The sequence below is a fragment of the Microcoleus sp. w2-18bC1 genome (assembly GCF_036700365.1).
Lineage (GTDB): Bacteria > Cyanobacteriota > Cyanobacteriia > Cyanobacteriales > Microcoleaceae > Microcoleus.
The window spans coordinates 1-44416 of record NZ_JAUBOS010000049.1; the positions used below are offsets into that span (position 1 = coordinate 1).

Consider the following 44416-nt stretch of genomic DNA (forward strand, 5'->3'; position numbering starts at 1 on the left):
TTTTGGTAAAAATTGTAATCTCACACTTTTTTCATTATAACCGATAACTAATCAACTTATTTATTTTTCATTCCTAAGCGTTATTCAGTGGTGGGTAAGGGTAGGGTAAAGCAAAATGTGCTGCCTTCACCTAAGATACTTTCCGCCCAGATTTTGCCGCCATGCCGGTCAACAATACTGCGACAGATTGCTAAACCTAAACCGGTGCCTCCTTTTTCACGGGAGTCGGAGGCATCGACTTGCTGAAATCGCCCAAAAATCAGTTCTAGTTTATCGGCAGGAATGCCTCGTCCGCGATCGCTAACTTGGAACAGCACAAAGTCTGTCTGGTTTTCGGCACTCAGATGAATTGTGGAATCGGCAGGTGAGAATTTAATTGCATTACTGAGCAAATTTGTTAAAGTTTGGACGATCGCATCTCCTATTGCCCAGACTTCGGCATCCGTGGGGGTAACGATTAATGAGATCCGTTGTTGAGTAGCGATCGCCTGAATGCAATCTACTGCTTGCTGCATCAAATCTGCAGCTTTGCAAACAGTTTTCTCCACAATTGCCCGCCCGGAGTCTAGGCGTTCCAGATCTAAAATATCATTAACCAGGTTCACTAAACGATTGGTATCAAGGAGGGCAATTTCAATCATGCGTCTAGATTTTTCTGGTTTTTTATCATAAACCCCACTTTTTATTAGTCCCAATGACATTTGGATTCCTGTCAAAGGAGTGCGAAGTTCATGGCTGACAATGCCAATGAACTCATCTTTAATGTGTTCGAGCCTTTGTCGTTCAGTAATATCTTCCCCAATGCTGATAGTTCCAATGATGTTTCCCTCTGAATCTTGCAGAACGGTATTGTTCCAAGCAATGAACCGTTCTTCACCCGATTTTTTCAAGATAGGATTTTGATAATAGACATGATATTTCTGGGCTAAAACTTCCGAGAAAACAACTTTAATCGATTGTTGAATAGAACGGGGTAATAATTCTTTAAACCAATTCTTTCCGATAACTTCGGGGTGAGTATATCCTGTGATTTGTAAGAAGAAAGGATTAACGTAATTGACATTTCCCCTTATATCAAGTCCGACAACAATCAACTGCACGTTATCCAAAAGCGATCGCCAGCGTCGTTCGGCTTCTCGGATCGTGGCTTCGGCTTGCTTACGTTCTTGCAGTTCTAGCTTAAGTTGTCGGTACAGTTTAGATTGCTGAATGGCGATCGACAATTGGCTGGCAATCTGTTCAACTAATTCTATTTCCCACGATTGCCATTGACGAGGTGCCGTATTTTGGTAGATAGCTAACAAACCCCAGAGCTTTTCTCTCAAAAATATCGGGAAAACTGCATAACTTTTTGCTTGAAATTGTTCCACTAGCTCGATATGACACTGTTGAATTTCAGCGCTGTAAATATTATTAATCACCAAGTTTTCATGATTGCGGAAGCGACCGCCGTGAGTTTCTTGCAGATAGGTATCTGCACAATTTTTTTGAAGGTCGCTCCCTATCAGTTTTACCCAACCCTCACCAACTGACTCCACGACAAAATCACCACTCCAATCAGGATTAAAGCGGTAAATGGCAGTGCGATCAGTTTGTAATGTCTGCCTGATTTCAATAACAGCAGTATTTAGAACGGCATTCAGATCCAAAGATTGGCGAATCCCTTGAGTAATCCTCCATAGCAAATGTTCCGTTCGGGATTTCTGTAGTAAGGCTGCTTCCGCCTCTTGTCGAACTTCTTCGAGGTGCTTCGCTACTGTGATATCTTGCTGAACGGCCACCAGAACCTCGCCATAGTCGGAATGATTGAATACACAGCAAGTGGCACTACACCAAAATGGAGTTCCATCTTTCTTGACATTATGAACTTCATAGCTAAATTCACCCCTTTGTAAAACGGCAGACCGAATGGCTTGATTTACATCTTCAGGACTGACCGATTCGCTGCCATAGTTCACTATAGAAACGTGCTGACCGTTGAGTTCGCCACAGTCATAGCCAAACATCTGCTCAAATTTAGGATTGGCATAGACAATTACTCCATTGTCGATTCTTACTAAGCAAATTCCTTCCGCCATGTTGCGGGTAATAACCGCCTGAAGCTCCAGCATTTGTTCGGCTTGTTTAAGTTTAGTCAGATCGCGCAGACTGACGATTACCCCTACAATATTTTCGCCTATATCACGTAAAGGCGTATAAGTAACGCTCAAAAATTGCCTGACTAAATTGGGAGAATCAAACCAGTTTTCATACTGAATTTTTTCTCCCGCCAAACATCTGTCTAACCGAGGTTTGATTAAGTTATCGAACACGTCTGCATCCAGGATATTTCTAACAGAATTTCCGATAACTTCGCTTTCAGATTTGTTGCACCAAGTCAAATAAGCTTGATTGACTATTTGATAAATATAGTTGCGATCCATCAGCACAATCCCATCTGTTGTATTGAATATGATGCGTTCATATTGGCGGAAGGCTTCTTCAGTACGTTTGCGCTCGGTGATATCAAATACGCTAGAACGACTCATCATGAAGTTACCTGCTTCATCATAAATTGCTGTCGCATTTAAGTTTATCCAAATCGGTTTTCCGCTTTTATTCAACATCTCAAACTCTAAATTCTCTATCCAGCCTTCTTTTTTAAATAAGGGAAAGTTTTGATAAAAAATATTTTTACTTTCAAGTGTCATTAAATCAACAAATTTCTTTTGGTTTACAATTTCCTCGCGGGTATAGCCTAACCACTTCAGTTCCGTATCATTAATCATAATTATTGTTCCTGCTGCATCTAGGGAATGATAGCCACAGGGAGCATTATTATATAGGTCTTCAACTTGATGGATATATTGTTGCAAGCTATGGTTGACTTCAGTGAGTTCGGCTGTCCGTTCTATGACTCGTTGTTCGAGTTCAGTATTGAGTTTTTGTAGGGCAATTTCTGCTTGTTTTTTCTCCCTCAGTTCCGTTTGTACTTGCTCAAATAAATCAGCTTGCTGAATGGCAATTCCAGCTTGAGTTGCTAGCTGTCGCATGAGTTCAATTTCTGATGGTTGCCATTCGCGAGGTTCTGTACACTGATGGGCAATCAATAATCCCCAAAGTTCTTCTCCCTTAAGGATAGGAATAACCAGGCTAGCTGTAACGTGAAAATTTGGCAGGAATTCCCGGTGAGAAGTATCAATTTCGGCAGTATAAGTATCATATTGAGAGGTGAATAAGCCTTGTTTGAAGGGTTCGATATAGCTTTCAGCAAAGCAAGGCTCCTGTATCTGAGTGGATAAGATTGATCTCCATTCTGAACCAACTGACTCTACCACCACCTTGCCGCTCCAGTCTGGAGCAAATTGGAAGATAATTACGCGATCGCATTGCAGAATGTTTCTGAGTTCCGTTACCGTAGTGTTGAGAATATCTTCTAGTTGGAGGGATTCGGAGAGAGAAAGTGCGGTTTTAGCAAGGATTTGTTGTTGCTGTTGTTGCAATTCCCCATAATTCTCATCAGTATGATCTATCATTAATCTACTTAATTAATTACATTTTTTAGATTGAGGCCGAAACCGGGTTTTTAGCCCTTGTGCGTAATACCAATTTAATGTGAAGTTGCACATATCTCGATCCCCCTAAATCCTCCTGGTTGTTGGGGGACTTTGATCGGAATCTTGTCCCCCCCTTATTAAGGGGGGCGCCAGGGTGATCGGATTCTATGCAGCCTCATAAAAAATTGGTATAAGTTTTATTTAAGTATTCCCACCCTGAAGTAAAGGACGAGTGCGCTTGATTCGGCTGAGTACCCGCGTGACTAATTCAGGCCCTAGTACCGGCTTGGTAATAAAATCATCGGCTCCCGCTGCAAAGGCTTGTTGCAGAGATTCTGGATCGGTATGGGCTGTCACCACCAAAATCGGTAAATTTTCCCATTGGATATCTTGTCGGACGACCTGACACAATTCTAAGCCACTGACGATCGGCATTTCTAGATCCAGCACTACTAAATCGGGTTCAGTGCTAATTAACATCTCCCAAAATTGCTGTGGTTCTTTGAGATTTGTCACCTCAATTCCCCAGGGAGTCAGTAACGCTGATAATTTAACCAGCATCACAGGGTCATCATCTACGATTAAGACTTTGGCTTCTGAAGTTTTGGGACTGGGTAGAACACGGGAAATCGCTCGAAAAATTTGCTCGGTGGTTGCAGGTTTGTGGAGAAATTGCTTAGCACCTAAGCGCGATACAGCCAAGCGATCGGCAAGGCTATCTCGTCCGGTAAAAACAATTATAGGCAGGTTAGGCGATCGCTCGGTCAGTTCTCGCAGTAGCGTCAATCCATCTTCCTCTGTCTCTGCAAAACTTAAATCTAGTAACATCACATCGGGCATGGACAGGGCAAGACGCGATCGGGCAGCAGTAATATTCGGCGCAATTTTCATCCGCAATCCCCAAGCTGCGGATTCTACTTTCAATCGCTCCGTTAATGCAGCATCATCATCAACTACCAAAACCCGATAGTTGAAAATTGAAATAGTAGAAACTGGTGCTGCGGTTGATTTAATAGGTGTTGTGGCTAATTCCTGCTGTAATCCTGTCACCAATTCCGAGAAGCGGGTAATTTCTTCAGCAGTCAAAGAGCGATCGTTTATTAGCAAATGCTCTGCAGAGCGTGCCAATTTCGAGCCTTCGGGATAACCAAAAGATCCCAGAGAGCCGGCCAATTTATGAGCTTCACGTTTTGCCGATTGCTGTAATTCAGTTTCTAATTTTCCTGCTAATATAGCAGTTTTTGCCTGATCCAATACAGCAATTTGTTGGTCGAAGCCTCCCCGAAACCGCTCTAAAACTTTGTCGATATCGGACTTATCTACCCCGCGAGATTGATGTTTTTGGGGGCGCTCAATCCCAGAATTATTTGAATGAGACGACGCAGATGGGGTGTACGGTTTCAGTCGATAGCCCATGCCATAAACTGTTTCAATGATTTCTTCAGTTAAGCCGCCGGCCTTCAGTTTCTTTCTGACATCCTTAATATGAGTGATAATGGCGCGATCGGTTGGTGCGTCATCAAATCCCCACAGCCGATCCAAAATAGCACTGCGGCTAAAGATGCGATCGGGATTTCGCAGTAATAATTCCAGCAGATTATATTCTGTTGCTGTCAGTGAAATTATTTGTTCGCAAAAAGTCACTCTACCAGACTCTAAATCTAAACAAAGATATCCCCAAGTCAATGTATTAGCCGCTGAATTCTGAGTATAACCTCCTGGATAAAGTGCTTTACTTCGTCGCAATAAAGTTCGGATTCTTGCCAGTAATACTTTCGTAGCAAAAGGCTTGCTGATGTAATCATCTGCTCCCGCATCGAAAAGAGCCACCACCTCCGCATCTGAATCCTTTGCCGTCATTAACAGGATCGGTTTGCAGTAGCCTTGCGATCGCAATTGCCGACATAGACTAATTCCATCTAGTTTGGGAACTTGCACATCTAACAATATCAGGTCATACTCAATTGTGGCTGCCAAGTCTAGGCCCACTTGTCCATCATTTGCACGATCAAACCCGTAATGATTTGCCTCCAACACCTTTGCCAGTGTTGCACTCAGCCCTCCATCATTATCTACGAGCAAAATTTTGATCGGAGACTTCTTCATTTTAGCTGTGCGGTTCAATTCCCATGCGATCGACGCGCTTTGATGTCAGGCCGAAGCGTGGCTTTTAACTAAATCACTGCTACTCATTACTACTCCTTTTATCTTACCATTTTTGCAGTCCCATCACCTAAAAATTGCTGTCATTTCCGCAGTTTAGATAAAACCGATCGCCCTTTCCTTCATCTGCGTCCATCCCCGTTTATCTGCCTACATCTGCGGTTCAAAAAAAGCGTGAAGCGAAGCTATCCCGAAGGGTAGGGAATCGCCCCCAAAAAGAGCGATCGCCCTACCAAACAAATTATCCTTCATCCTCCGACTTTACAGGAGGACGCCCAGAAATCACAATAAATCCCACAGACTCAAGAGTCATGTGCGGGCGGCGAATACCAGCTAAAACCGCTTGATTCAACAAACTTTCGGTATTGATTTCATCAGCCAAAACCGATTCTAAAAGTTGTTCGGATTTAGAAAGTCGATGCAAGCGCAACTGCAATTGATTCACCCGGTTTTCGAGTTGGATTGCAGCCGTGACAGCAGATCGATCGCACATTTCCACAAAAGCCGATCGCCCGCGCAACAATTTCTCCGATACCACCCGTCCCTTTTGACAAAAATCATCCCATTCTAGCGGATCGACAAAACTGTCAATCAGCGATGTGCGATTTTTCGACAAATTGTAATCCCGATTCTGCCCGCCTTTCCCCTTATAAGCCCGCTGCAAAATCGCTAGAATTTCCGCATCTTCCACCAGTGACATTTCTTCGCTGCGAGCATCTACAAACACAGTTTCAAAAATGGGCAGAAACAGAGCATCAGCGCGGCGCTGCAAAGCTTTCAAGTTGTAATTTTCGATGTTTTGTGCTTGCAAAACTTGCTCTGCCGGTTGCACATCAGTCTGGATGGAATAATTAAACTGAAAGCCAAACCACTCCTTCCCGGGTTCCGCATCCCAACTTTCATCATGCCGCCACATGGCAAAAGCTTGGCCCCGATCGTCCCAGCGAATATAAGAGCTAATTGCATCGATCAATCCCTCACCAATGCGGTAAAGAGCCACATCCGCATTCTGATGAGCAATGCGGCGATTGTAACTACCATATTGCTGGCAATAAGGAACCAATCTGGTCATCAAATCGTTCGAGGGAATTAAAGTTTTTTGAGTAGGTTTATAGCGCATCAGCCCCGATATACTCGGATGTTCGATTTGTTTGAAGTGAAGAGCTTGACACAACCAACCTTCTGTAGACCGCTGCATTTCTTTATGCTTAGCATCGCAGTTATCGAGAGACTCAAAATACTGAGATGCGCTGTCATCAAGAGTATCAATTTCATCGAGAACGTACTGTTCATCAATTTTGATTTTCTCTTGTTCGATTTCAGTTTTAATCGCTTCAATTTCGCTCGATAAGCCCTTGCCTCCCTCAGCAAACAACTTTTCTTCAAGTTTGAGAAGTTTTTCCTCAGCATAAAACTGAAGGCTGGCAAGAGATTTGTTGAAGATATCAAACCCATCTTTTAAAACTTGAAACCAAGCTTCGTGGGGACTCTCTGGCATATCCGGGCCTGCAAACAAACAAAATTGCACTCCCATTTTGCTACCAATGCGATCGACTCTGCCGAGTCTTTGTTCTAACTGGTTGGGAAACCACGGCAAATCGAAGTGAACTAACCAATCTGTCAATTGCAGATTTACCCCTGCTTCTGCCGATCGATCGCACACTAAGATAAAACAATGGGGTTCAGTCTTAAACCGCTTGAGACTAGCCTCAACCTCATCAGCCGATTTGGTCGTGTCATGGCTGGCGATCGCATTTTTACCAAAGATTTTAGCTAAATTTTCCGCAATCTCTTTACAAGTTGCAGTAAAACTGGTAAAAATCACAATTTTCGGGAAACGCTCGCCTGGAATCGGCCGTTTAATTTGCTGTTGAATTCTCGACAGCAAATCGCGAGGTTTGCTGTGATACTCGCGCGGAACCTTCAAAGCAACTGCCAAAAATCGGAGAATGGCGATTCGTAACAAACTCAGTCGATCGAGTCCTTCCTGGGGCTTTTCCAGGGTATTGAGCAAGGTTTCCAGCATTTCCCTTTCTTCTGGAAACAGCTCCGTTTTGGTCAAAATTGCTGTGTCATTTTGTCCAAATTCGCGATCGAGTTCAGGAGTCGATTTTTTCTGCAAGCGAGCTTTGACAACCCGTTCTAAAACATTCAGCCAAGTACCAGAAGCGCGGAAAAATAGCAGAAATATTCTCTGATATTCGCTAGACTTGGGAGCGACTGTGCGCCATTTATCGAGTACGGTTTGAATTTCCGACCACTGTTCATCATTCAGATCGTACTCAGTTTTAGGGACAGCCTCTCGCTCGAAAATCACATCCTCAACCGCATCCCGGCGGTTGCGAAGGATGCGACGATGCAGGCGGTAGGTATCGCTAACGTGAGTGCGAATAGTTCGGACAAGCCGAGCCTGTTCTGCGGTTTCTTTAGTTTTCAAACAACTTTCTAACTCTGTTGCTAATCCGATTAAATAATCATCTTTGGCAAAAATAGTGCGAAGTTGAGCGAGTTTTGTTTGCAAAACAGCAGGCTTGGCCTTTTCTCTGAAATCCAGCAAAGCGCGGCCGATTTCTTGACGGTTTTGCACCTGTTCCTTAAAGCTTTCCAGGTCATCAAGACGGTAAGTTGTCGGATCTAGCAAGTGCAGCATCGTTAGAAAATCTTGCTCATGGCCGATAACTGGCGTTGCAGATAATAACAATACATTTTTGCTTTTTTGAGCTAGTTTCTGACAGAGTTCAAACGACTGCTGCTGAGCGCGATCGCTCGAATTTGCCATTGCTGCCACATCATGCGCTTCATCCACAATCAGAAAATCTAGGTTGGCATTGCGGCTAACTTGATTGATTTCGCTAATAGCAACAAGCTGCACTCTATCCGCAAAATGAGACAAATAGAATTTATTTTCTAACTCCTGCCGCCACTGTTCGAGCAGGTATTTCGGAACCAGAACCACAGCGCGTCCGTTGGGTTCATCTAGCAGAAATTGGCGGAGAATTGTGCCGGCTTCTACTGTTTTTCCCAGTCCTGGTTCGTCGGCTAATAAATAGCGCACGATTGGGTCTTCTAGGACGCGCCGGACGACTTCAACTTGGTGCGGATAGAGGTCTATATTAGCAGAAATTAAACCGGTCATGCCGCGGCTGACGGCCCGCTGTTCGATCGCAGATTGAACGAATGCCAATCGGCGATCGTGAAAATACGGCGTTTCTTGGCCTTTGACTGCTAAAATGTCGATCGGATCGGCGATCGGGATATTGCAGCGAACGTAAAGTTCGCTTTCGACAGCTTGCAAACTTTGGCTGTCGGGCAGGTCAATTTCGTACTCTAATTTATCTTCATCCCAGTCATAAACTCGACCGATAATCCATCTTTCCTGACTTGTACTCCAGAGGTAGCAGCGGGTTTGGCGCTGAAGTCTGGCTTCTTGCAGCAAACCCAAGGGTACAGTTTTGCGGATGCGGTTTTTAACTGAGCAAAAATATTCAACTACCGCCTCGGTACGCGATACCTCGACAACTTTTCCGACTCCCAAATCGTTTCTGGGCGATCGAACTAATGAACCAACATCAATCATAGTTTTAGCCTGACAATACTTACTAGAATACAGTACATCCTTTCACATTAAAAAAATTAGCAAGATGCGAGTTTCGCCTGCGTCGCTTTTTTAGTCAAATGACAGTCAATCTGCTATTCGGAAAACAATAAGTTTAGCATGGTAACTAACATTTTGGTATTCAATAAATATCCGGGCAGCGAATAAGAATACCTACTTACGATCAAGGAAAAACAACGCCTGCATTACCGGATTCCCATTTCGGGTATTTCTGCATCACACTGCTATAAATTTGAGAGTCTGTAAACTCTGCTAACCAAGCTTGTAGCGGTGGCCAAGGCTGTTCGTTGAACCAAGCTGGATCTGTATGAGCGAATTGACGAACAAAAGGTGCGATCGCCATATCAGCCAATGCTACATTGTTACCAAATAAATATTTAGTGGCACTTAACTGTGAGTTGAGTCGTTCCAGAAATAAAGAACCTTCATAACGATGTACTTGAGCATCAACACCGGGATAGCGATCGGGGTACTTATAACGGTCAAGATGATATTTAAACGTATCATCAAATAGAGCGATTAGTTCCAGCATTTCTGTAACGGAACCTTGCTGTGGCATCAACCATTTTTCAGGATCGTGTTGTCTCAATGCCCACAACATGATATCGATACTTTGATCTAGAACCCGCCCGTCAACATCCATTAATATTGGTACTGTACCTTTGGGAGATACCTCCAACATCTCTGGTGGTTTGTCTCGCAAAACAACTTCCCGCAACTCACACACCCGATTGCTAACCATTAAGGCCAAGCGCGCCCGCATAGCATAGGGACAGCGGCGGAAGGAATACAAAATCGGGTATGTTGCTGACATATTATATCAATTCCGGTTGCACCGGAATTATTGTTGACTGTTGACTGTTGACTGTTGACTGTTGACTGTTAACTGTTGACTCGATTTTATTATTCCGATGCCACTGGAAACGATATAATTAGTCGATCGCACGATCGGGTTTTTCGGGTCAGAAACCCCGTTTCTTCGTAGATTTCTCGTCGCTAAACAAGATTTTTCGTAGAAACGGGGTTTCTTTAAGCTTAGTGAATAATAATATTAGTCGATCGCACCATCTACTTTTTTCTTCGCATCGTAGCGCGCGCCTATATGCACTTGGTTGCGACGCTTAGCAAGCTCAATCTGACGTTGACGTTCAGATAAGGCTTGTTTTTTGGTTTCAGTTTTTGAGTCATGACAATGAGGACAACTCACACCAAGTACAAATAATTCCGAAGCCTTATCTTCCTGACTAATCGGGTGACGACAACCGCGACAAAGTTCATAGTTACCCGGCTTTAAGTCCTGACCAACCGAAACTCGTTCATCAAAGACAAAACATTCACCTTCCCAACGACTTTCTGCTTCCGGCACCGTTTCCAAATATTTTAAAATTCCGCCTTCGAGATGATAGACTTCCTCAAAACCTTGAGTACGCAAAAAAGCAGTAGATTTCTCGCAGCGAATACCACCGGTGCAAAACATTGCCACCTTGGGTTTATTGCGTAAAGCAGTTTCCCGCAGCACCCATTCAGGTAACTCAGAAAAGCTTTTTGTTTTGGGATTAATAGCACCTTCAAAAGTACCCATAGATACCTCGAAGTCGTTACGCACATCAACCACCACAACATCGGGATCGTCAAGCAGCTTATTCCACTCCTCCGGCTTAACATATTTGCCAGCCATGAGGCGGGGATTAATGTCCGGTACTCCCATCGTGACGATTTCGCGCTTCAAGCGTATTTTCAGGCGATAAAAAGGTGCTTTTTCCGAGAAAGATTCCTTGTGTACCAGATCCGCAAAACGCGGGTCACTACGCAAGAATGCCAGCACTGCGTGTACGCCCTCGGACGAGCCGGCAATAGTGCCATTGATGCCTTCTTGAGCCAGCAAAATAGTGCCTTTGACGTTGTTGTTGTTGCAACAATCGATTAGCGGTGCTTTCAGCTCAGCAAAATCAGGTAGTTCAACGAACTTATATAAAGCAGCGGTTAAGAAATAAGCCATAGATTGAATTGATAGCACTAATTAATTTTCATAATTCTATGAAAATTCAGTCAAAGCGGACGGTGGGACTCGAACCCACGACGTTCAGCATGGGAAGCTGACATTCTACCACTGAATTACGCCCGCGCTTAGTGTTTTTTACTTGCTTTCACCTGCTTTCACCTTGGAGGCGCAGCGGTAAAAAACCACTAGAAAAACATTGTACAACTATTTTCTGATTTTGAGTATAGCATTTTGACAATCAATTTTGGGCGACAGCGATCGCACAGCCGAGCCATCGTACAGCGACGGACGAGCCAATTGTCATCGCCAGGAAAAGCTGCCACGAAATGAGCGATCGCCTCGCTTCCGAACATTGACAAAGAGTTAGCGGCTTCGGATCGCACATTCCGATCGCGCGATCGAACTGCGTCATTTTTAACAGCGCCGCCAAAGCTTCCGCAGTTTGAGTTTGCAGCCATCCCATCGCCACGATCGATCGCACCATAAACTCCCCATCCTTCACTTTCCTCAGCAACATCGGTAGCGCCACCGCAGAATCGCCCTTTCTCACAGCCCTTACCCGCCCGCAGCCTGTCTTGAGAATCCGAACTTTGCAGCGCTGCTGGGATTTCCCTAATTTCCCTCAGCCAATTCCCATATATTTTTGTTACTTTTATTTAAGATTTTAGCAAAAAGTGCCGGATTTTGGGAAAATAACAAAAAATTAAGTTATTAGAGTGTGTCTGCAAATTAACAGCCTCAAACTTCAACACCAGAAGAAGTTCAGGGAGCAATTGCTGAGTTCAAGCAATATTGGCAACGGCTAATCGACGATACTCTGGAAATGAATCAAAAGGTAAAAATGCCCCAGCAAGCAGTGATGAAGCTGTGAGAAAATAATTCAGAGATAGTTTACCTCGACGGGGCGGTAGCGAATTTGCGCTCGCCACAACCTGGCTAAAAACGAGATTAATTGCGGTTCTGTAGGATGTTATGTTTTTTTAGGTTGAGCTACTTAATTGTACTGTTTTGTTTCCCCACAGCTTTTCCCGATCGCCAATGCTTGAGAAGATCCCAAAAGATTCCGGTTGGAAGTTTATTGAGGAGTTGCCGCATTTAGGGAACTCCACTCGATCGCAAACATTCATAAAATTGCTACGATCGCAGAATCTGGAAAGTTCACTGATTGTCCACTTTTAACAGTACAATTAGCATAATTTATACGGGATTTCCCGTTTCAATCTTGTCCCCCACTAGGAAAGCTCGCAATCCCAAATAAGAATTTTAAAATCGATTGAGCGCGCCGACCGAGTTCGCGTAGAGATTATATCGGCAGGTAGATGACTCATTATCCATTTTGATATATATATATATATATATATATTAAAAATAAAGGCAATATAACTATATTACGCCGCCAGGAAGCTATCTGGTCAAAAAAATGAGTCAGAATAAGTATCCCAAGAAATCTCGACCTAAAGCTGGTATCAAAACTGATAGAAAGCCGCACAACAATCAAAACGATTTATTTCCTGTAGTCGCAATAGGAGCATCTGCGGGTGGATTGGAGGCCTTTATCCAATTACTGAGCCATTTGCCGATCGATACCGGCATGGCGTTTATAATAATTCAGCATATGTTGCCGAATCAGGGAAGTGGGTTGAGTTTGATTCTGGCTCGATCGACCCTGATGCCCGTGCATGAGGTGACAGATGGGATGCTCATAGTACCGAATCAGGTATACGTTATCCCCGCGAATTTCAGCATGACCATCGAGCGATCAGTGCTGAAGCTAACGCCTCGCGGCAAACGAAAGGGGGTATTTATGTCCGTCGATATTTTTATGTTTTCCCTCGCCGAAGAACGGGGGAACAAATCCATCGGCGTCATTTTGTCCGGGGGCGATAGCGATGGTGCCCAAGGGTTAAAAGCGATTAAGGCCGCAGGCGGTATTACTTTTGCCCAATGTGAAGATACGGCACAAGTTAGCAGTATGCCGAATACTGCGGTGGCTACGGGTCAGGTAGACTTTATCTTGCCACCGCAAAAAATAGCCTATAAAATAGCAGAGATCGGCCGTCATCCCTACATGAGTGATCTGCCTTCGACAGAATCGACCAGCAGCGAGGATGCGATCGTAAGCGAAGATGCGATCGCAAGCGAAGATGCGATCGCAAGCGAAGATGCGATCGCAAGCGAAGATGCGATCGCAAGCGAAGATGCGATCACCTTGATCTACAGTTTGCTGCGGGCGGCTACAGGAGTTGACTTTACTCACTACAAGCAAACCACCTTGAAGCGACGGATACATCGGCGGATGTTGCTCTACAAGCTCGAACGGATCGAAAATTATGCCGAATATCTCCAAAACACCCCGGCAGAACTAACGGCGCTGTATCACGATGTCTTAATTCATGTCACCAGCTTTTTCCGCGACCCAGAAAGCTTTGAGGCCTTAAGCAGCACTGTTTTTCCCGCAATCGTCAAAGATAAATCGCCGAAAAAACCGATCCGAATTTGGATTGCCGGCTGTTCAACGGGTGAAGAAGCTTACTCGATGGCGATCTGCTTGCTAGAGTTTTTAGCAGCTCGATCTACTAACTTGCCGATTCAGATTTATGCCACAGACATCAGCGAAAATGCGATCGCGATCGCTCGCACTGGCTTTTATACCAATGCCCAAGTCGCCGATATTTCACCCGAACGCCTAAATCGGTTCTTTGTCCCAGTCGAGGGCGGATACCAAATCGCTAAGCCCGTGCGCGAACTCTGCGTCTTTGCTAGACAAAACCTGATCGCCGATCCGCCCTTTTCGCGGATGGATTTGATTACCTGTCGGAACGTGCTGATCTATCTGACACCCCTGTTGCAGAAAAAACTGCTGCCAATGTTCCACTATGGGCTTGGGCCCGCGGGCTTTTTGCTGTTAGGCACTTCGGAAACGGTTGGAGAGTTTTCATCAATATTGTTTGCGGTATTCGATAAAAAGAATAAAATTTATACTAAAAAACAGGTAACGCATTGGCTTAGCATGGATTTAAATGCTAGCAACTATCCTCTGACACCACCCAACCCACCAGCGCAGCACACGGAAAGATTGGAGGAAATCGAAATGGAGAAAGAGGCCGATCGCATTGTTTTGAATCACTATGCCCCTGTCGGGGTCGTGATTAATACAGCCAGCGAGATTCTGCAATTTCGAGGACAGACAAATGCCTACCTAGAACCGGCTCCCGGTAGAGCGAGCTTTAGCCTGCTGAGAATGGCAAAAGAAGGATTGCGCGTGGAACTGCGTACTGCAATTCAAGAAGCCTCACATCAGAAGCAGCCGATCGCACGGACAGGCTTCCAACTTAAAGACGGTACTCGCCTCCGGCAGGTCGGAATTAATGTGATTCCATTCCAAGCCGGCGCTGTGGCAAAAGACTATTTTTTAGTGTTGTTTCAAGAGGAGTCCCCGATCTCTGGAATGCCTACTGCTGCTAACGAGGAGAGAGTCAACTCTGATGCTTCACAGGGTGAAAGTGAGGAGATTGCAAGGCTGCTACAGGAACTGAAAACGACAAAGGAACATCTCGGAGCGATCGTCCAAGAACATCAAGCCGCTAATCAAGATTTGAGAGCCGCCAACGAAGAGATTTTGTCGAGCAACGAAGAGTTGCAAAGCATGAATGAGGAACTCGAAACGGCGAAAGAAGAGATTCAGGCAACAAATGAAGAACTCAACACGATTAATGACGAATTGCAGCGGCGCAATTTGGAATCGACTGAGGTGAGCAACGATTTAGAAAATCTCCTGACTAGCATCAATATTCCGATCCTGATGCTAGGAAATGACCTCCGAATCCGCCGGTTTACTCCCGCAATTGAAGGCATCTTCAACTTGATTTCTGCCGATGTCGGGCGGTGTTTGAGCGACATCACTCACAAGTTGATAGTACCAGACTTAGAGCAATGGATTTTAGGGGTGATCCGCACGCTCAATTTGAAAGTTCAGGAGGTTCAAGATCGAGACGGTCGTTGGTACGATCTGCATATTCGACCCTACCGGACGCTCGACCACAAGATTGATGGGGCTGTGCTGATGTTGGTGGATATCAACGAGCTAAAAGTGAGCGCCCAGCATTTGATGGAAGCGAAAAATTACGCCGAAACGATCGTGGAAACCGTGCGGGAACCATTGCTAGTGCTAGATCTCGACCTGCGGGCGCTCACTGCCAATCGTTCTTTCTACGAGACGTTTCAGGTGATGCCGAGCCAAACTGAGCACCGATCATTTTTCGATCTCGGTAATGGACAGTGGAATATTCCCAAGTTGCGATCGCTCCTCAAAGAAATTCTGGCAGGCAATCCCCAGTTTAAAGATTTTGAAGTCGAGCATGACTTTGAACACATCGGGCATAAAATAATGCAGCTCAATGCCCGCAAAATGCCTCCGGTTGGCGATACACAGATGATTCTGCTGGCGATCGAGGATATCACGGAGCAAAAACAGTTCGAGAGAGAACGCAGCCTTCGGATTCAAGAACAATCGGCTCGTGTCGCTGCTGAGGAGGCTAACCGCGTCAAAGATGAGTTTTTGTCCGTCCTCTCTCACGAACTGCGGACGCCGCTCAATGCGATGATTGGCTGGGCACAGTTGCTGCGCCTGAAAAAATTTGACGAGGCTAAAACCCAGGAGGCGCTAAAAACGATCGAGCGCGCCGCCAAAGCACAAAACCAGCTCATCGATGACATCTTAGACGTTTCGCGGATTACCACAGGCCAATTTCGGCTCAATGCTTCTGAAGTTGAACTCAATCCACTGGTTGAAAATGCGATCGGGGTGATTCGTTTCGCCGCAGAAGCCAAAAATATTCAAATTGAACCCAGGCTAAGCCCTTTAAAACCAAAGATTTTGGGCGATCCAAGTCGCTTACAACAAGTGGTGTGGAATCTACTTTCAAACGCGATTAAATTCACCCCAGCCGGAGGAAGAATTGAGATCGCATTAGACTACATGGATAGAATCGCTCAAATCCAAGTTAGCGATACTGGTAAAGGGATTTCCCCTGATTTTCTCCCCTATGTGTTCGATCGCTTCCGTCAGGCGGATAGTAGCTACTCTCGCAGAGACTCTGGATTGGGGCTAGGACTGTCGATCGTGCGTCATTTAGTAGAACTCCACGGCGGTACTGTTACTGCCACAAGTGCGGGTGAGGGACAAGGGGCAACGTTTACCGTGAGGTTGCCGCTACGAACAGATATCTCGTGATTGTTGACTGTTGATTGTTGACTGTTGATTGTGAGTCAAAAAAATGAAAATTGCGCGACTTATTTGTTGGCAGCTTAATTCGACTTGATCAGGACGATGAAGCGCGGATTTTCTATCATTCCGGCGCAACCGCAATTGATATTATTTCTAATCTTATCTCCTCATCTGATATCGTTTCCGGTTGCATCACAATAATAAAATCGAGTCAACATTTAACACTCAACCCTTGAGTTTTTCCACCCCGCCTTCTACAGTCAACAGTCAACACTCATTGGGGTTGCATCACAATAATAAAATCGAGTCAACAATCAACCGTCAACCGTCAACCGTCAACAATGATAAGGAGTGCTACCGGAATCGATATAACTATTGAGCAACCTTAACCCCAGCGCCATCTTTAAGAAAACCAGCGCCACTAACAACCACCCGATCGCCCGCCTTCAAACCTTTTTTAACCACCACCTTAGCAGCAGTCAAATCGCCCACCGCACCCCCGGAAATTTCCCCTATTTCCACGGGTTGAGCCTGCACCTTGTCCTCGCCGACAAGTTTATAAACAATAGAACTGCCGTCAGGTTGCGGCAAAATAGCTTTAGCGGGGACTTTCAAACCTTGAGCCGTTGCCGTCGCAATGGATGCGCGCAAAAACATTCCCGATCGCAAAAACTCACTTGCCGGCAAATCAATCTTCACCGTAGCTTGCCGATTTTGCGGGTCAACTACCGGCGAAATCTCTCGCACAGTTCCTGACAACTTAATCCGCTTGTCAGAATCGGAAGTAATTTGCACTGCTGTTCCCGGCCGCACTTGCGAAACCTGACTTTCCGGTACTTTCAATTGCAGTTCCAGCTTGTTGCCGCGAATAATCGAAAATAGTTTTTGACTTCCCGAAGAAACATCGCCAACTCGACCAATTCTTTCAGCCACAGTACCACTATCCGGCGCTCGAACAATAGTTTGTTCTAATTGAGTTTGTAACTGTTTGACTTGTGCATCATTGCTGCGGACACTTGCTGCGTTATTTCCCACATTTGCTCTCGCACTGCTGACACTCGCTCCGGCCGTATTCACTTTAGCACGAGCGCTGCTGAGGGCTGCTCTAGCCGTACTGATATTAGCTTCTGCCGTAGCTACTTTAGCAAGAGAAGATTGCACTTCTTCTGCTGCTTTATTCTGTTCTTGTAAAGCTGTATTCAAGTCAGCTTTAGCTTTGTTCAAGTCTTGAACAGCAGTCTGCCGTTCCGTTTTTCGCCTTTCTAAATCTTGCCGACTAATTACTCCCTGAGAAGCCAAATCTTGGGTGCGATTTACTTCTCTTTGAGCTTGATCTAATTTAGCCTGAGCGGAGGCAATGCCGGCTTTAGCTTGAGTGACACCAGCTTTAGCTTGTTCCACACCGGCCCTTGCCTGCCCGACGCCTGTTCTGGCTTGCGCTGCGTCAGCGATGGCTTTTTCAACGCCAGCTTGGGCTTGAGCAACGCCGGCTTGGGCTTCTTGTTGGGCTGACTCGGCTTGCTGTACCTGAGCTTCGGCTTGTTCTACCGTAGAATTGGCTGATTGTACTCCCGCAAGGGCTTCGGCAATTTGCGATCGTAGTACCGAATCGTCCAAAACCGCCATCGTCTGACCTTTTTCTACCGCATCCCCTTCATTCACTAACACCTGCTTGATTTGCAAACCGTTGGCTTGTGGTAGCACTGGCAGTAAGTCATAGGCTGCCACGGTGCCCGTCGCTTCCAGAGTTTCACCCACCTGGGCAGATTCCACAGGCGCCACTGTCACCGTCGGAGCCATTGCCTGCTGAGTTGCCGATGGAATTGGAGCGGCAGGAGGCGAACTCTGATTGCCCCCAGTCAATTTTACTGCTAGTAACGTTGCAGCCACGCCAATCCCTGCGCCCGCCAACAAGGCAGGCCACCTGATTTCTTTGGGGGGCCCAACTTCCGTTGCTTCTGGTTCCCAAACTTGTTCCTCCTCGATTTCTGGAACTTCCAGCGCAACTTCTCGTTCATCATCCTCACCGGAGAATTGCCAGTGAGAGTTGTCTGAGACTTCACTTTCAGCTACATCCACTGCTGAGTTCCTGTCGTGCCCGCTCTCCACGGGGGTAAGGGGTTGCTTTTCTTCCGCTTCTGAAAAAACTTGATTGGTCACGGTAGTTCCTCTCGCCGCTATTAGCCTGTGGTTTTTTTATTGTAAAGAAAGATTGCGGTTTTTATATTTGATTCATTTTAGCGGATAGCCTCAGCAATCCCGCGTCCCCCTTTTGGGTGAGTGCGGCGTCATTTCACCCTACAATGGCGAATAGATCGGAGTTTGTGCGATCGATATTTAATTTGATCTGCGTGCGGGGCATACTGAATATTCGCGCGATGGGCGATCGTCGGGGCGATCGGGCTGGCATTGTCTCTCCCCAAGTGGTTTGGTCGTCACCTATCTATCAATGCTGAGAAAACTCAGTCTAATCTTGAACTGATTATTCCTAACTTCTACTCTCATGTGTTTACTGTATAATACGGCACATCTGCTGAAAAAATTGTGCCACTTTATTTAAAAAAAATCAAAATGAATAGTCTTTTTTCTCCCCTCCAACAGTTTCTAATTACTTGGCTGCTAGTGCTAGTGACGGGATGGTTTACCCTGACTGCTGTCAGTTATGTTGGGGAACTGGTCAGCATTTTAGTAACAGCGGGACTCATTGCATTTTTATTAAATTATGCAGTAAAAAGACTGGAAGTATTTTTGCCGCGGGGAGTAGCTGCAGGACTGGTTTATTTAACTGCGGGTGTGATAGTAGTAGTAATCGGTTTAACTATTGTGCCGCCCGTGTTCAGCCAAGCGAGCCAGTTGGGGGTGAGGTTCCCGGATTTATTGGAGTCGGGCCGACTGCAGCTAGCTGAATTTCAAGCCTGGAGTGCCGAGCGCAATTTGCCGTTTAACGTGCAAATATTGGAGCAGCAGTTATCAGCGAAAGTGCAGGAACAAGTGCAGGCGCTCGCCGGTACGAGTTTAGGCTTAGTTGTCGGTACTGTTAACTGGTTTTTGGACTTGATTTTTATTGTGGTAATTTCCTTTTATATGCTCCTAGACGGGCAAAGAGTTTGGCAGGGTTTGACCAGTATTTTTTCCCCAGACATTCGCTATGTTTTAACAGAGACTTTGCAGCGAAACCTCCAGCGATTTGTATCGGGACAGTTATTGCTGGGACTCTTGATGGCCATCTCGTTGACTCTGGCTTTTTGGTGGCTGCAAGTTCCGTTTTTTCTGTTGTTTGCGGTATTTATAGGGTTGACGGAAATAATTCCGTTTATTGGAGCAACTTTGGGAATTGGCACTGTTAGTATAATTGTAGCCTTTATTGATTGGTGGCTGGCGCTGCAAGTGTTGGTAGTGGCGATCGGTCTCCAGCAAATCAAGGATAATTTAGTAGCTCCCCGAATCATGGGCAATCTCACCGGATTAAGCCCGGTAATTATTTTCACAGCTTTGCTGTTAGGAGGTAGAGTAGGAGGATTGTTGGGAGTTATCCTGGCAATTCCGCTCACTGGAGTAGTAAAAAGTATAGTAGAAATTGTACTCAATCCCAAATTGCCACCCCAAACAGGCTCGTTTTTCTACAATCCTTTTAGCGGCGAGGAATTAGGGAAAATACCAGAAGATGAAAGTAGAATAATCTTGCTCGCAGATGAACAAAAGTAGTCTAATGTTTGTAGTAAGTAATTCAGTTGGGAAAACTTTTATAAGTCAGCAATTAACTTTTGGCTGCTGAGTCCATTAAGAAAAGACTAAAGTCTATACAAAGAACTTTAGTTTTGATTACTAGCCCACTTAAAACCTCAAACCTAAAAACTTATGAAATGGTGGCAAAATCTTAGAAACAATCCTCTAGCTCGGTTGGGAGCCGTGCTGCTGTTAATTTTTTATACAGTCGCACTTTTGGCCGAATTTGTGGCACCTTACGACCCCTACGACTCTCAATTAAACGGTTCATTGCTGCCGCCCACTCAGATTTATTTAAGCACCCAAGATGGGCGCTTTATCGGGCCCCACGTTTATCCGACTACTCAGGGCCCGGTGGATGCTAATACCGGCGCTCGTGAGGTAATTGTAGACTGGCAAAAACCCTCTGCTATCGGTTTGTTTGTCAAAGCTTCCCCCTATAAGTTTTTAGGAGTTTTGCCACTAGACAGGCACTTGTTTGGTACTACAGGAGGAGGTCAAATTAACATTTTAGGCACGGACGAACAAGCTCGCGATCAATTCAGTCGCTTAGTACACGGCAGCAGAATTAGCCTCAGCATCGGTTTAGTTGGCATAGCAATTTCTTTCCCATTGGGATTATTGATCGGAGGCATATCTGGTTATTTCGGCAGTTGGATTGACAGTATTTTAATGCGCTTCGCCGAAGTATTGATGACGATTCCCGGTCTTTATTTATTAGTAGCGCTAGCAGCAGTATTGCCACCAGGATTGACAAGTGCTCAGCGATTTATATTGATTGTGCTGATTACTTCATTTATCAATTGGGCGGGTTTGGCGCGGGTAATTCGCGGTCAAGTACTGTCAATTAAACAACGAGAATTTGTGCAAGCGGCGCGGGCAATGGGTGCTAACCCAATTTATATTATTGTCCGCCACGTGTTGCCACAAACTGCTACTTATGTAATTATTTCTGCTACTTTGGCGGTTCCGGGTTTTATTGTGGCGGAGTCGGTTTTGAGTTTAATTGGCTTGGGAATTCAACAGCCCGATCCTTCTTGGGGAAATTTACTATCCCTGTCTACTAATGCTTCAATTTTAGTCTTGCAGCCTTGGTTGGTTTGGCCTCCGGCGATACTGATTATTTTGACTGTTTTGGCGTTTAATTTATTGGGGGATGGGTTGCGGGATGCTCTCGATCCGAGAAGCATTCAAAGGTAATTGGGAGTTAGTAATTTTTAGTTTCCAGGCAGAGCCGGTGTAACAGTTATGCACCGTAATTTTGCGGATTAACAGGTAAGCGAATGGTAAAAGTAGAACCAACACCCTCCTGACTTTTTACTGCTATATTGCCACCCATCATTAGGCAAAAACGCTGGCTGATTGCCAGTCCCAAACCGGTGCCGCCGTACTTGCGGGTAGTGGAAGCGTCGGCTTGGGTAAAGGGTTGGAAAATGTGCTGCAACTGGTCGGGAGTCATCCCAATTCCTGTATCTGTACAATTAACAACTAAAAATTCTTTACTAGCAATTGAAGATTGAGAACTTGCCGCAGGTTCAGAAGTGTTTTCTTGTTTTGCTTCGCTGCTGTCGTCGGCAATTTTTTCTCGGCTGGCTGTGAGGGTAATTGTACCGTTTTGAGTGAATTTGGCGGCATTGCTCAGCAAATTCAATAAAATCTGCTGCACTTTGGTAATGTCACCGTGCATAGTGCCGATATTCGTAATTTGATCCAAGTTTAGAGTATTGCCGTTTTTCTCAATTAGCGGCGTGGCAGTAGATGCTACTTCTTCAATCAAGGCGGCGATGTCGAAGGTTTCTAAGTAAAGATCCATGCGGCCGGCTTCGATTTTAGAAATGTCAAGAATGTCGTTAATTAGCGATAGCAAGTGTCGGCCGGAAGTGCGAATTTTGTCTAAATCTGGGGTGAGTTCATCGTAACCCAATTCTTCGGTTTCTTCTTGGAGCATTTCGCTGTAGCCGATGATGGCATTCAGAGGTGTTCGCAGTTCGTGGCTCATGTTTGCCAAAAATGCGCTTTTTGCGGTGGAAGCTGCTTCGGCTGCTTCTACGGCGAGTTGCAAGGCGGATTCAAAGACTTTTCGATCGCTAATATCCTCGACGCTGCCTTCATAGTAGAGTACCTCGCCGTCGGCGTCGCACACTGCACGCGCACTTTCGGAAATCCAAATTATCTTGCCGTCAACGCGGTAAACTTGTGACTCAAACCCCGAAACTTCTCCGAATTCTTCCATCACCTGCATAAACTTGTCCCCCTGCTGAGGATTGACGTAAGCTTGCTGCCTGATGTTTGTGAGATTTGATGTCAATTCTTCGGGAGTGGCGTAGCCATAGATGCGGGCTAAAGCTGGATTTACGCTCAAGAAGTGACCTTGGGGGGTTCTTTGAAAAATGCCTTCGACGGCATTTTCAAAGATGCTACGATATTTTTGTTCTGCTTGACGCAAAGCGCTTTGTGTACGATCGCGCTCGCTCGCTTCGAGCGCCAATGATACCAAATCTGCTAGGGAAGCAGCAAAATTTTGTTCGTCTAATGTCCAGTTACGAGGAGTTCCCACTTGTTCGATACAGATGACTCCGACGGTTTGTCCTCCCAGCCGCACCGGCGCATCTAAGGTTGATGTAGTCCCCACTTTTGCAAAGTAAGATTCGGCAAATTCTCTGGTTCTCACATCTGAGAGTGCGTCATCGGCTGCGATCGTCCGGTGTTCTTCCAAAGCTTTAAAATAAGCTGGATAGTCTGCTGCTGCGAGTTCATTACCCTGGGAATGCTGGTGGTTGCTGCGGTAAAATTGGTCGAGACATTGCAGTTTCGATCGGCTTTCATCGTACAACCATGCTCCGGCTCGTTCTGCATCTAGGGTATGAGCCGCCGCTTCGGTGATTTGCCTCAAAGCTACTTTTAAATCACCTCGATAAAGTGCTTTATTTCTTGCCAATTCTACTAAAACCGTATTTTGTTTGAGCAATTGTTTTTGCCTTTGCCGTCGCGCCGATTCGGCTCGCTTCTGTTCGGTAATGTCGCGGATTACGCAAATTACGGATTCTTCTGAAAGTGGCGAAATGCTGGCGGCAAAACAAACTTCGCGGTCGTCAATGGTTAAATCGTACTCGATGCTGACAGTTTGCTGAGTATCTAAAGCTGCTCGGATGTGGTTGATAAAATTGTCGGCTGTAGCTTGCGGAAACACATCTGTGACTGTTTGGCCAACTAATTCTTCGATTGGTTTATAGAGCAGAGAAAGATTTGTGGGCGCGATTTTTAAATAGCGACCGCTGGCATCCACAACTATAATTAATTCGTTCATAGCTGCGAACAAAGCCCGCAACTCTGCTTCGGCGGCTTCGAGTTCGGCAGTCCGCTCTGCTACTCGCTGTTCTAAACTAGAGTTTGTTTGTTCTAGGGCAACAAAAGACGCTCGCAATTGTCGCGCCATTTGGTTGAAAGACTGAGCTAGGAGACCGATTTCTTTGACTCCTTGAACTTCGACTTGGCCGTCTAATTCTGGGGAGGTGAAGTCGGATGATTCCGACATTTTTTTTAAAGCTTTGGAAGCTTCCAGCAATCGGGTAATCGGTTTGACAACCCAGCGAGAGGTGAAAATTCCGAGTACGATCGCCAGTACGAAGGCAAAAAAGCACAATAAGATAGTTGTGCGAGTGTTAGCGTTAATTTGCTCCATAAAGTCGGCTTCCGGGATGGCGACTACAATCAGCCAATCGAGGCCGCGACCGTCTTGCAGGGGAACAACGGTAATGAATTGACGTTTGCCGTCTATCTCGAAGGTAAACTGTCCTTTGCTGTCAATTTGTTCAAAACTACCAAATCGTTTTTGCAAGTATGTGGAGGCCGATCGAATTAGCAAATTTTTGCTCTGTGTCGCCAACAGCCGTTTTTGTTCGCCTTTGTCGGTGACAAAGGGCAATTCGTCTGTGGAACTGGCGACTATTTCCCCGCTGCGTTCGATCGCAAAAACTTGTCCTGACGGGCTAATTTTAATGCTTTTAAGAAAATCGCTGATTTGAGAAAGAGTCAGGTCAATTGCCAGTACCCCCTGCAGGTTTCCTGTTTCATTGTAAATAGGCCTCACCGGCGTAATCCCCAGAACTGGCGAGGCTGCGAAGGGGTAGATGGGAGACCAAGAGGCTTTTCCTGACTGTTTGGCAGCTTTGTACCACGGTCTAGTACGGGGGTCATAGGGGACGGTTTGGATTAGCTCAGTGCGATTTCCTTGGCTATCTAGGCGATAAATTTCGCGGTTTGGAGCGGTTGATTCGTCTCTGATGTATACTAAGTTTTCTGCTTCTCGCTTGAGCAAGAGGAATTTTCCCTGTTCGTCACCGTAGTAGATGGTTGTATTTCGATCGCTCAGCTTGGTCTGGTTCCACAAATAGCGCTCTAAGTTGGGGAGGTCTTCCGGGTCTAAGTTTCCAGAGGCGATGGCAGCACTATTCATTTGCAGGAACAGGTGAGACACATCCCCAAAACTGCGGAAATTTTCTTTCGTCCTCGCTGCAACTTCCAAGCTTAACCTCGTAGCAAGGTCATTAACAGCTTTCTGGCCGTTGCGAAACGACAGCCATCCAGTCACGCCCACTGCTACGGAGATTTGCACCACCAGCGGTATCAACAAAACTAGGCTCAGTGACATCTTGGGCGAGCTTTTCATCACACAACTGCTCAGACTTTTCAATAACATCAATATTTTGACAGATACCGACTTTGCGTATGCTTGTTGTAAATTCCCTGAACCTAAGCTACCACTAATCTCGGCGGTATTTGAGAAAACCTAGCAACTTGGTGGCTCCAAAAATACCACTGCTATTCTCTTGTCAGTTGAGTTGAGGGTGGCGAGGCGGACAACTGTAAGTAATTTAACAATCTTTAGAAAGTAGGTTGGGTTTCGTACCTCCACCCAACCTACGTGAAAATACTGCTGGAAAAATACCGATCATTGTTGAGGATTACGATTGCGATAAATGTAAACAATTTAACAATCTTCCCTTTGAAAATTTGCTATTAATAAAATAAGTTGGCAAAATCCAGAGCAAACTATCGGGAAAAATTTAAGCGTAGGCGATTTTGCGCCAACGATAAATTTGAGTGTTTTCAGCTTTTTGGACGATCGACATTTGGGCAAAATAATACTTCTGGAGGATGACATGAACTATACATTTGAAATCCTGGGCGTATCTCCAACTTTAACGTTTTTCAACCAGCAGCAGGAATTGCTGCAACAACGGCAGCCTTCCGGTGTAGAATACTTGGCAAACCGAAAGTGCACTCTCGATGCGTTTGTGGCATCCGTAGAGAAAGTTTCTCCTAACCGCGGCTGGGATGTCGATCGAGTTGTAAACACCGTGATTAGTTTCTGGATGAACAATTCCGATAGCATCCAGTATTGGAGACACAGGCTGCAGGATGCCGGCAGCGAAAACTTGTTAGTAGCCAGAGTAGGCGATATCAAGTCTTTGCAAGCTGCATTTGAATCACTGCTAGGGGAATAAGAAAATCGGGAATTGCGAAAAAGTCGATCGGCTTTTTCGCTAAAACTGATATCTGGAGCCATTCTCAATCATCCTTTCATGGCGGGCGAGGAGCAACGGTTTAAAATAAAATTTATCTGTTGTGGAACAGGCATCTTTCCTGTTCTTGAGAATAGTGCAAGATGTAAGTAAAATCCAGTCAACTGTCTATTTTCAATTTCCAATTCTCAATTCCCAAATATTATGTCTCGTTCCAAAGCCCTGCAATCTTATATTTTTCTCCGCTTGCTTCTGGCACCGCTAATGTTGTGGACAATCACCACAGCAGTATTTTTATTGTTGCGCGCTACTCCAGGCGACCCCATAGATGCCATTCTCGGCTCACGAGCTCCCGCAGCCGCCAAAGAAGCAATGCGAACTCAACTCGGCCTCGACGCACCCCTGTGGCAGCAATATCTCAACTACATGAAAGACTTATTCAGTCTGAACTTGGGAACATCCATCACCACTCGCGGACAAACCGTGTGGCAAATTATCGGAGACTATTTCCCCGCTACAGTCGAATTAGCAGTTTGTAGCATGGCCATAGCTTTAATTGTCGGCATCAGTATCGGTTCCCTGGCAGCATCCCGCCCCAACACTATTTTCGATGCTGTCGGTCGTTTGTTTGGCATTATCACTTACTCGCTGCCCGCTTTTTGGGCCGGCATGGTTTTGCAATTAATTTTCGCGGTGCAGTTGGGATGGTTCCCCTTGGGAACTCGCTTTCCCGTCACATTCCCCGCCCCCGAAGGCTACACAGGACTATACACTATTGACAGTCTCCTGAGCGCTAACCCTGGTCAGTTTCTCACATCTTTGCATTATTTGGCACTTCCGAGTTTGACCTTGGGGATTCTTTTGAGCGGCATTTTCGAGCGCATTGTCAGGGTGAATCTCAAGCAAACTTTGCAAGCAGATTATGTCGAAGCAGCTAGAGCTAGAGGCATTCCAGAATTCCAGATTTTATGGGCTCACGCTCTGAAAAATGCACTAATTCCGGTGATTACTGTCTTAGGATTGACTTTTGCTGCACTGTTGGGCGGTGCTATTTTAACAGAGGTTACTTTTTCTTGGCCGGGGTTGGCAAATCGTCTTTACGAAGCGATTAGCTTGCGGGATTATCCAACTGTTCAAGGTATTGTGGTGTTTTTTGCGGCAATTGTCGTAATTGCCAGCATTGTAATTGATATTTTGAACGCTTACGTTGACCCGCGAATTCGGTACTAAAAATATCAAGGAAGAAGGGCAACGGATGCGCGACTGTTGCACTTTCGCCTTTTTCTACCTGTACTTTCTGTCTGCGCGAGATGTTGCAGCCAGCGGTGGGCCTGTAGAAGCAGTTGTCAAAAAGATCGATCGGCTTTTAGAGTGACGACACTTGGCAATTTATGGGCAATACTGGAGAAAATAAAATTATACATTTGAGGAAACGCTGATGAGATTATTGCGAACAATCGCCGCTCTATCGGCGGCCTTGACCCCACTGATGGCTGAAGCTGCCTTTAGCCGTCCCATGCCGGGAACAGCCGATTTTCCCAGAGCCTCAAACCCCGATGTAAATGTGCCGGTTTGCTTCATCGAAACGCGAGGCGGCACAACTTTTGATTTAGTCAGCTTGTGCGGCAGCAATGCTTCTCCCCAAAACACTAATCCGGTTGCGGGCAACCCCGCCAATGCTCCTGCAAATAACCCCAATGCAGGCACTCCTCCGCCTCCTCCCCCGAACCCCAACGCCATCACCAGAGATGCTGTCGGCACCCCGATAACTACTCCAACAGGCACCGCAAATCCCAACAATCCCAACAATGCCAATCCGGGAACTTCGCCCGCAGGTACTCCCAATGCCAATCCGGGAACTTCACCCGCAGGTACTCCCAATGCTAATCCGGGAACTTCACCCGCAGGTACTCCCAATGCCAATCCGGGAACTTCACCGAGTACCAATCCCAATAATCTCAATCCGGGAAGTTCGCCCTATATCACTCCCAATAATGCCAATCCGACAACTTCGCCGAATACCAATCAGAATAATCTCAATCCGGGAAGTTCGCCGAGTACCAGTCCCAATAATAGTGCGTCTCCCACGGGTGGAACTGCTGGCGACAGCAACAGCGATTTAGTTCCCAATCCCAATCTCAATCTTCCGAGAGTGCCGCCGAGTTCCTTTAGCCCCGGAGGCCTTGCACCGACTAGAGATGCGATTGATGGCCCCCGCTAGTAATAGGCGAAGTGTCAGAACTTTCATCACAGAAACCGGGTTTCTCGGAAATGTTCTCTTTTTCATGGATATTTCACCCGCGAGAAAGCCGGAATATTTATTTGCCTGCATAATATTAATGTCAGGTGCGATCGCCCTATTTTGTAGCAGAGTAGCGAAATAAAAGTTAAGCTAAGAACTTGTAGACGCTATTAGCCAAGCACTCTTTTAAAACTGGACAACCAGGTAGAAGCAGTGATAGATAGCTAGCTTTAATCCGTCACAGGATTAGTTATCAGCACAGGTTAAAATTATTACCAGGCGGGTGCTTGCCAGCTCCAAGTTCTCAAGCTAAACCATTCAACAGGCATATTTTTGTTAAGCCAGTGTGGTTGGGAAAGTACCGGCTGATAACATTAGCGAGACAAAATTAACCCGATTATTCGGAGGCTCTTCATGAGCAAAATATTTGTTTTAATAAATTGAAACAAAATTGCTCTAGACCCGCTCGCACTTGAGGAGGACATCTAGTGTCAAACTTAGTTCAACGTTTAGAAATAACCGCTCATCCGCAACTGGAAAAATCCCTCGGCTATCGAGGAGATAGTCGCTGGGTAGCTTGGCGCTGGGAACCCGACATCGACCAACTTATTTCCAGCGACGGCAAAACAGTCGGCACGGGCAATAATATGGCTTGGCTGGTGTTTTTGCAGCACGATTTAGTCGATCCTGCGGTACAAGAGTACAACCTCGGCGAGGGCGATCGCTACTGGCTGCTTTTAGACACCGAAACTAGAAATCTCTACGTCGGCGAAGGGAAAACAGTTCAAAGTCTGCTCGAACAGCCGGAAAGTTTAGGTTTATTGGCCTGTCTCGATGGCGGGAATGCCGATCGCACTGGTGAAACTTGGCAGCAAACCCTATCTCAACTAACAGCAAAACCAGTTGTTCGCCACCTCACAAATGCCCTTCCTTTCGGTATCGCGGCCGCTTTGATAGGTGCTTTAGGCATCGGCACCGGATTGTGGGTAGTGCCAACTGTGCAGCAGAAACTAGCCGAAAAAACAGCTTTTATTTCCCCAATTAGTTCTGGCGCCAACTGCGGGCTTGGCGGTTCCGACGATTTTTCAGCTTATATCGGTTCGTCAAGCGGAAATAAAGAACTTCATTTAATAGGCGTTTACGAAGCCAATGCGGATCACAAGAACCGAGATTTATCTAAAAGTGCGTTAGCGAAGCCCTCGGAGAGGATCGAAGTCAAAGTAGAACGCCGAAACAAGCCAATAATTCTCGCGCTTTCAGCTTATGAACCCGTGCAATGGAACATTACCGCAGAACCGGGCGCAGTAATCGAAAAAATCATTGTTAACGGATACCACAACCAAACTGTTTCAGGAGTTTCGGGAATTCCAATTGAAGAGCACAGCTACGAAGAAACCGGAGACAATCTCGGCGACTTTATCTACAAGTGGGGTGCTACCGCTGACAGTTCCAATACTTCTTCCCTCGTGACTAAATTGGAACAGAGAAACAGCACCAGTTTAACTTCTTTTCAAGGATGCTACAGAGGTAAGAACTTTAGTATTAATTGACAGCAGCGACAGAGGGCGACAAGTTATACCATTTTCGATTTGCTGGGAATAACTGATTCGATAGGGGTTTAGAACTTGTTACTGTTCCGTTCTTTTTTTTAACTGGTGCTAAAACCTATCCCCCTAAAATCATAAAACCCGCGTCTGCGGGTTTTTTATTGAGAGTTTAACTTATTGGCATCTCTATGGTATGATATCCGGTGGCGTCATTACCAATTCCCAATTCTCACAACAATATTAATAGATTTCTTATGAAATACTGGTACGAAACGCTCGCAGTAGCGCAGCGAATTTTAATTGAATTGGGGAGGCGGCGACGCAGCTTAGTCTTGTGGAGTATATTTCCAGTTTCTATCTTGGTAATTAACGGTTTAATTTTAAAAGAACGCGCTAATCTCAGCACAGCAAAAGCCTTTGAAACTGCTGCACCTGCCAGCTTAGTAGGAGCAGCTTTATTTTTTAGCTGTCTCGGTGGTAGCGTAGCAACAGTAGTAGCAGAGCGAGAACAGCATACCCTCAAACGCTTGTTTATTTCCCCGCTGAGCGGCACTTCCTACTTTTTAGGAATTTTCCTTGCTCACAGTTGCATCGGCATCGGTCAGGTAATTTTAGTATACACGATCGCCTCTTGTTTAGGAGCAAAATTTCAAGGCTCAATCCTGTTAGGATGTGCGATTATTCTGCTCAGTATTGTATCTTATGTAGGTGTAGGCTTTATTCTCGGCACCCAGTTTGCGAGGCGCACTGAAGATGTCAACTCGCTAGTAGCGGCTTTCGGCGTTCCTTTGTTGATTTTAGGAGGCGCATTTTTGCCTACTTCGCTGTTTCCCAAAAGTCTGCTGGATCTCGCCCAGTATAACCCAGTTTATCACATGAACGAAGCGCTGATGGGTGTGTGGGCTGACGGCAAAGATTTGGCTGATATTGCAGAACACTTTTGGTATTTATTCATATTTTCTATTGCCATGATTGTAGGTGGATGGCTTTCTTACCGCAGGATGCTGAGAGTAGAAAGAAGACTTTAAAACTATCTCATTATGTCCTAATTCTTCATCTCTCTCTTCTCTTCCTCTGCGGTTTAATCGTTCAGAAACAACCGTAAATATATAAAATAATACGGAGAATTAAAGCAGTGCTGCAAATTGAAAATTTAAATAAGTCTTACGGCGAGCGTTCAGTGCTTAAAGATTTAACACTGCACATTCAAGCTGGAGAAATTTACGGTTTGCTCGGATCAAACGGGGCAGGAAAAACTACTACTATCAATATTTTATGTAATTTGCTAAATGCCGATAGCGGTCAAGTTTCTATCAATGGCGAACCTGTTTCCGAAGCTACAAAATTGTTAATAGGTGTAGCGCCCCAAGAAAATTTGCTTTACAAAAGCCTTAGCTGCGAAGAAAACCTCAACTTTTTTGCTCAAATTTACGGCTTAGAGCGCAAGCAGCGGCGCTATCAAGTAAGACACTGTTTGAAAGCAGTAAATTTGACAGATAGAGCTACAAGCCCCGTGGAAACTTTGAGCGGAGGAATGCAGCGCCGTTTGAATATTGCGGTAGCTTTGGTACACCAGCCTAAGTTAGTAATTTTAGACGAACCGACAACGGGTTTAGATATTGAGGCCCGCTATGAAATTTGGGAGTTAATTCAGCGATTGCAATCGGAAGGAATTACAATTTTGCTGACAACTCACTTGTTGGATGAAGCTGAGCGGCTGTGTCACAGGATTGGGATTTTAAAGAATGGCAGTATTGTGGCGGAGGGCAGTTTGGAGGAGTTGCAAAAACTGATTCCGGCCCAAGAGATTATCGTCGTAAAAACCGAGGAAGAAGCTGAAGTCATCGCCCGCGCTAAACAATACAGTTTCATTCCCCGCCGCTACGGTAGCGATTTAGCTTTTTGGCTGCCGGAACGTTTAGAATTAAAAGAGATTATTCTGCTGTTCGATGGGATTTCTATTGATTCAATCGCTCGGTATCCGGTGCGGTTAGAACATATTTATGTCGAAGTCACCAAACAAACTGCATCTTAAATATGCGTCCATCAGCGTACATCCGCCCGGTGCGCTTCAAAAACCAAAGAAACCGGGTTTTTTGCCATTTTTGGCGACTGTAACGCACTATCTCGCAAAAACCCGGTTTCTGACCACCCTAACGGGTTTACACAGTCTTAGCCCACTCGATCCAAGTTTCCATCGGGTGGAAACCCACTGATTTGTAAAGCTTTGTTGCCCCCGTCAAACTGTCAGCATCAACGCTGAGTTTAGCTGTGTTTGCACCCGCTGCTTTCAACTTATGCAAACCAGCTAATAGCATCGCTTTTCCTAAACCCATTTTCCGAAAGTCGCGCCGCGTACCCAACAATTCAATCCAACCGTCTTTTGTGCCACTGCGGGCGTTTTTTTGGGGTTTGATTTGACAGTCGCAGAAAGCTGCAAATTTTCGTGAAGCGAAGCTATCCCGCAGAGAATCGCCCGAAACAGCAATCAAGTCTAATTCCGGCTTATAATTCGGATCTTGCATCCAATAACGCACGGTTTCGGCAGTTAAATCGTGGTGATTCCAGTGATCGATAAATGACTGGTTGAACATTTCTACCCAGGGTTGGATGTCTTGTTCTCCTGATACGTGTGTCAGCACAAAATCTGCGGGAAATTCGGGTGTTGGTATTGGTTCAGCGAGGGATCGGGCCATTGTCCAAAAATAGCGATCGACCTCAAAGCCCTGTTTTTTTAAAAGCATGATTTCATCTGTTTTATCCTCCCGGCTGTAGGTACGCAATTTCGCGGGCAAGTTCCGTTCTTTCGCCACTTCGCGCAGCCGCTTTTCTCCCCACTTAATTATGTCTTTTTCTAATCCTTCGCCCCGGAAATTTGGATGCACATAAAACCACAGACAAGCGTCTATTTCAGCCGGGAAATCTGGTATATCTAGGAGTGACAAACCGATTAGTTTGTAATTACCATCTTCCCACAACTGCACGTCGCGGGCTTTGTCGAGTTTGGGTGCATCAAGTATTAGCTTGAGTTCAGTTGCTGACACTTCTTCGCCGAGTCGATCCACTGCTTCGCAAGCATCGATCAAATTTGCGATCGCGCACCAGTCAGTTTCGCCCTTGTAGGAGCGTGTTGTTAAGATATTCATAGAAAACTTGCAATCCGTAACTTCGGACTGTTCCTCTTAATGGGTATTGGCAAACAAGTACAGTGAATTTCTTGCAAAAATCCGAGTTTTTGATGCTTAACCGCAGATAAACGCGGATAAACGCGGATGTAATGCAGATTTATTGTGGTGTCGATAAAACTCAGAAACCTGTTTATATCACCCAGGCTTTCAGGTTTTATCTAATTAGGCAATCATAAAAATTGGTTTGCCCCTTCGGGCTAGTTTTGTATGTGAGTTTATGGCTGGATGTCGATGAGTCGCGCTCTCTTTCGTTACCAAGCTTGGTGCTTAAGTAACTATTGTTTGAATAAAGTTTCTACAGCTAAGTAAAGAAGTTGTCACCCCCACCGGGTAGTTGATTTTTACTTTTGCTCTGTTTTACAATAAATCCTTTTTCACGGGTTTTTGGCTCCTCCTGTTAACTCGCCCGATCGGGGGAGGGGAGAAATTGAACTTATTTAAAAGTTCCCTATTTCAACTATAACCTGAGCTGTTTTTTTTTGCAAGTTTAAAATCGAGGGGTTCTTGCTAGTATTAACGAGGCTGGCATTTGATTGCAGGAGCGCTCCGGCTTTTAACCAGCCGTAACTGTAATTTATATAACGTTTTTGCCTGAGTTGATGATTTAATTTTATCCAAACGTTAAACTAACGTTAAACTGTTTTTTACAGATTAATATGAGGTAAATATGCTCGACAACCTCGATTTAGATATTTCGCTGGATAAAGAAACCTATGATGCCAAGATAGAAATTTTAATGCAACAGTTGCGATCGCTCCAACTAGCCTGCTGGGAAAAAAAATTGCCCGCAATTATCGTTCTCGAAGGCTGGGCCGCTGCCGGCAAGGGTGCTTTAGTCAAACAAATGGTAGGGTACATGGACCCGCGGGGGTTTGCCGTCCACCCGATTTGGCCGCAGTCAGATGCAGAAATGGGCTATCCTTTCCTGTGGCGGTTTTGGCAGAAACTCCCCGCCCGCGGCAAAATTGGTTTTTTCTACCACAGTTGGTACACTCACATTTTAGAAGACCGATTGTTCGATCGAGTCTCCGACGCCCAAGTACCCACAGTCATCAGGCAAATCAATGCCTTCGAGCGGCAGATGGTTGATGACGGCGCCGCAATTGCCAAATTTTGGATTCACTTGAGCAAAAAAGAACTCAAGCATCGGCTCAAAAAACTAGAAAACGACACCTTACAAGCTTGGCGAGTGCGACCCGAAGATTGGAAACAAGCCAAAAAATACCAAGAATACACAACTTTTGCCGAAGAAATGGTAGCCCAAACCGGCACGGGCCCCGCACCTTGGACGCTAGTAGAAGGCGATTGTCAGCGGTGGGCGAGAGTCAAAGTTTTAACGCAAATGGCAGCGACAATTACAGAAGCCTTAGACAGACGAACGATGCAATCAGCACCGATACAATTGCCGCATCAAGAACACTTACAACCTACTGAACCCGACTTGCTGGCCCAAGTAGATTTAACTCAATCGTTGTCGCCCGACGAATACAAACAGCAACTTCGCGAGGAACAAAGCCGTTTTGGGAAACTGCAACAAAGTATCTACGAAGAGGAAATCCCCGTGTTAGTGCTGTTTGAAGGTTGGGACGCCGCCGGTAAAGGAGGAGCAATCAAACGCTTGACGGATGTATTAGACCCCCGCAGTTACACCGTTAATGCCTTTGGGGCGCCGACAGACGAAGAAAAAGCGCATCAGTACCTCTGGCGGTTCTGGCAGCGGCTGCCAACTGCTGGTAAAATCAGCATTTGCGATCGAAGTTGGTATGGTAGAGTGCTCGTCGAGCGAGTCGAAGGATTTGCCACCGAACCCGAATGGCGCCGAGCTTATCAGGAAATCAACGAATTTGAGGAGCAACTCACCAGTTTCGGTTGTGTCTTAGTTAAATTCTGGCTGCACATCAGTCCTGACGAGCAACTAAAGCGGTTTACAGAGCGGCAAAACAATTCATTTAAACAATACAAACTCACCGAGGAAGATTGGCGGAATCGGGAAAAGTGGAATTATTATGAAGTAGCGGTGAATCAAATGATTCAGCGCACCAGCACGCCGGCTGCTCCCTGGACGCTAATTGCGGCCAATAACAAGTATTATGCTCGTGTTAAAGTAATTCAAACGGTAACGCAGGCAATTCGGAATCAACTGAAGCGCCGATAAATTGGGATTGCTGAATCGGTAACAGGTAATGGGGAAAAAAGTAGGCAGAACAAAGCAGGCTTGAATTGTCAATTCCACCTGCGGCGTCCTCGCTCCATTACCAATTACCAATCAACTATTACCAGTTATCAATTACCAATTAACAGTCAGCAATCTGTGACTGGAAGTAGCGGGCTTGCACCCTGCAACCAATAGTTGATAGCTGACCGGAATCGAGCATCAGAATAAATGCGATCGGACTGCGTTATTCGCGAAAGTTAAAAACCCACCGATGCCCGTATTTCCTCCCGCAGTTAAATTCGCGCTCGTTTCCACACTTCCGTACTAATTTATGAAGACACAGAATATTGCAAGATGCCAGAACTGTTAGCTCGCATTCTATTTCTATTCCTCCTGTTCTCACTGATCAAATCGTGGTGGGATCAATCAGGAGGTAAAGACAATCCGTTATTAGACCGACTGCGCGTTTTGCTGCTGATCAGCCTTTTGTTCCTGGCTTTTTTTGCGCCAGACACACCAGTCGGAGCAGCGATTTTCGGGCTCATAGCCTTCTTCTTTAAGCCGTTGGGTTTTTCCATCACTCTGCTGGTGATTGCGTCGGCGCTGATCACGAACGGGGGCATCCGCAACCCGGCGCCGAGAATGATCCTGGCAGCGCTGCTAGTTTTGATCCTTTCGAGTATGCCAGTTGTCGCTTACTGGTTCGCCGACCAAGCAGAACGGGACGCCGCTGCTGCCGTCCGCACAGCTTGCTGCGATGAAACTGCCGCGGCGATAGTTCTCCTAGGCAAGGGAACCACTCAGCCTCACATCCCCAACCGAGTAGCGATTCAACTGACAGATACAGGTAATCGCCTGCCCTATGCTGCCGTTTTGTACCGCCAAAAAGTGGCACCGATGGTCATCGTTACCGCTGGCCCCAGACCCGAGTTGGAGGGTTATGTTGGGGAAGCGAAGGATATCGAGACTTTGCTGGCAAACAACATGGGCGTGCCGCGGAGCAGTATCGTTTTAGACGATAACGGCAGCAACATACGCACCAGCGCTGAAGAAGTGAGAAAGATACTCGACAGCCGTGGCGCCCCGCGCAAAGTAATCCTGGTAACATCTGCGATTCAGATGCGCCGTGCCAGCCTCGCTTTTGCGAATATGGGAATCCAGGTGATTCCTAGGGCTACCGACTTCTACACTTTTCAACCCACATCAGGAGGAAAATCCAGACTCCGCTTAGACGCGGGAGATTTTCTGCCCAGTGCAGAAGCTTTGGTAACTACGACGCGAGTATTCGATGAATATTTCGGGTCTTTTTATTACTATTTGCGCGGCTGGCAGGCTCCCAGAGCCTAAAGTGGCAAGTTGCTGGTGTTTTTCTTAGGCAACAGCGACTGCTCCCCAGATTGGTTTAACATCTGATGAGAATGAGACCTTTGTGGGGAGCTGTATTTTTTTCTCATTCCGGCGGGGTCGCCGACAATCAAGTTTGCCATGAATGCAAACAATACCCAAAAGATAACTGGCTCCCACTCGGATTTTTTGGGCGGTGCTTCTGGGGTTGTGACAGATTCGACGTTGACTTTGATATCTAGTTTGCCTTCAATTTCTTTGCCTTTGAGAACTCCCTCCTTGCACACACCCTTAAAAATCATGGGAGCGGGCTTTGGTGCTTCTGCTTTCGCTTCATCTGCCATTTTTTTATCCTGGTTTTGGTGAATCCGGTTGGATAGTACATTCTTAAAGGTTCGGGGGTTTTCCGGACAGGATTTCGCGAACTCTGAAAGAATTAAGTTAAATATGCACCTCGCCCCTTACAGGGGCTTAAACATAAGCATCTGAAGGCATTTCGAGCTAGTGCTGGTTTTTTTTAGATAGCAGCCTGGCCTTGAAGCTGCTACTTATATATCGGGGTGAAGGGGAGATGTTTATGCAAAGTACAGGTTTTTTATGAAAAATTTATTTGCTCCCGGTGGGCAGAAACGTCAATAGCCTGAAGTTCGAGCTTGGTTGAGATCCCCGAAGAAACCCAGTTTCTTCCCGCAGCGGGCCCAAGTGACGCAATTCCGTTAATAAACCGGGTTTATGGCTCAATATCGCGCCAGGAATACCAATCTAAAATTTAAAATGATCGAAATAATCGAGCGTGAATATATCCACCAGCCAACTATCTTCATTGGAACCCGAACAACTAGCAGCTTGGGCAAAAGAGGCAATAAATTGCAGTAAATTCGGTCAAATCCCCGCGTACATACCTCTCCTTGCGCGAGCCGAGAGACAAGGATTTGCCGTGCAAATTCGGGCAATTGACGGTAAATTTTTGAGCTGGGGTAGCATTGCTCAAACATTCCCGCTGATGAGTGTAGTCAAGCCCTTTGTGCTGCTTTATTTGCTGTGCGAATTGGGCGAAAAAAGGGTATTTGACTGCGTTGGCTGTGAGCCTTCGGAACTGCCTTTCAATTCCCTCATTCAACTCGAAATAGACGAAGGGAAGCCGAGAAATCCGATGATTAATAGCGGAGCGATCGCCCTAGCGTCTTTGATTCCCGGTCAAAATGCTGTGGCGCGCTGTCAAAACTTGCTCGAATGGTTAAATCAACAGGCAAACAGTCAGTTATTTCTTGATGAGTTAATGCTCGATTCAGTGAAGACAAATCCGAATCCAAACAATTGGAATCTAGCCTTGAGAATGGTAGAATCTGGTTATATTCAAAATGCAGAAATTGCTTTAGAAACCTACAACCGCGTCTGCTGTTTGTCGGGAAGTGTGGAGGATTTAGCTAAGCTGGGGATGGTTTTGGTAAAAAGTGGCGATCGACAAATCGGCGAAAACAGCCGTACTGTCAAAGCACTGATGGCAACTTGCGGTTTGTATGAAGCATCCGCCCGCTTTGCGCTGCGGGTGGGACTGCCGGCCAAGTCGGGAGTTAGCGGGGCAATGCTGTCGGTAATTCCGGGTCAAGGTGCGATCGGCTTTTACAGTCCGCCCCTGGATAAAGACGGAAATTCTATCGGTGGCTTATTTCTATTAGAAAAAATAGCTCACAGTCTGCGGCTAAGCGTATTTGATTAGATTGGTCAGTAGTCAGTAGTCAGTAGTCATTAGGAATGGGGAATGTCTAATGGGGAATTGGAAAAAAGGTAATTTTCCCTACTGACAACTGACAACTGACAACTGACAACTGACAACTGACAACTGACTAATGCTTTTCGCCCAAAATAGCATAAACCACAGTCTCTTCTTTTTTGCCGCGTAATTGAATCGAGCCTACTTTTTGGCCTTCGTAGCGATCGCGCACGTAAGAAAAAGTCCTCGCCGTCACCAACAAATTAAAAGGACTGTCAGAAACAATTTCCTTATTCATCGCCTCCAATCTAGCAGCAACATTGACAGCATCGCCGATCACAGAATAATTCAAACGCCTGGAACCGCCCACGCTGCCAGCAACTAACTGTCCGGTATGCAAACCGATGCCAAACTTAATTAAAGGTTTGCGTTCAATTCTAAGCTGCTGATTAAGTTGGTGCAGCCGTTCGTGCATCGCAATACAAGCCGCAACTGCATTCAAAGCATCTTGTTGAATTTGTCCATATTCGGTATGGCAAAAAGGCACCCCAAAAACTGCCATAATTGCATCACCGATGTATTTATCTACAACGCCGCCGTGATCCATAATACAGTTGGTCATCGCTTGCAAATAATTGTTCAGCCAGGTGAGTAAATCTCGCGGCGGCATTTTTTCTGAAATCGAAGTAAAACTACGAATATCCATAAACAGCACCGTTGCTGTAAGTTCTTGAGGTTCGAGTTCTCCCTGTTCAAATATCTCAGCTTTGCGTTGCCAAATAAGCTGAGCAGTCTCTGGATCGACGTGCTTTTCAAATAACCTCATCAACTGCTGCTTTTCGTACTGTTCCCGCAGTTGCAAAGCAGTGCTAGATAAAATGAGAGTGCCGATAGGTGCGGCAATCGGAACCCACCAAAAAAAGAAGCCAAATAACAAAGCAGCAGCCGCAATCCAAATTATAGGCAAACCGAGAGCGATCGCAATTCTCTCTTGAACACCTCGCTTGCCCAGAACCAAAGCAGTAAGCGGGCCAATCCCCAACAATAACAAAATTTCTACCACTACCGGCAGCCGCTGCAGCAAGCGTTGATTGAGCACATTGTCAACCAACGCTGCATATAAATAAACCCCAGCCGTAGTCTTGTTGAGAGGTGAAGATATGGGGTCGAATCCCGTAGCAACTATGCCCACTAAAACTAACTTATTGGTCAGAGCATCTGCGGGAATTCTACCTTCTACGACATCAACAAAACCATAGGTAGATAGATTTTCTGTTTTCCCCGGCCAGTTAATCCAAACTTTTTTTTCCTGCTTATTTTTTGAATGTGGAAGCAATACTGGATCTTGGGGATTAGCAGCATTGTACCTGTGAGTCATGGCTAAACCGAAATTAGGAATCCCGTTGAGAAAGATTTTTGACTCGCGGGTAATACCGTCGCTATCGGCTTCTTGGCTGATGTGGCCGACACCTGCGGCGGCTGCTTTTAAAGAGGCTACGGGTTCTTCTTTGGGGGTTCTAGGGAGTACAACTTTGCCGTTGGCGACGATTGCAGCGGCTAAAATATCATCTTTCGGACTTGGATCGAGAAAAAGAATGTCAAAACCAACTGCTGTAGGGGGAGATTTTTTCAGTGCTTCTAGCAGTTCGGCGTAGCGGTTGCGGGGCCAAGGAAATTGACCGTATTCTTGCAGGGAATGCCGTTCGATCGCAATTACCACAATTCTCTCATCCCATCCGGGATTGGGCAAAATTCCCAATTCTCGAATTTGAAAGAGAGTTTTGTATCCCAAATATTCAAGGGGTTTCCACATTCCCACTTGCAGCATGATGACAGACATTATACCTACTACTGCCCCTGTCATCCAGGGAGGATTTGTTGCTATATATTGCCGGAGGCCGAGCAGTTGATTTTGTTTGAGATGATCGATCCATTCTTTGAACTTCATGCAATTAATTTGACGAAATCATTGACATTTGAGTCCGACCTTCGAGAGGAGTTATATCAATCCTCGCATCCTTTTTAAATTTTTTACCCCACCCCAACCCTCCCCTTATCAAGGGGAGGGAGTAAGAAATTCACAAAGGATGCAAGGATAGCTATATATCAATTGCGGTGGCACTCCTGTTGATTGTTAACTGTTGACTGTTGGCTGTTGACTTGCTATTTAAAAACTGAATGCTTGACTGTTAACTATTGACTCGATTTTATGATTCCGATGCAACCGGAACGCATATGATAGTCATGAAGTTTTACAAAACCGTAATGGCGAAAGGTTAACGCCAAATTTATTTATTTTGAGTAATCTCTTGGGCATCTAAATTATATTTGTAGGCGAGCGGGACACCTCACAATAATTGAATTAAACTTGACTTTAAGATTTAGACGCGGCTGGGCTTACGAAGTTTCACCGCGAAATGCTTCGCCCTTACACGAAATAATCAACTCAACTAAAACTTACGATCTAACTCAGATCCTCAGAGACTGCCCGCGCAATTGGCTCTGAGAGGTTGTTTAGGGAACGGCGAGGCTGTAGTGCCGTTCTGTGACTGACGGCCCTCGCACTACGATTTGGAGGCGGCGGCTTGGAGGTAAAATTCCTTGGATCTTGAAGTTGCCCTTTCGATCGATCTTAATAGCTTCGTTGTTGACATAAAGTGTGTCGATCGGGTTAATTTGACCGCTGAGGCGATAGATATTGCCGCTGAGTCTCAACAACCTGCGGACTTTGAGTTTAGCTAGGCGAGGGCTGGCTGAGGGCGCCACGGGCGAGGTTTGAGGGAAAATTGTCGTGGAGTTGCCGCTGTTGACAACTACTTCCGAGTCGGTGTTGCCGGATACTACGACTTCACCTTCAATCGTTTCGACTGCGGTTTTACCCCCGCCGACACTGACGCCAAAGGAAGTGCCGCGGACTCCCGCAACGCCTTCTGGGGTTTCAACCCTGACTGGGGCGGTTTTGGCAGATTTTTTTTGTTGGGCAATTTGACTCGATTTGCCGAGTCCGCTGAAGGTATTGAGGGACGCTATTTGGTTCGGCGGGATAATTGTTGAGGTGCTGGCTGCGGGAGTTGTCGCCGCAGTTTTGCCGATCGACAACCTGACTCGCCCCCTGCTGACAAAAATGGCTGTGTCTTTTTCGCCGCCTGCACTGCTTGACAAATTGGATATTCTGACTGCGGTTTTTTCGCCAACTTCCACGGTGCCGAGGTTGTTGTCGATGCCTAAACGGGCTGTGGAATCGGGGCCGGTGATGATTTCGTCTCCGGGGGCGAGTAGCCGATCGCCCACAACCGCTGGCCGCCCTTTAAAGCTGACTGTACCGCGAATTTCTTCTATTTCGAGCGATCGCGCGCCCGTTGTTGCCTGAGCGTTTATCATCTCTGCTGGGGATGGATTCGCCGCCACTGTTGTCGGATTTTTGGGAGATTTTGAGGCGGTTGGTAGTGCTGGCTGTCGATCGACTGAGATAATTTTAGTAGGGTTAGACGGCTGTTTGGGGGATGCAGAGAGCGGACTGGCGATCGTCCCAGGAAAGGGCAGCAGACTTGCCACCACAGCCAAGGACAAACTTAGGAGCGGAATTTTGGTCGATCGCCCACAGGTAAAAATTTTATTCATAATTTCAACTTTGTCATATTGAAGTTTCTACACTTCCTTTCCTGTATCAGACACCCTAAATCCGGCAATCGTTCGACTTTTTATGCCGTAACACAGCAGCAAAAATAAACTTTCTCAGCATGAGATTTTAGCATTAAATCTTTTTTTTATTGTCAGATTGTAGTAAACTGTTACAACATGACCGTTTACTACAATCTGACCTTCGGAAAATTTTGCAATCCAGACTCCAAGTGCTTTACAGCATTGATGTTAGCCAATGTCAACGTTAGAAATAGAAGATTTATATATAGATAGCAAATATAAAATTAATTACTGCTTCTGAATGTCTTTTGGCTTCTTCCGGAAGGATGACTAATTAAAAATAAATCCTGTAGTTGTGGCAATTAATAAAAAGATTGTTTTTGGGAATGGATAAAAAATAATTATCTCCGTGGTGCGCGAGGCTCTGGAAGTTGAGCTTGCCGCTGTGTAACCTGATGAGGCAAACCCAAGCGAATCCGGGTAGACGATCGACGAACTCCGACTAGAATACCGTTTTTTAGGGAAAGTTGGTGGAAATTTCGAGGGAAAATCATAGCGAGCGATCGCCTGCTGGTGTTGCTGTTGAGAAGTAGACGCCAAACTGTAAAATAAACGGTTGTATATAGGTTATATAGAGCAGGAGAACAATTTCAGTGGCAATAGAAGTAGGTCAGAGAGTGAAGGTGCGCCGTCTCAGAGATCGGATACCTGCAAATATAGTGGGCAAGATAAAGGAGAATCCAGTAGGCACTGTTGACGGATTCAAAATGGTTGACGGTAGCGGAGTAGGCGTGGTTGTCAAGTTTGACGGTTTTGCGACTTGGTTCTTTGAAGATGAGCTAGAACCCGTTTAACAGAAGGCAGTTGTCAGTGGGCAGTGGGCAGTCGGTAGTGGTTGTTTCTGATTCCTGATGTGTGAGTTGTTAGCTGCTACCAATAACAACTGACAACTGACAACTGACAACTGCCCCCCTCCCCCACTCTGGCTGAAGGTTGCGCTTAAATGTTAAAGAGTAAGCTTTGGCAGTGAGAACAGAAAATGGCTTTGATTTTGACATTTTTGGGCAAAGGCGGCACTGGCCGCAGTACGATCGCGATCGCAACAGCTAAAAAATACGCGGCTCAAGGCAAGCGAGTTCTGCTGCTCGGCCAAGATCCGGGCCCTGCATTGGGTATTCTGCTAGGGGTTCCTCTGACTCTCAGCCCCCAGGAAATCGCCCCCAACCTCAAAGCAGTTCAGGTGCAAAGCGCGCCGCTGGTAGAACGCAGGTGGGACGAAATTAAACAACTAGAAGCTCAATATGTCCGTACTCCGTTTTTCAAGCAGATTTACGGTCAAGAATTAGGGGTGTTGCCGGGAATGGACAGCGCGCTGGCGTTGAACGAACTTCGGGAATACGAGGACAGCAAACAATACGATGTAATTGTTTATGACGGCAATGGCGGCATGGATACGCTGCGGATGCTGGGAATGCCGGAAATTCTGAGTTGGTATATCCGCAGGTTCCGCCAAGCTTTGGTAGATTCGGATTTGGGGAAAGCGCTTTCACCTTTTATTCAACCGGTTGTCAGTACGGTGTTGACTGTGGATTTGTCGGGAGACAATGCTTTTCAATCTACTAAGCAAGTCGATAATCTTTTGGATAAGGGTAAGGAAGCGCTGGCAGATCCGAACCGCACGGCAGCTTTTTTGGTGACGACTGGGGATGCAAGTGCGATCGCAACTGCTCGCTATCTTTGGGGAAGTTCTCAACAAGTTAGTTTGACTGTGGGCGGTGTCATTGTTAATCAAGCACTGGTTACAGAAGCTATTACTGCCGAGTTTGATCCTTTGACGGCTGTTTCGGTTCCCGCGCACAGTGATAATAACTGGCAGCCCCTAATTGATGCTTTGCCAGATTTTTCTGAGGCCGCAAAAGCTCCTAAACCGATTAACATAAACATTGCACAGCGTCAAGTTAGTTTGTTTTTGCCTGGGTTTGACAAGAAAGAAATTAAATTGATTCAATCCGGGCCAGAAGTGACGATCGAAGCGGGCGATCAGCGGCGCAATATTTTGCTGCCTCCGGCGCTAACTGGGAAATCTGTTACGGGTGCTAAGTTCCTGAATGGTTACTTGATTATTTCTTTTTAGGGTAAGGAAGAAGGCATGACACGGATACAGTGATGAATTATCGAGTTCTCTAATATCCTGTCTTGTTGATTCGCGAGTGTATAATTTGTGAGATCGTAGTGGCGGGTTTCACAAACCAGAATCGCTGGAAAAAAACAATCTCGAAAACCCGCCCTCTCCACCCCACGATAAATCGAAATATACATTCAGATTTACCGTGGGGTGGGGGCGGGTTTATATAGATTGTTGGTCATCGTTATACATTGTTGGTGAACCCGCCCCTAGGAACCAAATGTACATTCAACCGCCAAATCTGCTACAATCTCCAGACAGTTTTCACGATTACTGGTAAAGTTAATCCCTAACTTCCCAACCATCGACTCTTATGAAAGAAAGAGATATTATTAGGCTGCAAGCCCTTGGCGCTGCTTTAGCTAAACTAGATTCATCTGTCCAGCTTGGCGAGTTGGAAGAGAATATAAGTCGTCAGATATTGGCTTTAGAAAAATTAGCCGAACAAAACAACACTCTGAACGAAATTTACACAAAAGAACGCCTCGACTTAAAAGAGCAGTACCAAGCAAAATCAAAAGACAAACGTATCGGCTCAATAAGTAGGGGTAGGAGAGAAAAAAAGTAAGCAGAGTACACAAAGTGTCATAAAATAGGACACATG

The 44416-nt window shown here is 45.8% G+C and carries 29 protein-coding genes and 1 tRNA gene; 17 read left to right on the plus strand and 13 right to left on the minus strand.

All coding sequences use genetic code 11. The features are described from left to right. Nucleotides 1–80 precede the first annotated feature (80 nt). The 7 genes from QT979_RS21010 to QT979_RS21040 all read right to left on the minus strand — a co-directional run bounded on the left by QT979_RS21010 (nucleotide 81) and on the right by QT979_RS21040 (nucleotide 11867). Nucleotides 81–3515, minus strand: coding sequence for a PAS domain S-box protein (locus QT979_RS21010; protein WP_333311586.1), 3435 nt, complete (start codon nucleotides 3513–3515; stop codon nucleotides 81–83). A 222-nt stretch (nucleotides 3516–3737) separates the two neighbouring features. Beyond that, nucleotides 3738–5642: a response regulator gene (locus QT979_RS21015; protein ID WP_333311587.1), complete on the minus strand. Its 1905-nt coding sequence runs from the start codon at nucleotides 5640–5642 to the stop codon at nucleotides 3738–3740. Between the two features lie 298 nt (nucleotides 5643–5940). Beyond that, nucleotides 5941–9276 carry a protein DpdE gene (gene dpdE, locus QT979_RS21020; protein ID WP_333311588.1) on the minus strand — a complete coding sequence of 1112 codons (3336 nt, stop codon included), beginning with the start codon at nucleotides 9274–9276 and terminating at the stop codon, nucleotides 5941–5943. Nucleotides 9277–9478: 202 nt separating this feature from the next. Continuing rightward, nucleotides 9479–10129, minus strand: a complete 651-nt coding sequence (locus QT979_RS21025; RefSeq protein WP_333311589.1) for a glutathione S-transferase — start codon at nucleotides 10127–10129, stop codon at nucleotides 9479–9481. A 237-nt stretch (nucleotides 10130–10366) separates the two neighbouring features. Then, nucleotides 10367–11314 (minus strand): oxygen-dependent tRNA uridine(34) hydroxylase TrhO, encoded by a 948-nt coding sequence (trhO, locus tag QT979_RS21030; RefSeq protein ID WP_333311590.1) that lies wholly within the window; start codon nucleotides 11312–11314, stop codon nucleotides 10367–10369. Nucleotides 11315–11368: 54 nt separating this feature from the next. Then, nucleotides 11369–11440 (minus strand) — tRNA-Gly (locus QT979_RS21035). A 115-nt stretch (nucleotides 11441–11555) separates the two neighbouring features. Continuing rightward, nucleotides 11556–11867 (minus strand): hypothetical protein, encoded by a 312-nt coding sequence (locus tag QT979_RS21040; RefSeq protein ID WP_333311591.1) that lies wholly within the window; start codon nucleotides 11865–11867, stop codon nucleotides 11556–11558. Between the two features lie 870 nt (nucleotides 11868–12737). Between QT979_RS21040 and QT979_RS21045 the strand changes: the two genes are divergently transcribed. Then, nucleotides 12738–16550 carry a chemotaxis protein CheB gene (locus tag QT979_RS21045; RefSeq protein ID WP_333311592.1) on the plus strand — a complete coding sequence of 1271 codons (3813 nt, stop codon included), beginning with the start codon at nucleotides 12738–12740 and terminating at the stop codon, nucleotides 16548–16550. A gap of 366 nt (nucleotides 16551–16916) precedes the next feature. Here the strand turns inward: QT979_RS21045 and QT979_RS21050 are convergent, their stop codons facing one another. After that, nucleotides 16917–18704, minus strand: a complete 1788-nt coding sequence (locus QT979_RS21050; RefSeq protein ID WP_333311593.1) for an efflux RND transporter periplasmic adaptor subunit — start codon at nucleotides 18702–18704, stop codon at nucleotides 16917–16919. 143 nt (nucleotides 18705–18847) lie between these two features. Between QT979_RS21050 and QT979_RS21055 the strand changes: the two genes are divergently transcribed. The 3 genes from QT979_RS21055 (at nucleotide 18848) to QT979_RS21065 (ending at nucleotide 21470) form a co-directional block, all read left to right on the plus strand. Then, the gene (locus QT979_RS21055) at nucleotides 18848–19000 is read left to right on the plus strand and encodes a hypothetical protein (protein WP_333311594.1); all 153 of its coding nucleotides are present in this window, start codon (nucleotides 18848–18850) and stop codon (nucleotides 18998–19000) included. Nucleotides 19001–19115: 115 nt separating this feature from the next. Next, nucleotides 19116–20249: an AI-2E family transporter gene (locus QT979_RS21060; protein ID WP_333212216.1), complete on the plus strand. Its 1134-nt coding sequence runs from the start codon at nucleotides 19116–19118 to the stop codon at nucleotides 20247–20249. A 153-nt stretch (nucleotides 20250–20402) separates the two neighbouring features. Next, complete coding sequence (locus QT979_RS21065; RefSeq protein WP_333212214.1) at nucleotides 20403–21470, plus strand: ABC transporter permease; 1068 nt, start codon at nucleotides 20403–20405, stop codon at nucleotides 21468–21470. A gap of 46 nt (nucleotides 21471–21516) precedes the next feature. Here QT979_RS21065 and QT979_RS21070 read toward each other — a convergent pair whose 3' ends face one another. After that, nucleotides 21517–24939: a PAS domain S-box protein gene (locus tag QT979_RS21070; protein ID WP_333212213.1), complete on the minus strand. Its 3423-nt coding sequence runs from the start codon at nucleotides 24937–24939 to the stop codon at nucleotides 21517–21519. A gap of 493 nt (nucleotides 24940–25432) precedes the next feature. Between QT979_RS21070 and QT979_RS21075 the strand changes: the two genes are divergently transcribed. From QT979_RS21075 to QT979_RS21105, 7 genes are all read left to right on the plus strand, one after another. Further along, nucleotides 25433–25777, plus strand: coding sequence for a hypothetical protein (locus QT979_RS21075; protein ID WP_333212211.1), 345 nt, complete (start codon nucleotides 25433–25435; stop codon nucleotides 25775–25777). A 222-nt stretch (nucleotides 25778–25999) separates the two neighbouring features. Continuing rightward, nucleotides 26000–27025 (plus strand): ABC transporter permease, encoded by a 1026-nt coding sequence (locus QT979_RS21080; protein WP_333212209.1) that lies wholly within the window; start codon nucleotides 26000–26002, stop codon nucleotides 27023–27025. Continuing rightward, nucleotides 27003–27170: a hypothetical protein gene (locus tag QT979_RS21085; protein WP_333086240.1), complete on the plus strand. Its 168-nt coding sequence runs from the start codon at nucleotides 27003–27005 to the stop codon at nucleotides 27168–27170. The genes QT979_RS21080 and QT979_RS21085 overlap by 23 nt, the downstream gene beginning before the upstream one ends. A 63-nt stretch (nucleotides 27171–27233) precedes the next feature. Beyond that, nucleotides 27234–28016: a hypothetical protein gene (locus tag QT979_RS21090; protein WP_333212207.1), complete on the plus strand. Its 783-nt coding sequence runs from the start codon at nucleotides 27234–27236 to the stop codon at nucleotides 28014–28016. A 509-nt stretch (nucleotides 28017–28525) separates the two neighbouring features. Then, complete coding sequence (locus tag QT979_RS21095; RefSeq protein ID WP_333311595.1) at nucleotides 28526–29587, plus strand: hypothetical protein; 1062 nt, start codon at nucleotides 28526–28528, stop codon at nucleotides 29585–29587. Between the two features lie 251 nt (nucleotides 29588–29838). Further along, nucleotides 29839–30612, plus strand: coding sequence for an ABC transporter permease (locus QT979_RS21100; protein ID WP_333209321.1), 774 nt, complete (start codon nucleotides 29839–29841; stop codon nucleotides 30610–30612). 107 nt (nucleotides 30613–30719) lie between these two features. After that, nucleotides 30720–31619, plus strand: a complete 900-nt coding sequence (locus tag QT979_RS21105) for an ABC transporter ATP-binding protein (protein ID WP_333209322.1) — start codon at nucleotides 30720–30722, stop codon at nucleotides 31617–31619. Nucleotides 31620–31746: 127 nt separating this feature from the next. Here QT979_RS21105 and QT979_RS21110 read toward each other — a convergent pair whose 3' ends face one another. Next, complete coding sequence (locus QT979_RS21110) at nucleotides 31747–32730, minus strand: GNAT family N-acetyltransferase (protein ID WP_333311596.1); 984 nt, start codon at nucleotides 32728–32730, stop codon at nucleotides 31747–31749. 709 nt (nucleotides 32731–33439) lie between these two features. On the opposite strand from QT979_RS21110, the gene pap reads away from it, so the two are divergent. Further along, entirely contained in the window at nucleotides 33440–34927 is a 1488-nt protein-coding gene (pap, locus tag QT979_RS21115) for a polyphosphate:AMP phosphotransferase (RefSeq protein ID WP_333228550.1), read from the plus strand. 354 nt (nucleotides 34928–35281) lie between these two features. Then, entirely contained in the window at nucleotides 35282–36274 is a 993-nt protein-coding gene (locus tag QT979_RS21120; RefSeq protein ID WP_333261583.1) for a YdcF family protein, read from the plus strand. Here the strand turns inward: QT979_RS21120 and QT979_RS21125 are convergent. Then, nucleotides 36271–36615 (minus strand): hypothetical protein, encoded by a 345-nt coding sequence (locus QT979_RS21125; RefSeq protein WP_333080265.1) that lies wholly within the window; start codon nucleotides 36613–36615, stop codon nucleotides 36271–36273. The genes QT979_RS21120 and QT979_RS21125 overlap by 4 nt on opposite strands. A gap of 449 nt (nucleotides 36616–37064) precedes the next feature. Here QT979_RS21125 and glsA point away from each other — a divergent pair, with 449 nt between their 5' ends. Then, nucleotides 37065–37991 (plus strand): glutaminase A, encoded by a 927-nt coding sequence (glsA, locus tag QT979_RS21130; protein WP_333228547.1) that lies wholly within the window; start codon nucleotides 37065–37067, stop codon nucleotides 37989–37991. A 127-nt stretch (nucleotides 37992–38118) separates the two neighbouring features. Here the strand turns inward: glsA and QT979_RS21135 are convergent, their stop codons facing one another. After that, the gene (locus QT979_RS21135) at nucleotides 38119–39933 is read right to left on the minus strand and encodes an adenylate/guanylate cyclase domain-containing protein (RefSeq protein WP_333311597.1); all 1815 of its coding nucleotides are present in this window, start codon (nucleotides 39931–39933) and stop codon (nucleotides 38119–38121) included. 566 nt (nucleotides 39934–40499) lie between these two features. After that, nucleotides 40500–41606, minus strand: coding sequence for a FecR domain-containing protein (locus QT979_RS21140; protein ID WP_333311598.1), 1107 nt, complete (start codon nucleotides 41604–41606; stop codon nucleotides 40500–40502). Between the two features lie 674 nt (nucleotides 41607–42280). On the opposite strand from QT979_RS21140, the gene petP reads away from it, so the two are divergent. From petP to QT979_RS21155, 3 genes are all read left to right on the plus strand, one after another. Further along, nucleotides 42281–42481 carry a cytochrome b6f subunit PetP gene (gene petP / locus QT979_RS21145; protein ID WP_333070922.1) on the plus strand — a complete coding sequence of 67 codons (201 nt, stop codon included), beginning with the start codon at nucleotides 42281–42283 and terminating at the stop codon, nucleotides 42479–42481. Nucleotides 42482–42666: 185 nt separating this feature from the next. After that, a complete protein-coding gene (locus QT979_RS21150; protein WP_333311599.1) occupies nucleotides 42667–43761 on the plus strand; it encodes a Get3/ArsA fold putative tail anchor-mediating ATPase NosAFP in 1095 nt (364 codons plus the stop codon). A 364-nt stretch (nucleotides 43762–44125) separates the two neighbouring features. Further along, on the plus strand, nucleotides 44126–44380 hold the full coding sequence (locus tag QT979_RS21155) for a hypothetical protein (protein ID WP_333311600.1): 255 nt from the start codon (nucleotides 44126–44128) through the stop codon (nucleotides 44378–44380). Nucleotides 44381–44416 lie beyond the last annotated feature (36 nt).

Excerpts from the sequence above, each read along its gene's own strand:
- QT979_RS21080 (WP_333212209.1), top strand. The coding sequence starts at position 26,000 with ATGTCTCGTTCCAAAGCCCTGCAATCTTATATTTTTCTCCGCTTGCTT.
- QT979_RS21110 (WP_333311596.1), bottom strand. The coding sequence starts at position 32,730 with ATGAATATCTTAACAACACGCTCCTACAAGGGCGAAACTGACTGGTGC.
- QT979_RS21150 (WP_333311599.1), top strand. The coding sequence starts at position 42,667 with ATGGCTTTGATTTTGACATTTTTGGGCAAAGGCGGCACTGGCCGCAGT.
- QT979_RS21015 (WP_333311587.1), bottom strand. The coding sequence starts at position 5,642 with ATGAAGAAGTCTCCGATCAAAATTTTGCTCGTAGATAATGATGGAGGG.
- QT979_RS21055 (WP_333311594.1), top strand. The coding sequence starts at position 18,848 with ATGGCGAATAGATCGGAGTTTGTGCGATCGATATTTAATTTGATCTGC.
- QT979_RS21060 (WP_333212216.1), top strand. The coding sequence starts at position 19,116 with ATGAATAGTCTTTTTTCTCCCCTCCAACAGTTTCTAATTACTTGGCTG.
- pap (WP_333228550.1), top strand. The coding sequence starts at position 33,440 with ATGCTCGACAACCTCGATTTAGATATTTCGCTGGATAAAGAAACCTAT.
- QT979_RS21135 (WP_333311597.1), bottom strand. The coding sequence starts at position 39,933 with ATGAAGTTCAAAGAATGGATCGATCATCTCAAACAAAATCAACTGCTC.
- QT979_RS21070 (WP_333212213.1), bottom strand. The coding sequence starts at position 24,939 with ATGAAAAGCTCGCCCAAGATGTCACTGAGCCTAGTTTTGTTGATACCG.
- QT979_RS21010 (WP_333311586.1), bottom strand. The coding sequence starts at position 3,515 with ATGATAGATCATACTGATGAGAATTATGGGGAATTGCAACAACAGCAA.
- QT979_RS21140 (WP_333311598.1), bottom strand. The coding sequence starts at position 41,606 with ATGAATAAAATTTTTACCTGTGGGCGATCGACCAAAATTCCGCTCCTA.
- dpdE (WP_333311588.1), bottom strand. The coding sequence starts at position 9,276 with ATGATTGATGTTGGTTCATTAGTTCGATCGCCCAGAAACGATTTGGGA.
- QT979_RS21075 (WP_333212211.1), top strand. The coding sequence starts at position 25,433 with ATGAACTATACATTTGAAATCCTGGGCGTATCTCCAACTTTAACGTTT.
- QT979_RS21120 (WP_333261583.1), top strand. The coding sequence starts at position 35,282 with ATGCCAGAACTGTTAGCTCGCATTCTATTTCTATTCCTCCTGTTCTCA.
- QT979_RS21155 (WP_333311600.1), top strand. The coding sequence starts at position 44,126 with ATGAAAGAAAGAGATATTATTAGGCTGCAAGCCCTTGGCGCTGCTTTA.
- QT979_RS21125 (WP_333080265.1), bottom strand. The coding sequence starts at position 36,615 with ATGGCAGATGAAGCGAAAGCAGAAGCACCAAAGCCCGCTCCCATGATT.
- QT979_RS21025 (WP_333311589.1), bottom strand. The coding sequence starts at position 10,129 with ATGTCAGCAACATACCCGATTTTGTATTCCTTCCGCCGCTGTCCCTAT.
- QT979_RS21045 (WP_333311592.1), top strand. The coding sequence starts at position 12,738 with ATGAGTCAGAATAAGTATCCCAAGAAATCTCGACCTAAAGCTGGTATC.
- trhO (WP_333311590.1), bottom strand. The coding sequence starts at position 11,314 with ATGGCTTATTTCTTAACCGCTGCTTTATATAAGTTCGTTGAACTACCT.
- QT979_RS21090 (WP_333212207.1), top strand. The coding sequence starts at position 27,234 with ATGAGATTATTGCGAACAATCGCCGCTCTATCGGCGGCCTTGACCCCA.
- QT979_RS21065 (WP_333212214.1), top strand. The coding sequence starts at position 20,403 with ATGAAATGGTGGCAAAATCTTAGAAACAATCCTCTAGCTCGGTTGGGA.
- QT979_RS21100 (WP_333209321.1), top strand. The coding sequence starts at position 29,839 with ATGAAATACTGGTACGAAACGCTCGCAGTAGCGCAGCGAATTTTAATT.